We start from the raw sequence: 56,595 nt of genomic DNA, 5'->3' as shown, positions 1-56,595 counted from the left end.
CGTACCGCGTCGCGGGTGTGAGACTTCCCGCTCTCCACGGTGACCGGCCCGGTGGCACCATGGCAGGACCGGGGGAGTCGCTCGTGAAGGGATTTCGGATGACCGCGCAGCCCGAGGTGACGGCCGATCAGCACCGGTCCGGAGAGCGGGAATCCGCGCTCTTCGATCCCACCGTCGCAGCGCCGCCGCTGGTCGATGTGGCCCGATTCGGCTTCGAGGGGCCGCTCGCCGCGACCGCCGCCGCGTGGAGTGAGGACGCGGTCTACTGGGAGTACACGAAGGCGGCCAACCCGATCGGCGCCGGGTACACGACGCCCGTGCCGGTGGAGCGTTTCCCGGCCGAGTTGCACGCCGGCGGGGCCACTCGGGTGATCCCGCTCGACCTCGCCGAACCGATGCGGATCGCGGGCGGCCCGGCGACCAGTCCGGCACTGCTGGCCAACTTCGTCCGGATCAACGCGGGCGACCGGCTCACGGTGCGGCCGAACGCGACCTCGCAGCTGTACTACGTCATGTACGGCCGGGGCGTGTCGCTGGTCGGCGGGCAGGCCGTGGAGTGGGAGAAGGGCGACTTCCTGGTCCTGCCGGACCTGGGCGAGATCACCCATCACGCCGCGCAGGAATCGCTTTTCTACTGGGTGCACGACGAGCCGCTGCTGCGCTACCTCGGAGTCACCCCGAACCAGGCCCGGTTCCGGCCGACCAAGTTCTCCCGGCATCGTGCGGTGGAGGAACTCACCCGGATCGCCGAGGCACCCGGCGCCAACGCCAAGAACCGGGTCAGCGTGTTGTTGAACACGATCGACCAGGACCAGACGCTGACCGTCACGCACACCCTGTGGGCGATGTTCGGCCTGCTCCCGGTGGACCAGATCCAGCGCCCGCACCGGCACCAGTCGGTCGCCCTGGACCTGATCCTGGACTGCGAGCCGGGCTGTTACACACTGTTGGGCGACCGACTCGACGAGCACGGCGAGATCGTCGACCCGCAGCGGGTGGACTGGCGACCCGGAGGCGCGTTCGTCACGCCGCCGGGGAAGTGGCACGCCCACCACAACGAGTCCGGCAGCCCCGCGCACCTGATTCCGATTCAGGACGCGGGCCTGCAGACCTATCTGCGCAGCCTGGACATCCGCTTCAGCGACCGGCGTTGAGCTTCGGGAGCCGGGCCCGAGGCGGGCCCGGCTCCGACCCCGGACAGGACCTAGTGCCGGTTCGCGTCCCGGTCGAGGTTGCGGCGCAGGTATTCGCCGGTCAACGAGTTTTCGGCGGCCAGAAGTTGCTCGGGTGTGCCCTCGAAGACCACCGTGCCGCCGTGCTTGCCGCCGTCCGGTCCCAGGTCGATCACCCAGTCGGCCCGGCCGACCACGTCCAGGTTGTGCTCGATCACCAAAAGCGTGTTGCCGCCGTCCACCAGCCGGTCCATCAGCGCGATCACGATGTCCACGTCGGACATGTGCAGTCCGGTGGTCGGCTCGTCGAGCACGTACACGCTCCCGGTCTTGTGCAACTCGCCCGCCAGCTTGAGCCGTTGCCGTTCGCCGCCGGAGAGCGTGCCGAGCGGCTGGCCCAGCGTGACGTAGCCCAGACCGACCTCGGCGAGCGCGGCCAGGTGCGGCCGGATGCGCTTCTCGGTGAAGAACTCGTGCGCGTCCTCGACGGTGAGCGTCAGGACGTCGATGATCGACTTGCCGCGCAGCGGATATCCCAGCACCTTGTCGTCGAAGCGCCGCCCTTCGCAGCGCTCGCAGATCGTGGTCACCGGGTCCATGAAGGCCATCTCCACGGTGACCGAGCCGCGTCCCTGGCAGGCCGGGCAGGCGCCGGCCGAGTTGAAGCTGAACAGGCCCGGCTTCTCTCCGTTCGCCTTCGCGAACAGGGCCCGGATCGGATCCATGATCCCGATGTGACTCGCGGGCGTGGAACGAGAGTTGGCCGCGATCGCGCTCTGGTCGATGACGATCGTGTCGGGGTGCGCGCCGGCGAAGACCTCGGATACCAGGGTGCTCTTGCCGGAGCCCGCGACGCCGGTGAACACGGTCAGCACGCCGGTCGGGATGTCCACGTCGACGTGCTTGAGGTTGTGCAGGTGCGCGCCGCGGATCGGGATGTGCCCGGTGGGTGTGCGGTAGTCGGTCTTGACCACCGTGCCCCGGTTCAGGAAGCGACCGGTGAGTGTGTCCGACTCGATCAACCCCTTCACCGTGCCCGCGAAGACGAGTTCACCGCCGTGCGAGCCGGCGTGCGGGCCCATGTCGATCACGTGGTCGGCGACCGCGATCACGTCCGGGTCGTGCTCCACCACGAGCACGCTGTTGCCCTTGTCCCGCAGGGCGACCAGGAGTTCGTTCAGTCGGTGTACGTCACGCGGATGCAGACCGACGCTGGGCTCGTCGAAGATGTAGGTCATGCCGGTGAGGCTGGAGCCGAGGTGGCGGACCATCTTGAGCCGTTGTCCCTCGCCGCCGGAGAGCGTGGAGGTTTCCCGGTCCAGGCTGAGGTAGGACAGGCCGATGTCCACGATCCGGCGCAGGGCGGCCGAGGCGGCCTCGGCCACCGGCCCGCCGATCGGGTCGTCGATCCCGGCCAACACTTCGATCAGGTCGCCGACTTCGAGCGCGCAGAAGTCCGCGATGTTGCGCCCGTCGATCCGCGCGGCGAGGACGGCCGGGTTGAGCCGGGCGCCGGCGCAGTCCGGGCAGGGGCCCTCGGTCAGGTATGTCTCGACCGTCTCCCTGGTCTTGGCGCTGAGCGTGGACACGTCGCGGTTGACGTAGAGCCGGTCGAAGCGGGTGTACAGGCCCTCGAAGGTCACGTTGGCCGTGCCGTCCGAGGTGACCCACTTGAACTTGATCACCCGGTTCGGGTCGCCTCGGGTGAGCAGCGCGAACTCGGCGTCGGTGTAGTCGACGATCGGCTTGTCGTTGTCGAACAGCCCGGATGCCTGGTAGAGCCCGACCGCGAGCAGGCCCAGCACGAAGGCGCCGTCGTTGAGCGACTTGGACCGATCCAGCAGGCGGGTGTAGTCGGCCCGTACGGTCCGACCGATGCCGTCGCACGTGGTGCACATGCCGCCGGGGTCGTTGAACGAGTACACCCTGGGGGTGCCGGCCGAGGGCTCGGCGACGCGCGAGAACAGCACCCGCAGAAGCGGATTGATGTCGGTCATCGTGCCGACCGTCGAGCGCGAGTTGGACCCGATCGGCTTCTGGTCCACCACGATGGCGGGCGACACGTTCTCGATCGCGTCGGCGTGCGGGCGTTCGTAACGGGGCAGGAATTTGCGTTCGAATGCCGAGAAGGTCTCGTTGAGTTGCCGCTTCGACTCGACCGCGACGGTGTCGAAGACGATCGACGATTTACCGGATCCGGACGGACCGGTGAACACGACGATCCGGTCCTTCGGTATGCGCAGCGAGACGTCCTTGAGGTTGTTCTCGCGCGCGCCGGTGATGACGATGTCGTTGATCATGCGACTCCGTAGCTCTTCGACGACGGACCCCGACGGGCCCGGCCCGGGTCGCGGCGGTAGGGGCGGGGCGCGACCGAACCAGCGAGCGTACGGGACGACACCGACAGCGCCGCAGGTACCGACGTCGGCACCTGCGGCGCGGCGTGGTCCCGGGCGGAGCCGGCCCGGGAGAGCCTGAGGGTCCCTCGACTTGGTGGCGGAGCGGAACCCCATCTTGTGATGTGTCGTCACTTTCCATATGACGAGGGGGATTCCGTCGCGCGGGCAGGTTGGGGAGCCACCGCGCAACGATGAGTCGGGGGGCTTGTCCTTCCAAGTGTTGGGGCCGACCCGGGTTTTGGGCCCCGACGGAAGCGCGCTGAACATCGGGCCGAGGCGGCAGCGCGAGCTGTTGACGCTGCTGCTGTTGCGGCCCGGGGTCGCGGTGCCGGTGGACCGGTTGGCCGAGGAACTGTGGAACGGCCGACCGCCGCCCGGCGCGCGATCGACGCTGCATGCCTATCTGTCCGGCCTGCGCCGGGTGTTGGAGCCGGGACGGCGGGCGCCCTATCGGGTACTGACTACGCGCGATGACTCGTACGCCCTGGAGGTGCCGGCCGGGCGGCTGGACACCACGCGGTGGCATGCGCTGGCCGAGTCGGGCCGGGCCGCCGGCGCCGCCGGTGCATTCGATCGGGCGGACGAACTGCTGCGTGCGGCACTGGCGTTGTGGACCGGGGATCCGTTCGCGGAGTTGGTCGATCACGAGGTGGCGCAGGCCGAGCGGGCGCGGTTGGCCGAGGAGCACACCGCACTGTTGGAGGAGGCGGCGGAGTGCCGACTCGCGCTCGGCGCGCATGCTTCGGTGATCGGGGACCTGATGGCGTTGGTCCGGGAGCATCCGCTGCGGGAGCGGCCCAGGGCGCAACTGGCGTTGGCGCTCTACCGATCGGGGCGGCAGGCGGAGGCGTTGGCCGTGCTGGAGGCCGGTCGGCGATTGTGTGCGGAGGAGTTGGGTCTGGATCCGGGTCCGCGGCTGCGTGACCTTCAGGCGGCGATCCTGCGCCAGGACCCGATGCTCACCGCGCCGGATCGGCCACGGGCGCCGTCGGCATCGGTGTGCTCGGGTCGCCGGAACGTCATGGCCGCCCGTCCGCATCGGCCCTGTCCGCATCGGGGTTCGCCACACCGGCGGCGGTAGCGGGCGTGGCCGGGTGAGTCGTTGCCGGGCATCGGGCCCGGCGTCGGCGGGTGCGGGTGCCGCAGCGGGTGCACGGCAGCGGGCGTCGCGGCAGGTGCGCGGCGGTGGAGGTGGCAGCCGGCCGGTTGTATACGCCATGGCGTACGCAACCGGCCCGCTCGGACTGGGCGGCTCCTCGGGCCGCGCTACGGCCGAGAGTCCCGACCGTGTGGCCATGTCCGGCCATCGGTCGGACGGTCAGACGGTCAGGACGATCTTGCCGGTGACCCGGCCGGTCTCCCCGCGCTCGTGTGCCTTGGCCGCGTCCGCCAGCGGGAAGACCGAGTCGATGGCGGCGCGCAGCCGCCCCGCCCCGGCCAGGGCCGCGATCTGCTGCATGGACGCGTGGTCGGCCTCGACGAGCATCTCCGCGGCGCGGACCCCGTACCGCTGCACGTCCAGGTCCCTGACGTGGTTCACGATCGCGACGAGGATGCCACCCCTGCGCAGGGTCGGCAACGAGCGTGGCCCGTATTCGCCGCCGACGCCGTCCAGCACGACGTCCACGTCCCGCACGGCCTCGGCGAAGTCGGTCGTCGTGTAGTCGATCATCTCGTCGGCGCCCAGCTCGCGGACGAGGTCGTGTTTGGCCGCGCGGGCCGTGCCGATGACGTAGGCGCCGCGCGCCTTGGCGATCTGTACGGCCAGGTGACCGACCCCGCCCGCCGCGGCGTGGATCAACACCCGCTGCCCCTCCCGCAGGTCCGCGGTGTCCACCAGGGCCTGCCAGGCGGTGAGCGCGGCCAGCGGAAGCGCCGCGGCCTGCACATGGTCGAGGTTCGCGGGCTTGCGCACCAGATGGCGGGCTGCCGAGAGCGCGTACTCGGCGTGCGATCCGTTCCCGTACGGGTACTTCAGCATGCCGAACACCTCGTCGCCCGGCCGATGGATCGTCACGCCCAGGCCGACCGCCTCCACCACGCCCGACAGCTCCCAGCCGAGCACGAACGGCGGCCTGCCCAGGATCAGGCCCGTGGACCGGTGTATCCAGTCGGTCGGGTTGACGCCTGCGGCGCGCACCTTGACCAGCACCTCGCTCGGGCCGGGCACCGGCCGCGCCGACTCGACCTCCTTCAGCACCTCGGGACCGCCCAGAACGTCCTGACTGATCGCGCGCATGGCACTACTCTCCCCGGTCCGAAAAGCTTCCCCGGACATCGTGGCGACCGCTCGGACCCCGGCGCGAGCGTCCGGAACGACACGATGCGTACAATTCCGGACGTGAGCACAGTTGCGATAGCCGTCGCCGACGGGATACTGCACTTCGAACTGGCCCTGGCCTACGAGCTGTTCGGCACGGTTCCACCGGTTCCGGTCGAGGACTGGTACGAGCTCGCCATCTGCGGGGCGGGCACCGTGCGGGCCGACGGCCGCTTCCTGCTCGAACCCGATTGCGGCCTCGACCGGCTCGTCCTGGCCGACACCGTGATCGTCCCCGGGTGGGCCGACGTCGACACGGACCCGCCGGCGGAGCTCGTCGAGGCCGTACGCGCGGCTCACGAGGCCGGCGCGCGGGTGGCCTCGCTGTGCACGGGCGCGTTCGTGCTGGCCGCCGCCGGTCTGCTGGAGGGTCGGCGCGCCACCACGCACTGGGCGCACACCGAGGTGTTGGCCGCGCGCTTTCCCGGCGTCGAGGTCGACCCGGACGTGCTCTACGTCGACAACGGCAGCGTGCTCACCTCGGCGGGCAAGGCTGCCGCGATGGACCTGTGCCTGCACCTGGTCCGGCGCGACCACGGCTCGGTGATCGCCAACGCGCTCGCCCGCAGGCTGGTCGTACAGCCGCACCGACCGGGAGGCCAGGCCCAGTTCGTCGCCACCCCGATGCCCGAACAGCACGACCACCCGCTCGGCGAGCTGCTCGCGTGGGCGGCCGGGCGCCTGGATCAGCCGCTGACGGTGGAGGATCTGGCCCGCCGGGCGAACATGAGCTCGCGCCACCTCGGCCGCCACTTCCGGTCGATGACGGGTACCACTCCGTTGCAGTGGCTGCTGACCCAGCGGATCCACCGCGCCCAGGAGCTGCTGGAGACCACGGACGACAGCGTCGAGGTCATCGCGGAGGCCACCGGCATGGGCACCGGCGCCACCCTCCGCCGCCACTTCAACCGCACGGTCGGCGTGCCCCCCGACGCCTACCGCCGCACCTTCCACCGCCGCCGCGCCGACGGCACGGCGGGCAGCCCCGGGTGATCACGAGGGCGTGAGGCCCGCACCCGACCAGCGCCGGGCCGACAGGTCACCCGGATCTCGGCCCCCGGTCCCGGTGTGGAGCGTTGCCGATTGCCCCGGTGACGGTACGGATTGCGCGAAGCGCGCGTGTTGATGGTGGGCCGCCCGGCGTGCGAATCGCGGCCGGACTGCTACCGGTTACCGGCGGCGGACAGGACGACGTCGGCCAAGCGCTCGGCGGCGTCGGGGCGGCCGTGTTTTTGGGCCTGCCTGGCCATTTCGGTGCGCCTGTCGGGATTCGTGAGCAGGGGTTCCACGGCGTCGCGCAGGGCTTGCGGGGTGGCTTCGCCGAGCAGAGCCGCGGCTGCGCCGGCGTCGTGCAGGTGGCGGGCGTTGTGCGCCTGTTCGTTGCCCGCGGAGGTGGCCAGCGGGACGAAGACGGCGGCCTTGCCCAGCGCGGTGAGTTCGGCGAGCGTGCCCGCGCCGCTTCGGGAGATCACCACGTCGGCCAGGGCGAGTACGTCGGGCAGTTCCGGGCCCACGTAGCCGGTCAGCAGGTAGCGAGGGGCGAGGTCGGCGGAGAGCGTCGCGGTGTGCTGTTGCAGGTCGGCCAGGTTGGCCGGGCCGCACTGGTGGATGACGTTGGCGTGCGACAGCAGCCACGGCAGGATGTCGCGTACCAGGGTGTTGATCTGTTGCGATCCCTGTGCTCCACCGGTGACGTAGACGGTGGGGCGGTCCCGGTCGAAGCCTGCCAGGCCCAGGACTTGGACCGCCTTGTCCGCCTGCCCGGACAGCACTTCGGGCCGAACCGGATTGCCGGTGACGACGGCCGTCGCCCGGGCCGCCTCGGGGAGAAGCGGCAGGGTCGATTCGGAGGACACGGCAACGCGTGTCGCCCGGCGGGCGAGTGACCGGTTGGCCAGGCCCAGTCGGACCGTCTGCTCGTGGACCACCAGGGGGCGACGGGTCAATCGGGCGGCGAGGCCGACCGGGACGGCGACATAGCCGCCTGTGGCGAGTACGACGTCGGGACGGAAGCCGGAGATGATCCGGCGGGCCTGGAGGACGCCGAGCGGTACGCGGACCATGTCCTTGATGTTGGCCGGGGAGATCATCTTCAGCGGATTGGCGGAGCGGCGGATCTTGCCGGTCGCGACGGAGGCGAACCGGATTCCGGCGCCGGCCGCGACACGGGCTTCCAGGCTGTCGGCCGTCCCGACCCACAGGACATCCAGCGTCCCGCCGGTGGCCGCGAGCCTGGCCTGAAGCGCACGCACGGTGGTGAGCGCGGGATAGGTGTGGCCGCCGGTCCCGCCTCCGGTGACGACGAGGCGCATGGTCGAACCGGGGCCGCCCAAGGGGCGGTTGACGTCGCTATCCACGAAAGAGCACCAATCTGACTGCGCCGGGACTGGGCCCACGTCTGGGGTGGCGGACCAATCGCGGACGATAGCAGCCGTTCGGCCCCTACTCCCGCTCTCCCGACACCGCAAGCCCGTCCCGAAGGGTCACCGGAAGCCACACCCGTCGAACGCAGACCGAGACGAACCACCTTGCCGCGTCGGTGTGTTCGCCGCTGCCGCTGTAAGCGGATCGACCTTCGACGGTCAGGCTTTGAGCGCGCGTACGAGTTCGACCCATGCGGTGCGGGCGATTTCGAGGTGGCCGAGACTTCGGTTTTTGGTGTCGCGTATGCCGGTCTTGGCGGGTAGCGGTGCGACCTCCACACACGCATCGTTGTGCGCCGAACGCTGACTCTTTCGCCACGTGTACGTCTCGACCGTGCTCAAAGAACGTCCAATCTCTTCAGGATCATCTGTCGCGACTCGTCCTCGGTTGCGGCGGCGAGTCGAACGTACTCAAGACTGCGGCGATACCGTTTGATGCTTCGAGCATCCTTGAGCAGTTGTGATCCGCCTTCGTACTCCACGTGTGCAACGGTGGAGTCGGCTTCGGGAAGCGTCAGCACGGTGATTGGGCCCAACGACGGGGCGATCAGTGCGTCGAACGGCACGATGCGGAGGCTGACGTTGTCGAGTCGACTGAGTTCCACCAAATGATGCAACTGCGCTTGCAAGGCTACCGGTCCACAGAAACGCTGCCAAAGGGCCGCTTCCGACAGTGTCACAGCCATCTGTGCACTTCCATTCGTGATGACCTGGCGGCGTTGAAGTCGCACTTCCAGGAGCATCTCGGCGTCATCGGGATCGGGAACGAATGCCGATCGCATCATCGTCGCTCGCGCGTAGCCCTCGCATTGCATCGGACCGGGAACGAGCGTGGACGCGACATCGATGCTTCGTGCCCGAGACTCCAGGTAGATGAGTTCTTCGTACCTGTCACTCAGCACTTCGTGGTACCTCACCCACCATTGGTCTGGCTCACGCACGATGCCGAGCATCCGCTCCAAGCGCATCTGCGCGACTGGAGTCAGGCGCAGGGGACCGGCAAGCTCGGCCACATGCCGGGGTTGAACGGGAGTTACGCCTGTTTCCAGCCGGGACACGCTGCTCTTGTTCCAGCCGACATCCGAAGCCACGTCTTCGATTCGTCGTCCGGCCTCAAGACGTAGGCGGCGCAACTCTGCGGCGATGCCACGCGGCGGTTTCCTCATGCCTGCTCCCATGCATCACGCGACTGCCACGCTTGGAACTCGCGGGCGTACGCACTGGGTTGCGACGCCTTGATGCAACGATATTTGCATGCAAGCCTGCATGTGAGCGATTCGCTACATGTGGTGACCTCACCCCTCTTTGGTCGTACTTCTCCTTGCTCTGACGGGAGGCCATTTCCTGTGGCTGAGACTCCCCAACCAGCTGACGCAGCAGGTGTTTACGCGCACCTGTGCAGGCACCCCGGTGCCTGGATTCGGGATGGCAGATCCGGTTTGTGTGGCATCTGCGTGTCATCGACGGAGCTGCTCGTGGTTGCTCGGACGCCTGGTGGCACGTGCTTCCGGACCCGGCTGCTCGATGTCGAGATCTTGGAGACGGAGGTAGCCGTAGCTGCCTTGTACACGCCGCCGGTCGGCCCTTTTACCTCAGGCTGATTGAGCCGAGGAGAGGAGCGCCGGTATCAAGTGCCGGCCGGGTGGCGATCCACACCGTCGCTCCATTTCCAGACAGCGGCCGGGGTTCTCGATTCCAGCCGTGAGCCCGGCCGCTGTCGCCATCTATCCACCGTGAGGCAGTGATGGAGATTCAAGAATATCCAGCCGAGGGGCAGTTGCCGATCCGTGTCGGCTCGCGTGTCCGGCACGTCGATGAGCACGCCGAGTTGCCCGACGGGACGATCGTTGCGCTTCCCGCAGCCTCGGAGCGCGTCGCCGTCGTGCAGCCGCAGCAGGTGGGGCGGTCGCCGTACCTGTGTCCGATCGGTCATCTGGTCGTGCTCGACCTGGACGCCGAACTCACGGCATTGACAAGGCAGTTGCGGCGCGTCGACGAGTTCGGGTGCGCTGTGGGTCGTCCGCTTTCGGTGCCCATCGCGCCCGGTGGCGAGACCATGCGGGAGGCGATGTGACCAGGCGCTACGCATGGCGGGAACTGCCCTATCAGGTCACCGAATTCGTCGAGAAGACCGTCGGCCCCGTGCACGCCGTCGAACCCGTCACCGGACCCCACACCAGTTCCTTCGCCGCGTCCGTCACCACCCCCACCGGCCTCGTGTTCGTCAAAGCCGCCGAAGAGGCCACCGCCCCCCTGTCCGCCCGGGCCCAGACCAGCGAGATCGCGGCGAGTGCCGTCACGGGCATCCTGTCTCCGCGCCTGTTGCACCACGGCGCGGTCGACGGGTGGCGGGTCCTCGTCTTCGAGCACGTCGAGGGTCGCCCCGTACGGCTGTGTCTCCGCTCGCCCGACATGGCCCAGGTGGTCGGGGTCGTGGACCGCATCGGGCGCATCCAACCCGGCCGCAGCGCCGGGCTGCCCACGCTCGTCGGCCGGCTGCGGGAACACCTCCCCGCCACCCGGACCGGCCCGCTGTGCGGCAACCGCCTCCTGCACACGGACCTGACCTCGGCCAACATGATCATCCGATCCGACGGCCGACTCTCCGTCGTGGACTGGGGCCAGGTGGCGCTGGGCCCACGGTGGGCGGAGATCGGCCACCTGGGCGCGGCGCTCCATCACGAGGGCCACGACCTCGGCGAGATCCGTCGCTGGATGTGGCGATTCCCCGACTGGCGCCGCACAGCCCTCACCGCCCGCCGAGCACTCGCGGAGGCGATGATCGGCCACACCGACGGCCGCGACACCTGGTGGATCAGCCTGGTCGAACCACCCATCGCGGGCTGAACCGCACCCACCGCACCCACCGGCGAGCGGAGGTCACGACGACAACCTCCGCTCGCCGCGGATCGAACCCGAACCACACTCTTCATGCACAGCCTGTGGACAATCCCGGACGCGACCCCGACGGCCCTGTGGACGGCGACTCGAACGAGGCCGCTCGGCCCTCGTCCTCGCATGCGTGATCCGAGCAACGTGTGGGTCACCAGGATCGCGTCCATGGGCCCAGGCCGCGAGCAGCCAAGAGAAGCTGGACCTCAGTCGTCTCCGCGCGAAGTACCGCCCAATCCGGCATGCCGCAGGCCAACGAGCCCCTCACGCCGCCACGCGCTCGCCCACCGCACCCGGCCCGACACCCGCCACACCGCCACCCGCAGACCGGTCCCGCGCCTTCCGACAGCGCTCGCAAAAAGCTTCCCCACCCGCCCGTCACACTTTTTTCGGCCCGTCCGTCAGGGAAGCAGGAGCCCACCAAGGGCCCCGACGAAGAGACCGGGAACCGAAACGAAGACCCGGTCCGAACAACGGGAGCAAGTCATGACGAAGTCGATCCTGGTCACCGGTGGTACGGGCACGCTGGGCCGCTTGGTCGTCCCGATGCTGCGCGACGCGGGCAACAACGTTCGGGTACTCAGCCGCACCGGGGGCGCCGCCCAGGAAGGCGTCGAGTACGTGACCGCCGACCTGCTCAAGAACGAGGGTGTCGAAGCCGCCGTCGCCGGGGTGGACACCATCCTGCACCTGGCGGGCGGCCCCAAGGGCGACGACGAGGCCACCCGCAACCTGGTCCGGGCCGCGAAGGACGCCGACGTACGGCACCTGGTCTACATCTCGGTGATCGGCGCCGACCGCGTCCCGCTGGGCTACTTCAAGGCCAAGCTGGGCGCCGAGCAGGCGGTGGCCGAGTCGGGCCTGCCGTGGACCACGCTGCGCGCCGCCCAGTTCCACCAGCTGATGCTGACCGTGATGGGCAAGATGACGAAGCTGCCCGTCGTCCCGGTCCCCGGCGGGGTCCGCCTCCAGCCGGTGGACGTGCGCGATGTGGCCGAGCGCATGGTCGAGTTGACTCTCGGCGAGCCGGCCGGCCTGGTGCCGGACCTGGCGGGGCCGAAGGTCTACACGATGGGCGAGGCGATCGGCAGCTACCTCACGGCCAACGGCAAGCGTCGCCCGAAGCTGCCGGTCCGCTTCCCGGGAAAGGCCGGCCGCGCCTACCGCGCCGGCGAGAACCTGACCCTGGAAGGCGCCACCGTCGGCACCCGCACCTGGGAGGCCGCCCTCACCGAACTCGCGAGCTGACCCTCCGCGGCATCCCCGCACCACAACCGCGACATGGGGAAAAGCTCCCAGCCGGCGACAGCCCGGCCGCCGCCCCGGACACGGGCCGACCACCGCGACGCGCGCGCGGTGCGCCGTACGCCGTGCGCCACCCGCAGGCACGAGCCGCCGACCGGGGCCGCCGACCGGGAGCCGCAGCTCCGCCCCTCAGTTCACCTGCCGCCCACCCTCGCCCCAATACCGCGCCCGCAGCGTCTTCTTGTCCGGCTTGCCCAGCGGCGACAGCGGAATCGTGTCGGCGAAGTCGATCGACTTGGGCGCCTGTACCGCGCCCTTGCGCTCCTTCACCAGCGCGATCAGCTCGGCCGGATCCACCTCGTGTCCGGGCCTCAGCACCACGACCGCCTTGACCGCCTCGCCCCACTTGTCGTCCGGCACCCCGACCACCGCGACCGCGGCCACCGCCGGATGGGCCGAGATCACGTCCTCCACCTCACGCGGGAAGACGTTGAAGCCGCCGGTGATGATCATGTCCTTTTTGCGGTCCACGATGGTCAGGAACCCGTCCGGGTCCGCCCGGGCGATGTCGCCGGTGTGCAACCACCCACCACGCAACGCCTCTTCGGTCTGCTCGGGCTTGTTGAGGTAGCCGGCCATCACCAGCGGACCGCGTACGCAGATCTCGCCCGGCTCGCCCTGGGGCACCTCGTTCAGGTCCTCGTCGAGCAGCTTCACCGTCAGGAACGGCACCGGCCGACCGCACGAGGCAAGCCGCGCCGGGTCGTTCGGGTCGTGCTCGTCCCGGCGCATGACCGTGATCGTCATCGGGCACTCGGCCTGGCCGTAGTACTGGAAGAAGATCGGCCCCAGCCGCTCGATGCCCTCCTTCAACCGCGCCGGCGACATCGCGGAGGCACCGTAGAACACGGTCTCCAGGCTGGACAGGTCGTACTTGTCCAGGTCGGGGTGATCCAGGAGCACGTACAACATCGTCGGCACCAGCATCGTCGCGGTGATCCGATACTTCTCGATCGCCGCGAGCACCTGCTTCGGATCGAAGTGCGGCAGCACCACGATCGAACCGCCACGCAGCAGCGTGGGGATGAACGCCGACATGCCCGCGTGCGACAGCGGCGTCGCCACCAGGAAGCGCACCTCGTCCGGCCAGTCCCACTCGGCGAGTTGCACGGTCGGCAGGGTCACTCCGGAGCGGTAGGTGGACATCACGCCCTTGGGCCGACCGGTGGTCCCGCCGGTGTACGCGTAGCCCGAGACGTCCTCGGCGCTCACCTCCGGCGGCGTGAGCACCCCCGGCTCGAACTTCGCGGCCAGCGCGAGCAGATCCGTGCCCAGGTCACCCGAATCCGGTCCGAACGCCAGCAACTTCAGGTGCGGCAGCCGCTCCTTGAGCGCCGCGGCCCGCTCGCCGTACGGCCCCGGGTCGTAGATCAGCGCCTCGACGCCGGCGTCGGCCAGTACGTACGCGTGATCCTCCAGCGAGCCCATCGGATGCAGCGGCGTCGCGCGACAGCCGGTCAGCATGTTGCAGCCGGTCGCGAACAACACCTCGGGCCGGTTCGCGGACAGCACCGAGACCATGGTGCCCTTGACCACACCCAGCGACGCGTACGCCTGTTGGTATCGGCTGATCTCGTCGCGCACCCGACCGGCCGTCAAGACGCGGTCGCCGATGTACATCGCGGGCTTGTCGGCGTGCCTGGTCAGTGCGTGCAGGAGCAGATCGGGGACGAATACCGGGCGGTGCAGCGCGGCGGGCAGGTCGTACGACATCTGCGGCTTCCCCTCGGAGATGGCGGATGGTGGCCGATCGTGGTGGACCGTGGCGCATGCCGAGTACCGAAGGCATCGACATACGACATGCGAGAACATGTTTTCGCCATCCATTGACCTCGTCAAGGAACCTTACCTATCGTTCGGCCGGTGGCCGACCTCGTTCCCAGGCCGAGAGGATGACCGTGTCGACACAGACCGTCAGTACTATCCAGTTCCCTTACAAGCGCACACTCGGACCGGTCATGGGTCGCTTCTTCTCGGAGCTGACCGCCCGTCGGATCGTCGGGATCCGGTCCGGTGAGCGGGTGATCGTGCCGCCCATGGAGTACGACCCGGAGACCGGGAACGAGCTCGCGCACGACTTCGTCGAGGTGGGTCCGGCGGGCACCGTCCGGTCCTGGACGTGGGTCGCCGAGCCGATCGAATCGCACCCGCTGGACCGGCCGTTCGCCTTCGTCCTGGTACGCCTGGACGGCGCCGACACCGACCTCGTGCACGTGCTCGACGCGGGCAGCGAGGACGCGGTGCACACCGGCATGCGCGTCGCCCCGCGCTGGCGCGACGAGCCGGTCGGCCGGATCGACGACATCGTCTGCTTCGTCCCCGGCGAGCACGCCGACAGCCCCGAGGGCGAGCCCGGCGAGGCGCAGGACGTCACGACCATGGAGTACTTCTCCAAGATCACCTACACCGACGTGCTCTCGCCCACGCTCGTCCGCTACGCGAACAACCTGCGGGCCGGCCGACTGACCGGGCAGCGCTGCCCGCAGTGCAACCGGGTCTTCCTGGGCCGCGGTTACTGCTCGGTGGACGCCATCCTGCTCGGACCCGAGCTGGACGAGGTGCTGCCCGACCGCGGTGTGGTCTCCAACTACACGATCATCACGCCGACGCCGTATCCCGGCCAGAAGGAGACCGAGCCGTTCGCGCGTGCCTCCGTCGTGCTCGAAGGCGACGAGATGGTGATCGCGCAGCAGCAGATCCTGGACATCCCGGTGTCCGAGATCCGGGTGGGCATGCGGGTGCGGGCGGAGTGGATGCCCGACGCCGAGCGGGACGCGGCGGAGATCACCAGCAAGGGCTGGGGCACGGTCGCGGGCTTCATCAAGGGCTGGCGGCACACCGGTGAGCCGGACGAGCCCGCCGAGCAGTACATGAACCGGGTGTTCTGATGACGGCGCGTCAAAACGCGGGCGAGACAAGGGAGACGGCAGTGCGGCAGGACAGCGACATCGCGATCGTCGCGACCGCGCAGCTCCCGGCGGTGCGCCGACAGGAGCTCACCGAGACCGAGATGCTGCTGATGGTCGTCGACGAGGCCCTGGACAAGGTCGGGCTCAAGCGCTCCGACATCGGGTTCAGCTGCCAGGGGTCGTGCGACTACATCTCCGGTGGCACGTTCTCGTTCGTGCCCAACCTGGACGCGATGGGCGCGTGGCCGCCGATCCACGAGTCGCACGTCGAGATGGACGGCGCGTGGGCGATGTACGAGGCGTGGGTGCGCCTCAAGCACGGCGACATCGACATCGCGGTCGCGATGGGCTCGGGCAAGTCCTCCACCGGCGACCCGGCCGCGATGTACCCGCTCGAACTCGACCCGTACTACCTCGCGCCGCTCGGCCTGGACCCGGTCTCGCTCGCCGCGCTCCAGGCCCGGCAGTTGATCGAGTCCGGCAAGACCACCGAACGCGAACTCGCCGAGATCGCCGCGCGCTCGCGCCGCGACGCGGCGGGCAACCCCAACCAGCAGGTGCGGGGCGCCGAGCAGGACGTGGACAAGCTGCTCGCCGAGGGCTACCTGCGCAATCCGCTGCGCAAGAGCGACCTGCCGCCGATCTCGGACGGCGCCTGCGCGGTCGTGCTCGTGCGCGGCCCGCGTGCCGCCGAACTGACCGAGCGCCCGGCCTGGATCACCGGCCTCGACCACCGCAGCGAGGTGCACAACCCGGCGCTGCGCGACCTGACCGACTCCGCCTCGACCCGGATCGCCGGGCAGCGGGCGGGCGGTGTGGCCGGCGTCGAGGTGGCCGAGCTGATGGCGCCGTTCACCGCGCAGGAGGTGATCCTGCGGCAGTCGCTGGGCCTGGCCGAGGACGTGGTGATCAACCCGTCCGGCGGCGCGCTCACCGGCAACCCGCTGATGGCCACCGGCCTGGTGCGGATCGCCGCCGCGGCCGACCAGATCCTGATCAACGGGCGCTCGCGCACGCTCGGGCACGCCACGTCGGGCCCGGCACTCCAGCAGAACCTCGTCTGTGTCCTGGAAGGTGACACCGGAGCCGAGGGTGACCCCGCCGCGAAAGGTGACAACCGATGACCCATGAGCGCGTTGCCGTCGTCGGCATCGGCCAGACCAAGCACAAGAAGCGGCGCGACGACCTGTCGATCGCGGGCCTGGTCCGCGAGGCCGCCCAGCGCGCGTTGGACGACGCGCGGATGACCTGGAGCGACATCGACGCGGTGGTGATCGGGAAGGCGCCCGACATCTTCGAGGGCGTGATGAAGCCCGAGCTCTACCTCTCGGACGCACTCGGCGGGGCCGGCAAGCCGGTGTTTCGCGTGCACACCGCGGGCAGCGTGGGCGGGTCCACGGCGATCGTCGCCTCACACCTGATCAGCAGCCGGGTACACAAGCGCGTGTTGGCCGTCGCGTGGGAGAAGCAGTCCGAGGGGAACGCGCAATTCGGGCTCGGCGGCGGCAAGTCCGGGTCGATCGGCGCGGGCGGCGCGTTCGCGCCGTGGATTCGGGCGTACATCCAAAAGTCCGGGGCGCCCGAGCACATCGGCTGGCAGGTGGCGGTCAAGGACCGGCAGAACGCGCTGCGCAACCAGTACGCGCACCTGCAGCTCAAGGACATCTCGATCGACAAGGTCCGCGAGTCGCCGATGATGTGGGACCCGCTGCACTTCCTGGAGTCGTGCCCGTCCTCGGACGGCGCCGGCGCGATCGTGCTGACCGACGAGGCGGGCGGCGACGCGGCGGCGGCCGACGGCCGGGCCCCGGCCTGGATCCTGGGCACCTCGATGCGCTCCGAACCGTCGTCGTTCAACGGCCGCGACCCGATCCGCCCCCAGGCCGGCATCGACTGCGCGTGGGATGTGTACAGGCAGGCCGGGATCACCGACCCGCGGCGGCAGATCGACGTGGCCGAGTTGTACGTGCCGTTCTCCTGGTACGAGCCGATGTGGCTGGAGGGCCACGACATCGCGCCCGTGGGCGAGGGCTGGAAGATGGTCGACCGCGGCGAGACCGCGTTCGACGGTGACTTCCCGGTGAACCCGTCGGGCGGCGTGTTGTCCTCCAACCCGATCGGCGCCTCCGGCATGCTGCGCTTCCTGGAGGCGGCGCTCCAGGTTCGGGGCGCGGCCGGGGAGCACCAGGTGGACGGTGCGAAGGTCGCGCTGGCTCAGGCGTACGGCGCGGCGGCCCAGTACTTCGCGATGTGGGCGGTGGGCGCGGACAAGCCGTAGCCGCCGGTGACCATGCGTAGCCGCGCATAGCCGCTCGGTTCCGCATCCCGCAAAATGGTAAGGCTCCTTGACCTTGATTTGGTCAAGGAGCCTTCCTATTCTGGGGCCTTCACCCGGTGACCGGAGGTTCTGGCGATGAAGCCCCCCATCTGCGTGAAGCTCGGGATCGACTTCCCGATCTTCGCGTTCTCCCACTGCCGCGACGTGGTCGCGGCGGTCAGCCGAGCCGGCGGCTTCGGCGTGCTCGGTGCGCTCGCGTTCGACCCCGAGCAGTTGGAGGTCGAGCTCGCCTGGCTCGACGAGCACACCGACGGCAAGCCGTACGGCGTCGACCTGGCGATCCCGATGGCGTACATCGGCAAGGGCGGTGGCGAGGCCGCGCTGCCGAGCAACCTGGAGAAGCTGATCCCGGAGGAGCACTGGAAGTTCGTCGACGAACTCCTGGACAGCCACGGGATTCCGCCGCTGCCCGCCGAGCTGGCGGACAGGCCGGTCAAGGCCGCCGGGCTGAACGTGGACCTGGAGTCGCGCGCGCAGATCCAGGTCTCGCTCAAGCACCCGCTGGTCAAGATGTTCGTCAACGCGCTCGGCCCGCCGCCGGCCGACATCATCGACGCGTGCCACGACGCGGGTGTCCTGGTCGGGGCGCTGTGCGGCAGCCCGCGGCACGCGCAGAAGCAGGTCGAGGCGGGCGTGGACGTGGTGGTCGCGCAGGGCACCGAGGCCGGCGGGCACTGCGGCGAGATCTCCACGATGGTGCTCATCCCGCAGGTCGTGGACACGGTGGGGCCGGACATCCCGGTGCTCGCGGCCGGCGGCATCGGCGGCGGTCGGCAGATGGCCGCGGCGCTTGCGCTCGGCGCCCAGGGGGTGTGGACCGGCAGCCTGTGGCTGACCGTCGCCGAGGCGGACACCCACGAGGTGTCGGTGCAGAACCTGTTGGAGGCCAAGTCCACCGACACGGTGCGCTCGCGGGCGATGACCGGCAAGCCGGCCCGCCAGCTCAGGTCCGGATGGACGGACGCGTGGGAGGATCCGGCCAATCCCGATCCGCTGCCGATGCCGCTCCAGGGCATCATCTTCAACGCGGCGTCCCGGCGCTTCACCCGGACCAGGAACAAGGAGCTCAACGGCTGGCCGGTGGGCCAGGTCGTGGGCATGCTCGACAAGGTCCGGCCGACCCAGGAGGTCGTCCTGTCCCTGGTCGAGGAGTGGATCGAGACCACGGAGCGGCTGAGCGCGTTCCTGGCCGAGGACTGAGCCCACCGGACCGCATCCGGCCGAGACCTGCCGGGCCGGGCGCGCGGGAGGACTCGCGTGCACGGCCCGGCGGTCGGCGGGTCACGGGAGGAGTGACACCGGTCCCGCGCCTATGGATACCGCGAACTGTCCCGGTATTTCAGCAACTTATGCGTTTTCGGAGTGTCGGCGACGAATGCCCGGTAAAATCCGCCGGCTTCGCTCCCGGTGGGCGCTACGGGGCGACCGAGTCCCACCCGGTGAAGCCCGACGGGTCGTGTCGGCCGAACGTGCCGTGTTCGAAGATGCCCACGCCTTCGGCGAGCAGTGCGCCGTCGGGACCGGTGAGTCGGGCGGTCGCGACGTGGTCGATCACGCTGAACGGGATGCGCTTGGCCACCTCGGGGTCCTTCTGCTCGTACACCGCGCCGTCGAGGTAGTCCTCGCCCTTCCACTGGCCGTGGCCCCAGTCCGGGTCGCCGCCGTAGCCCGCGCCCACGTTGAGCGCGATGTACCCGTGGTTGTCCAGGTGCAGCGTGAGCGCATTGCGCTTGCGGTCGGTCAAATGGATCGCCGCGCCCTCGGGCAGCCGAGTGCCGGACGTGTAGCGCACGTCGAACTCGGGCCAGCCGAGTTGCTCGGGCGCCTTGCCGGTGTCGAGCGGGAAGACCCGGATCGCCTCGGTCAGGAAACGATGCCCCTCGGCCGACTCCTGGGCGATGATCATCAGCGCCTGATCGCCGAGGTGGATGGGGATCCAGTTCCACCAGAACCCGGCGGTCTGCGCGGGGCGCCCGGCCGGCGGCGCCTCGCCCGACGGGCGGATGCCCCAGGAGCGGTCGCGCGAGCCGGACCAGGTCTGCGGCGTGACGGCGATCTCCTCGCCGTCCAGGGTCACCGTGCCGGTCCAGTCGCCGATCTGCACGAAGCGCGACGCGTCCAGGAGCGGCTTGAAGTCGCTGCGCTGCACGTGTCGAGGTTCCGGCAGCGGCGCGAACGGCGAGGTGAAGGTGAGGTCGATCGAGATGCCCTGATCCGGCGCGTCGCACACCACACGCACACTGGCCAGCGGCTCCAGCACCTCGATCCGGTACGGCCCCACCTCCTGCCTGAGCCGGTCCGGGCCGAGCGCGCCCGACATCCGCACCGCGTGCTGACGGCCGTCCTTGCGGATCACCACGTACGCGTCGATCACCCCCAGGTTGGGGTAGACGCCGAGGCCGGTCGCGATCTGGACGCCGCCCGCGCGGTCGTAGGCGTGCATGATGCAGCGGTCGTAGAAGTTCCGGTCGGTCGAGCCGACTTCGCTGTGGAACAGCGGGACCTGGTGGACCGGGTATTCGTCCAGGGGCACGGGGATCGGCATCGGATTCCTCCTGACCACGCGCCGACGGTGCGCCGACGCGTTGGCGCTGGTTGAGACGTCGTGCGAGTCTGCGGCAAATCATTGACGCAATCAAGCGTCCCGGGCGTAGGGGCGGCGGTGTCCGTCGTGACGGGTCGATCCGTTCGCCGCGCCGTCCATGCGGCCTAATGCGCCACCCGGTTGGCCGTCCCGACATGCGTGCGGTTGCCGCTCTCGATGAGACGCGTGTTACTGAAAGTGTCCATGTGAAGGGATGTACCGCCGGGCCGCGCCGTTTCTCCTCCAAGGGCGGAGCGGCGGTCGGGGCGGAAGTCCGCGACGCGTCGGGAGAGATCATGAGCCACCAGCAAGACCTCGTCATCTGCCGCGAACTCGGCGACCGCAACGGCGAGGGTCGGGCGTTGAACAACCTCGGTACCGCCCTCCAGCAGGTGCGGCGCTTCGACGAAGCGATCAAGGCCCACCAGGAAGACCTCGCGCTGTCCCGCGAGCAGGGAGACCAGCACGGCGAGGGTCAGGCGCTGGGCAATCTCGGCACCGCGCTCCAGCAGGTGCGGCGCTTCGACGAAGCGATCGATGCCCACCGCCAAGCCGCCGCGCTGTTCGCGGAACTCGACGACCGTCACCGCGAGGCCCAAGTCCTCAACAACCTCGGCACCGCGCTCCAGGAGGTGCGCCGGTACGAGGAGGCGAACGAGGCCCATCGCGAGGCCGCCGTCCTGTTCGCGGATCTGGACGACCACCACCGCGAGGCGCAGGCCCTGAACAACTTCGGCATCGCCCTCCAGGAGATGCGCCGCTTCATCGAGGCGATCGAGGTCCACCGCCAAGCCGCCGCGCTGTTCGCGGATCTGGACGACCACCACCGCGAGGGGCAGGCCCTGAACAACTTCGGCATCGGCCTTCGGGAGATGCGCCGGTTCGTCGAGGCGATCGAGGTCCACCGGCAGGCCGCCACGCTGTTCACCGAACTCGACGACCTCCACCGCCAGGGCCAGGCCCTGGACTACCTCGGGGCCGCACTCCACCAGGTGCGCAAGTTCGAGGAGGCCGCCACCGCGCACGAGCAGGCCGCGAACCTGTTCGCCAAGTTCGGCGACCAGCACCGCGAGGGCCAGGCGCTGAACAGCCTCGGAGCCGCACTCCAGCAGTTGCGCAGGTTCGACGAGGCCGCCCTCGCGCACGAGCAGGCCGCGACCCTGTTCGCCGCGCTCGGCGACCACGACCGAGAGGACCAGGCCCGCGCCAACGTGGGCTCCGCCCGAAAGCAGGCACAGGAAGACAAGGAACCCCGCATGGGGCTGCGCGAAAGGCTCGCCGCCAGACGCCGTGAGCGCCGTGAGCGCCCCTTCGACGCGATCACCCCCCTGGGTCCGGTACTGGAACCGACGCAGTAGCGAGCCGGGTCGGGTCCGGCGTGATGGGGCCGGGTCGGCGTGATGGGGCCGACGGCATGGGGCCGGCGGGGCCAAGTGCCCCGCCGGCCCCTCGCGCGTCGCGGGGCCTCGCCGACAAGAATTCGGAATTCTCGATTCCGGATCAGCGGCCCGAGTGGAAGTAATCGTGGGGGTCGGTTTGTGTTCCGCGGCGGTGGGATGTGCGCGGGCCGGGCCGGTTTCCGGCCGGGGGTGAGCCGATTCGGTTGTCTTCCAGCCGGGCCAATCGGGCGTTGAGTTCGTCCTCTTCCTTGATCTCGTCGGCGGATGGCGACAGGGCGACGATGAACAGTGTGATCACCGTGAAAAGGCTGATGCCGGTGATCAACGGCGCGAGGAATTGGGACGCCTCCGCGCCGTGCACCATCCCGTGTCGACCCTCGGTGCGCACACGCATTGCGGACATTCCCGTGTAGTGCATTCCGCTGACCGCCAGGCCCATGATCAACGCGGCGCCCGCGGTCGCCGCGAGCCCACTCACATTGAGTGCGGCCCACAGTGCCGCGGTGGCCGCGACCACCGCGATCAGGATCGACAGGCCGACGCGGAACGAGTCGTATTCGACCGAGCCGTCCAGGCTCATCGCGGCCATGCCCATGTAGTGCATGATCGCCACGCCGCCGCCGGTGATCACCCCGCCGAGTACCAGCCCCACCGTGCCCGCGTTGTGCCGACCGGCGACTGCCATACCGATGCCGACCACCACCACCGCGAGCACCAGCGAGGTCATCGTCTTGGCCACGTCGTATCGAATCGGGGACTCGCGCACCGAGAATCCGAGCATGCCGATGAAATGCATGACCCAGATTCCGGTGCCGCCGATCGAGGCCGCCCCCAAAACCAACCAGCGCGCTCGCACCCAACCGCGTACCGCCCGCGCCCGTGTCGTGCAGAGCAGCCCGAGAGCCGATCCGACGCATGACATGAGGTAGGCGATGCCCGGGGTGACGGCTCCGTAAGCGAAATGATCTACGTGTCCCATGCCGGCAAACCGCCCCGTTAGTTCGGGCCCCCTGGGAAGCGGGGAAATGTCATCGTCGAATCGCCGATGATAGGGCAGTCCCGCCGGCTCCTCTGCGGCGGGTTTCCCAATTCGGAATCGTCGATCAAGATCGTCGGTGCCCGTATGCGGAGCTGGAATTCGGATAGAGATCTCGGTAGGCCGGGACTTCACCGCCGCCCTTCGCGGCCAGCACGCCATGCAGTACCGCCCGGGCGAATACATCCGCCGCCGCCGCGTGGATCAGGGTCAGCGCGGCGGCCTCCGCGTTCACTCCGTAGGGCGTGTCCGGATCGGGTGTGGGCAGCGGTACCCGGGCCGTGGACACCGCGAAGATGGTGTCGCCGTCGTAGAGCGTGTGCACCGGCCGGATCGCCCGGGCCAGCCCGTCGTGCGCGACGCCCGCCACCTTTTGCGCCTGTGACCTGGTCAGCACCGCGTCGGTGGCCACGATCCCGATCGTGGTGTTGAGCGTGGGCGGCATCCCGGCCGAGGCCGCGGCGCGGGTCAACGCGGCGGCGTGCTCGGCGTGTTCGGGAGCGGTCAGCGGGAACTCGGCGGGCAGCCCGAGGCCGGCCGCGTACGGCAGTCCGCCGATCGGGTCCACCGCCGACCCCGCCGCGTTGACCACCGCGAGCGCCGCGACGGTGACCCCGCCGGGCAACACCACGCTCGCCGTGCCCACCCCGCCGCGCAGGCCGCCGACCATCGCACCGGTGCCGGCCCCCACGCTGCCCAGCGGCACCGCCGCGTGCTCCGGCTCGGCGTCGGCCGCCGCGATCGCCGCCCGGCCCAACGCCGCATCGGGCCGACGTGCCCAGTCGCCGCCACGCCCGAGGTCGAACAACGACGCGGCCGGCACCACCGGCACCACCTGATGCGGCTCCGTGCCCACCGGGAATCCCCGGCCCCGCTCGGCCAGCCACGCCACCACGCCGCTCGCCGCGTCCAGACCGAACGCGCTGCCCCCGCTGAGCACGATCGCCTCGATCCGGGGCACCAGGTTGCGCGGGTCGAGCGCGTCCAACTCGCGGGTGCCCGGCGCGCCGCCGCGCACGTCCACGCCGGCCACGAAGCCGCCGACCGGGCCGAGCAGCACGGTGGTTCCGGTCATCGCGCCGGCGTCGGTGTAGGCGGCGTGCCCGACCCGCAGGCCGGCCACGTCGGTGATCGCGTTGCGCGGCCCGACCCGGTACTCCTCGACATCGAACATGTGGCCTCCCCAAAGTGGTGGAACGTGTTGCGGTGGTCCTGTTCCCATGCTGCTCCATGGGCCATGTCTCATGATTCAAGATATTCGTCTCAATCTCTGAGAAAGCTTGTAATGTGCACACATATTGACGTGGAGGTGGCGCGATGGGGGAGAGCCGACGCTGGCTGATGCTGGCCATCGGGATGTGCGCACAACTGGCGAGTTGCGTGTTCCTGTACGGCCTCGCCTATCTCGTCCCGGTGCTGCGCGCGGACGAGGGCATGTCGCTCGCGCAGGCCGGCACCGTCGTGGCGTGTCCGACCTTCGGTCTGCTGCTGACCCTGGTGTTGTGGGGCGCGGCGGCGGATCGCTGGGGCGAGCGCCGGGTGATGGCGGTGGGCCTGGCGTTGGCCGGCGGCGCGATCGCGGTGGCCCTGGCGGGCAACGGCGTGGTGTGGCTGGGCGGTTGGCTCGCGGTCGCGGGTGCGTGCTCGGCGGCCGTGAACGCGGCCAGCGGGCGGGTCGTGCTGGGCTGGTTCGCGCCCGAGCAGCGCGGGCTGGCGATGGGCATGCGGCAGATGGCTCAGCCGCTGGGCATGGTGGCCGGCGCGTTGGTGTTGCCGCCGATCGGCACCCACGCGGGCTTTCGGGCCGCGCTGGTCTTCCCGGCCGTGCTGTGCGTGGTGGGTGCGGCGCTGGTCGCGGTGCTCGTTCGCGATCCGGCCCGACCGGCGCGCCCGCTGGGCGCGGCCCGACCCGCCTCTCCCTACGATTCGCCCGTCCTGTACCGAATACACGCGGCCAGCGCGTTGCTGGTGGTGTCCCAGTTCGTCGTGGTGTCCTTCGCCGCGGACTATCTGGTCTCCGAGCACGAGTGGACCGCGACCGCGGCCGGTCGGCTGCTCGCGGCTGTGCAACTGGTCGCGGCGGGCACCCGGATCGCGGTCGGCCGCTGGTCGGACCTGGTCGGCTCCCGGCTGCGGCCGATGCGCACGCTGTGCGTGGTCAACGCCGTGGTGGTCGGCGCGCTCGCGCTGACCGCGGCGATCGGCGGGCCGGTGGCCATCGTCTTCCTGCTGCTCGCCTCGGTGGCCACGGTGAGCTGGAACGGACTGGCGTTCACCGCAGTCGCCGAACTCGCGGGCAGCGCGTGGGCGGGACGGGTGATGGGCATCCAGAACACCGGCCAGAACCTGACCGCCGCCGCCGGGCCACCGCTGTTCGGAGTGATCATCGGCGGCCCGGGCGGCTATGTCACCGCGTACACGATCTGCGCGGTGATCCCGGTCCTGGCCGGGTTCCTGACGCCCGGTCAGGACTCCCGGTCGGTGTACGCGACCATGCCGAGCAACAACACGTCGATGCCGAACGCGAAGCGCTCGTCGCCGTCTCCGGAGGTGAGCGCGTCGCCGAGCGAGGTCAGGGTCGGGAAGCGGGCGGCGGGCAAGGAGGCGAAGTAGTCGTGCACGCGGGTGTAGTAGGCCCCGCGCTCTTCGTCGGTGGCCCCGTGCATGGTGTTCTGGCCGCCCATTTCCAGGCCGGACGTCACCGTGTACATGGACAGCAGATCGGCCGCGAACGCGCTGACCTTCGCGGACAGTCCGCCCGCGCGCAGGATCGCCAGCAGCCGCTCCGTGGAGTCCAGCGAGTTCGGCCCGATCGGCACCGCGCCGATCAGCGCGCGGCCGAGATCGCGGTGTGAGGCGTAGACGTCGCGGATCGCGAACATCGCCTCGCGCAGTTGCTCGCGCCAGCGGTCGGGATCCGCAGTCGGGATCAGCACTTCTCCGTTGACCCGGTCGACCACCAGTTCCACGAGCTCTTCCTTGCTCGCGACGTACGCGTACAAGGAGGCCGCTCCGGTGTCGAAGCGCTGGGCGACCCGGCGCATGCTCAGCGCGTCCAGCCCCTCCGCGTCGATGATCTCCAGCGCGGCGGTGACGATCGCCTCCTGGCTCAGCGCCGGCTTGCGCGGAGAGCGACTTTTGGGCGACGTGCGCCACGGCGGTACGGGTACTTCGGGAACCTCGGACACGGCGCCACCTCCTCGATCGACCTCGCCGACCATCCGGCTTTACGAACACTGTACTTGACGCGAACAGTGTTCGCGACTAAAACGATGTTCGTGGAGTAAACGCCGTTCGAACTACGAACAGCGTTCGAGGGACGAGGACCGGCGGCGTGCGATCAGTGTTCGGCGGCGGCGGGCAGTGTTCGACGAGCAGCAGGGGGAGACGATGGAAACCGACATCACCAAGGCGGTGACGACCGCGGCCGAGCCGGGGGAGCGCCGTGCGTCCTACCCACTCCGGTGGATCGGCCTCGCGGTGGTCATGGGCGCCGACATCATGGACCTGCTCGACGCGACCATCGTCAACGTGGCGGGCCCCGGCATCCGGGACGCCCTCGGCGGCACCTCGACCCACCTCCAGTGGTTCTCGGCCGCGTACACGCTGGCGTTCGCGATGTTCCTGATCACCGGCGCCCGGCTGGGCGACATCCTCGGTCGGCGTCGGATGTTCCTCGGCGGGGTGCTCGCCTTCACCCTCACCTCGGCGCTGTGCGGCCTCGCGCAATCGCCGGAGATGCTGATCGGCGCCCGCGGCCTGCAGGGCCTGGCCGCCGCGATGATGGTGCCGCAGGCGCTCGGGCTGATCCGGGAGATGTTCGACGAGCGCGAGGTCGGCGCGGCGTTCGCGGTGTTCGGTCCGGCGATGGGCCTGGCCGCGGTGCTCGGTCCGATCCTGGGCGGGGTGGTGATGGACGCCGACGTGTTCGGCCTGGGCTGGCGCGCGGTGTTCCTGGTGAACGTGCCGCTGGGACTGTTCGCCTTCTTCGCCGGCGCCACCGTGGTGCCCCGACCCACCGCCGCGGCGGCCGGTGCGCGCCGGCCGGGCTTGGACGTCGTCGGCATGATCCTGGTCACCGCCGCGATGGTGCTGCTCGTGTACCCGTTGGTCCAGGGTCGCGAACAGGGCTGGCCCGGCTGGACGTTCGCCTGCATGGCCGGTTCGCTGCCGGTGCTCGCGCTGTTCGCCTGGTACGAGGTGCACAGCAGCCGCGCGGGTCGCGACGCACTCGTGGAGATCAGCCTGTTCCGCAACCGCGCCTTCACCGGGGCCCTCGCGGTCGGCCTGATGATGTTCGGCTCGATGATCGGCCTGATGCTCGTGCTCGGCATCTATCTCCAGGTCGGCCTGGGCTGGACGGCGACGCACGCGGCGCTCGCGCTGATCCCGTGGTCGCTCGGCTCGACCGTCGGCGCCGGGCTGGCCGGCGCGGTGCTTGCCGCCAAGTACGGCCGCCGGGTCCTGCACGCGGGCCTGCTGGTCGGCCTGCTCGGGGTGGCGGGCATCGGCATCACCATCGCGATGCACGACGGCCCGGTGAACGCCTGGGTCCTGCTGCCGGCCACGGCGCTCGCCGGCTTCGGCTTCGGACTGCTGATGGCACCGTTCTTCGGCATCGCGTTGGCCGGGGTCGACGACCACGAGATCGGCTCGGCCTCGGGTGTGCTCAACGCGGTCCAGCAGCTCGCGGGCGCGCTGGGGGTGGCACTGTTCGGCACGCTGTTCTTTGGCCACGTGGAGGACAACGTGGGCGCGGCGCACGGGGCGGACGCGGTGCGCGCGGTGTTCGACGACGCGTTCACGATCGGTCTCACGGCCAGTGCGCTCGCGCTGGCCGCGGCGTGGGCACTCGCGTTCCTGATGCCGCGCCGGGAGCGTCCGCCGGGCGCGGAGGGCGGCGCGGGCCACTGAGGCGACAGGGGATGTCGGACGCGCATCGGCGCCGGAGGGGCTCGATCGAGCCCCTCCGGCGCCGATGCGCGTCCTGCCTGGGGTCGCCCGTCCGCCGGACAGGGCCCAGCTAGTGGCTGCCGGCGATGCCGTGTCGGGACGGGCCGCTGCCGACCGCCGATGCCCCGTCGCGGGAGAGCACCGAGGCCCGGCTGCGGTAGGCGTCCTCGCGGGCCGCCCGGTCCGGGTGGCGCTGGCGCCAGTACGGGTTGTCGTGCGGCAGATGGCCGCTGACCCTCCCGTACAGGCCGAACGTCATCACCAGCAGACCGACCACGAAGCTGAAGATCACGTTCGGCATCTTGAAGGACAGGTAGTTGATGTCCGGCGTGCCCATCAGGCCCAGGTTGACGAAACCGCTGATCACGAACAACGTTCCCACCACGATGTTCACGGTCGAGGCGGTGTTGCCGCCGATGATCGCGCCGACGATCAGGATCGCGCCGACCACGACGGAGATCAGGCTCAGCGCGCCGTTGGTGGACATCCCGGCGACCTGGCGCCCGGTGGTGGAGAAGAAACCGACGTTGTTCGTGAACCCCAGGACACCGAACGTGATCAGCACGAGTCCCATGAACCCGCCGCCGTATCGGTAGACCTGTCCGAGCCGGTGATCGACCGGCATGCCTTCGTCCAACAAGCCCGGCATGGTCGCCTCCCAACGATTATCTGTGCGAAAACTCCTCTTCATCCCTTTTCCCGGAAATGCCGGTTCAACGCCGTCGAGCGGTTCCGCGGGCCGGCGGTTCAGCCGATCAGTTGCACATGTGCCTCGCGGATTCCGTATACGAAGGCGTTCGGCATCTGTACCACCGCGCTGCCCGGGACCGGCCGCAGCTCGCGCACCCGGGCGAGCAGCTCCTCGAAGAAGACCCGGATCTCCAGCCGGGCCAATGGCGCGCCGAGGCAGAAGTGGGTGCCGAAGCCGAAGGTGATGTGGTCGTTGGGTGTGCGCGTCACGTCGAATCGCTCGGGCTCGGCGAACACCGCCGGGTCGCGATTGGCGGAGCCGTACATCAGCACCACCTGGTGTCCGTCCGGGATCACCGTGTCACCGACGCGCTGGTCCCCGACGGCGACCCGGCACATGTTGTGGATGGGTGTGCTGTACCTGATGAACTCCTCCGTCGCCACCGCGAGGTCGGCGCCCGCGCGCAGCAGGTCCCACTGATCCGGGTGTTCGAGCAGATACAGGAAGGTACGCGCGATCACCGTGCGGGTGGTCTCCGCGCCGCCGTCGAGCAGCAGCAGGCAGTCGCTCGCCACGTCGGCCGGTCCCACCGGCTCGCCGTCGATGTGGGCCGTGGTCCACACCGACATCACGTCGTCGGCCGGACACGCCTTCTTCGTCTCGTACAGCCCCAGCGCCGACCGGATGAACTCGCCCGCCGCGGCCCGGCCGTCCTCGCTCAGATAGCGCGGGCCGCCGCCGAGTGCGATGGTGCGCTCCGACCAGTCACGCAGCTTGGGCCAGTCCTCGTCCGGGAAACCGAGCAGGCGACCGATCATCTTCGCGGGCAGCACGGACGCGAGGTCGCCGACCACCTCGACGGTGCCCTTGGCCACGGCGGCGTCCAGGATCCGTACGCAGGTCTCGCGCACGTGCTCCTCCCACTCGCGCACGCCGCGTGGGGTGAACCACTTGCTGACCAGCTTGCGCCGCTTGTTGTGCAGTGGGTTGTCCAGGCCGATGATCGCCGGGTCGGCGGGCAGGTTCGGGCGGTAACCACCCTTGTTCCGGTCGGAGTTGACGAAGTGCTCGCTGCGCGCCTCGACGTCCTTGACGTCCGCGTGGCGGAAGATGCCCCACAGTTCGTTGCCCGCGTCCCAGGCGACGGGTTCGTGCTCACGAAACCACGCGTAGTCCGGGTAGGGGCCGTTCGCGTACCAGTCGCCGTCGAGCAGATCCAGGCTCGGTCGCGGGGTCGGCGGTGTCTTCGTCATGCGCAGGGTCCTCCGGATCGCGTCCTGGCCCGGGACGGGCTCGGGTACGCAATCACGAAGCGGGAGCGGAAACCATAGCCGCGCGGGTGATCCACCACCCGCGCGGTGCGGGTCCGGCCTACGCGGGCCGAAGCAGGGGGCTGCGTGGTGCCGGTCCGGCCTACGCGGGCTTCAGCACGACCTGGCCGTTGGCCACCGTGATCTGCTTCGCGGCGAGCGGGCGCGAGGCCGGGCCGCCGAGCACCGCGCCCGTGCTCGCGTCGAAGCTGCTGCCGTGGCACGGGCAATTGATCTTGCCGGCGGCGACACTGCCGACCAGGCACTGCTGGTGGGTGCACACCGCGGTGAACGCCTTGAAGTCGCCGGCGGTGGGCTGGGTGACCACGACCTTGGCGTCGTCGTAGATCTTGCCGCCGCCGACCGGCACGTCGCCGATCGGACCGAGCGTCTTGCCGTCGCCGGTGCCCGTGGGCGACTTGTCGCCGCCGGCACTCGCGGGCGTCTTCTCGCCGCCGGCGCTCTCGGGGGTCTTGTCCTTCGAATCGCCGTCGTCGCTGCCACACGCCACCAGCGTCGCACCGGCGGCGGCCACGACGGCGCCGCAGACCAGGACCCGCCGGGTCGGCTCGGCTCTACCGGTCCGTGCCGCTTTGGTCGTCGGTTCGGTGCCGGTCTCGGTGTTCGGGTCGGTCGTACGCATCAGGTGCCTCCGTCGTGGTACCCGGCGCCGGCCGATCACGCGGCGCCGATGCAACGGAAACGTACGCGAGCGGCTCGTGGTTCGACGGATCAGTGAAGCGAACGGGTTCAACGACTGCGGAGTCCGCGACGACGGGTTCGGCGGGCCCGGTCGGGCCGGCGTCTTCGGCCGGATCCACCGGATGACCGGCGGGTGCGGCGTCCGGGTCGAACTCGGCGCCCGGGCCCGGCTCGTCGGGTTCGTCGACGCGGCCCGGCAGGGTGAAGACGATCCGGGTTCCGTCGGTGTGATCGGTGTCCACGGCGATCCGGCCGCCGTGCTGTTCGACGATCCGCTTGGCCATCGCGAGTCCGATGCCGCTGCCGGTGTACGTCTCGCGCGGGTGCAGGCGTTGGAAGGCCGCGAACACCCGTTCCGCCGCCTCGGCGGGGATGCCGATCCCGTTGTCGGTCACGGTGATCCGCCACCCGTCGGCGGCGGGCTCGGCGTCGACGCGCACCCGCGGCCGCTCGTACGGGCGCTGGAACTTCACCGCGTTCCCGAGCAGATGCCGGATCAGCGTGGCCAGCAGTCCGGGATCGGCCTCGACCACCGGCAGTCGCCCGTGCTCCAGTTCGGCGCCGGTGTCCTCCACCTGGTCCGCCATGTCCAGCCAGGTCTGCCGGACCAGTTCGCCCAGATCGACCTCGACGCTCTCCGCGCGCGAGCGGCCCACCTCGGTGAGGGTGACCATCTCGTCGATGAGCATCTGGAGGCGGCGGGCGTTGTCGATGGTGAAGTCGATGTACTGCCGGCCGCGCCGATCCAGCACGTCCTCGTAGCGCTCCTGGAGCATCCGGCCGAACGAGACGATCCGGCGCAGCGGGTCCTGCATGTCGTGCGTCGCGGCGTACGCGAACCGATCCAGGTCGGCCTGGGCCAGCCGGGCCCGCCGCGCGTGTTCGTCGACCCGGGCGCGCAGCTCCGCCAGGTCGCGGACCAGGTCGCGGGCCCGCTCGCGCTCGCCCTCCAGGGCCCCATCCCGTTCGGCGAGCAGTTCGGTCAGCCGGGCGACCCGCTCCCGATCGCGGTGCGCCCGGTCCTCGCCGGCCCGGGCCCGGTCGCGCAGGGTCGCCATGGTGTCGGCGATCCGCTCGAACTCGCGGCTGTCGTAGCGCCCGGCCCGCGGCGGCTCCCGGCCCGGATCGGCCAGTCGGGCGAGCGGCCTCTCGACCGTGCGCCGCAGCGCGCTCTCGATCAGCACCGTCGACCCGACCACGAGCAACAGATCGCCGCCGAGCACCAGGAGCAGGCCGCGCGAGCGCGCGTCGCCGTCCAGGGTCAGTCCCACCGCGAGCGCGGCGACGGTGGCGAGCATGACCGCCACGCACGGCACCCAGATCAGCCGCAGCCGAGCACGCACCGTCCACCACGAGTCCTCGGAACCCGCCATCGATACCCCGCCCTCTCCGGCCGCCCTCGCTCCGCTCGACCCGCGCGGATCCCCTCGCCGGCCGCCGATGCGGAACCCCCTCGTGGAACAAGCAAATTGTGACAGTGCCGAGCCCGGGGCACGAGGGCATGATCCGGCCGCCCGCATCCGAGGGACCCCGAGACCCGTACGGATGAAGCGGCACATACGCCGTCGATCCCCCGGTAGGCGCGGCGCAATCGATCGGCCCGAGCGTTGTGGGGCGGCCGGTCCCGCCCGACGTCGTGGGCCCGGCACTCGTGCGGGCCGGACGGGCCGGTGCCACGGAATCGGTGCCAAGGACGTTTCTTAAGGCAGTCATAAATCACCCATACCGGGGTGTCGAGGCCGCCGACCCTCGGGATACGGTCGCAGGGTCGGCCGGGCGCGTTTGGAGAGACGGCGCCGAGCCGGCACGAGAAGAAGAGCGGGGGATTCCTGCGACCGTCGCCCACCTCCCACCCGTTGGGGCGACGGTCGGAGGAACACTTCGTCACGACCCGGTGACCATGCGGGTATCGGTCTGGTTCCTCCCCACCGGGGTATCCGTCCAGCCGGTAGCGTCCAGTGTCCGAGGTCGTAGCCCGCTGAGAATGGTGGTCGAGTGTCGCGACGAACTGCGGATGCCGAGGCGAGTCCGAGTAGGCGTCGGATGACGATCGGTGCGGCCTTTTGCCTGGTCGCGGTCCTGGTGGTGGTCGCACTGGCCTCGACCGGGCGAATCTCCGGCCATCCGAGATCGAGTGGCACCGGCGACGCCTCTCGCGGCTACCACCTCCCGGACCCGGCCGAGGGCGACCGGATCGCGGCGAGTCTGCTGGGCGCGGCACCCGTCCCTCCGCCCGAAGTGCCCGCTCTGCCCGCGCCCACGGAGTCCTCGACCGAGGTCGAGGACCTGCCGGTGTCCGACCCGCTGCACGCGAGCACGATCGCGGCGACCCCCGCGATCGGCGCACTGGTGCGTGCGGGGGACGGGGACGATCCGGAACACTTCTGCACCGCGACCGTGGTGCAGTCGCCGAACCGGAACCTGGTGGTCACCGCCGCGCACTGCGTGTACGGCGACGCCTTCGCGACCGACATGGCGTTCGCGCCCGGCTACCACGACGGCGTGATGCCGTACGGGGTGTGGGTCCCGTCCCGGATCGACGTGGACCCGCGCTGGATCACCGACCGGGACCCGGCCTACGACGTCGCGTTCCTCCAGGTCCGCCGCCCGGGCACGGACGAGCGGATCGAGATCGTCACCGGCGCCGAACAGCTCGCCTTCGACTTCGAGCCTTCGCGCCCGGCGCGGATGGTCGGTTACCCGGACGACGAGGACGAGCCGATCGGCTGCCAGAACACCACCGAGGCATACTCCGACACCCAACTGCGCTTCGACTGCGCGGGCTTCCCCGCCGGCACCAGCGGCGGCCCGATGCTCACCGAGATCGACCCCGCGAACGGCCGCGGCACGGTGATCGGCGTGATCGGCGGCTACGAGGAGGGCGGCGACGACCTCACCTCCTACAGCAGCTACTTCGGCCCCGACATCGCCGCCCTGTACGACCGGGCAAGCACCGCCGAGGTGGGCCCCACGACCTGAGGCCCCCCGACCTGAGGCCCCCCGAAGCCACTCCCGAAACGACGAAACCCCGGCCGAAGCCGGGGTTTCCTTGCCTGGTCGGGCCAGGTGCCCCCAGCAGGATTTGAACCTGCGACACCCGCTTTAGGAGAGCGGTGCTCTATCCCCTGAGCTATGGAGGCTTCGGGGCCGTGTGGTCCCGCAGGACAGGGTAGCGGAACGGTTGCGGGGGTGGCCGGCGGCTTTGCGGGTGGGTCAGGGTTTGCTGACGGTGAGGATGACGGCGGAGTCTTCGAGGGCCTCCAGGGAGTGCGGCTCCGAGGGGATGGCCAGCAGGTCGCCGGAGGTGCCCTCGACCGATTCGTCTTCGGCGGTCAGGCGGACGCGGCCGGTCAGGACGATCAGTGAGGCTTCGCCGGGGGTCTCGTGTTCGGCCAGCGAGTTGCCGGCGGTCAGGGCGATCAGGGTCTGGCTCAGGTGCCGGCGTGAGCCGCCGAGCATGGTGACCGAGCTGCGGCCGGACGAGGTGCCGCGGGCCGAGGCGAGTTGCTCCCTGGTGGCCGTCCGGAGCGAGATTTTGTCCATGTATGCCAGTTTCGGGGGCGATCACTCTCCGCGCATGTTCTGGTGCGCCCGGACGTGCGGTGGCCGGTGGGTCGGGCGATGCTGGGCGGATGGGCGTGGCCTGTGTCGAGACGCCCGCGACGGCCGCCGCCGGCCCCGCCCGGGGGTGGGATCGAGGCCGCTGAGAGGAGATAACCACTTGCTCGGCCATCGAAGAATGAATCTCATGACCACAGATGAAAGTGTTCGTACCCGCGGGACCGTGTTCGACCGGGACGGGGCACTGGTTGCCGACTACCGGCTGGGCAACCGCTCGGGCCGCCCGGCCGCGCTGGACCTGCGCCTGCACCGGCTTCCGGCCGAGCACGCCGTACCCGCCATCCTGACCGCGCTGCCCGGGTGGGTGGTGTCCGCCCGCGAGGACACCGGCGCGGTGCTGCTCGCCGCGGGCGGGCGGCTGCTGCGCCATATGCATCAGTACACCCGGGATCTGGGCCCGGATCTGGGTGACGTCACCTGGGCGGAGCCCGGGATCGAGGTGCGCGCGGCGGCGTCCGTGGCGTCCTCGCGGTTGTACGACACCTGGCTCGCCGCGTATCCGCCCGAGCACCCGGACGGGGGCGACGATGTGAGTCCGGCGAACCTGGAGGGCCTGTACGACGGCCGCACACTCGGGCCGCTGCTCGGGTTCAGCACGGTGGCGCTCGACGAGGGGCGGGTGGTCGGCGCGGTGCTGGTCAACGACGCCGAACTGCTCGGCCCGTGGATCACCGAGGTCTTTCGCGACCCGGATGCCAAGTACGCGGGCCTCGGCGGTCGGTTGTTGCGGCACACGCTCGGTCTGGCGCTGCTCGACGGGCTGCCCTCGATCGGGCTGGCGGTCACCGAGGGCAATCCGGCCCGGGCGGTGTACGAGCGGCTCGGGTTCCGGCCGGGCGAGTCGTTCATGACGGTCGTGCTGCCGGGAGGGGAACACCGGTAGATCCGCTTCGGGAGGGGAGCGGAATCAGCTCGGGCGGGGCGGTGGACACGGTGAGCCCGCGCCTGACGCGCACTGACGGCCGGCCGAAAGCGGTCGGTCGGCGCCGGGCACGCATCGGCCCCGGCGCTCGATCGAGGCCGGCGATCCGATTCCCGCCGCCCGATCCGATGCCGGCCTGTGGGGCCGGCCCCGGGATGCGCGGGGCGTGCCGGACCCGGGACATCGGAACATCCGGGCCTTGTCGACCGTTGAGTCGATCGTAGGCACATCGGGTGTGCATACGGGGGCCGACGCCGGGCAGGCGCTTTCAAGGGTCGCTATCGGCCAACCTTTCAACAGTACATCTCCGGACGGAATATCACGGGCTTCTCGTTCGTTCGAAATGTTGACGAACGCGAATGAAAGCGAGGGCTAGAGCATGCCGACTACACGTGGTGTGGCCCGACAGGGCGCCGAGCGAGTGGCGGCTTCCCGCACGCGGAAGGCTGCCGACGTCGAGCGCGACACGGTCGGTGTGTACCTGGACGAGATCAGCCGCACGAAGCTGCTCGACGCGGAGCGCGAGGTCGAGATGTCCAAGGACATCGAAGCCGGGCTGTACGCCGAAAAGCTGATCGACGAGGACGCGGTGCCCGAGGGTATCGATCGGGCCGAGCTGGACCGGCTGATCGCGCGCGGTGCCGCGGCCAAGGAACTGTTCATCCAGGCCAACCTGCGTCTGGTGGTGTCCGTCGCACGGCGCTACCCGCGGAGCGGGATGCCGTTCCTGGACCTGGTTCAGGAGGGCAACGTGGGCCTGGTCCGCGCGGTCGAGAAGTTCGACTACGCGAAGGGCTTCAAGTTCTCCACCTACGCGACGTGGTGGATTCGGCAGGCGATCACCCGGGCGATGGCGGATCAGGCGCGCACCGTGCGGCTGCCCGTGCACCTGGTCGAAGAGCTGAGCAAGATTCGCCGGGTGCAGCGCGAGTTCGCCCGCGACCACGGGCGCGATCCCGAGATGACCGAGATCGCCGAGGTGGTGGGGTCCACGCCGGAGCGCGTCGTGGACGTGATCGGTTGGGCGCGCGACCCGATCAGCCTGGACACCCCCGTGGGTGACGACGGCGAGACCGAGTTGGGCGAACTGGTCCAGGAGACCGACCCGTTGACGCCGGAGGACATCACCCTGGCGACGCTGCGACGCGAGCAGATAGCGGACCTGGTGGGCCGGTTGGACGGCCGCACGGCCACGATCCTGCGGGCGCGCTACGGCATGGCGGACGGCAAGGAGCACACGCTGACCGAGGTCGGCAAGCAGCTCGGACTCACCCGTGAGCGGATCCGCCAGATCGAGAAGCAGGCCTTGGTCGAGCTGCGCGAGCTGGCCACCGCCCAGGGGCTCGAAGCCGCGTGACCGGGATGCCGCCGAAGCGCCGGCACACTGATGCGATGGCCGAGGCGGATGTGCGTGCGACGAGTGGACCGGGCGAACCGAAGCGGCGTGATCCGTTCGGCTGGGACGACCTGCTCCCGGAGGCGAGTTCGGACGAGACCGACGCGGGCTGGGGCGACGAACGCACGACCGCGGACCCGGCGGACCTTCGCCGGTTCCTGGACGACAAGCCGCCGCATCACCTCTGAGTCCGGAACGAGCACACCGGCACCCGCACGAGACGAGACGGCGGGTCCACACCTCGAAGGAAGGTGTGGACCCGCCGTCTCGTTCGTGTCTGGGTGCCGGGGTGCCGGGGTTGCCTCCGGCGAACGGATCCCCGGGTCTTGGTCTTGTCCGGATCCGGTGCCGCCGGGTGGCCGGCTGCTTGTCGGGTGAGGCGCGGATCGGTCAGGTGTCCGAGCGCGACGAGCCCGATCCGGGGTCGCCGTGGCCGGAGTTCGCCTCCGGGTTGAGGCGCTGGGCGAGCAGGTCGCGGATCTCGACGAGGAGTTCGGTGTCGCTGAGCTCCTTCTCACCGGCGTGACCGAGGGCCCGCTTGCGCTTTTCCAGCATGTGGTTCAGCGGCAGCACGAGCAGGAAGTACACGACCGCGGCGGTGGTCAGGAAGGTCAGTCCCGCGCCGAGGACCGAGCCCCACAGCAGTTGCACGCCGGTCGTCTCGCCCTTCGCGTCGACGCCGCACGGGCCCTTGATGCAGGACGTGTACCCGTCCAGGTTCTTGGTGCCGAGGGCACCCACCACCGGGTTGATCATCCCCTTCACGAACGCGTTCACGACCGCGGTGAACGCGGCGCCGATGACCACGGCCACGGCCAGGTCCACGACGTTTCCGCGCATGAGGAACTTCTTGAAGCCGCCCACTGATTGATTCCCATCGATCTTGATCGCTCGAAGCCTCGTCGGGGCGATCGGGTCGGTGATCGACCGGGTCGATGATCGACATCGAAGACGGTGATGTTCGCGGAACACCCGATGAAGCCGGAAAACCCGCACGAGTCTGGTGTCATTCGCGATCCCTGGCAACAGGGCCGCCCACGAACCTGTGGATGGTATAGGTCAGTACCGGACCGGTTGCCACGCCCGCGAGTTCGGCGGCGACCGCGCGGGGCACTTCGAGGATCAGCAGGGCCCCGGTCGAGGAGCCGGTCGCGGTCGGTCGGGCCACCACGATCGCGGCGGGGACGATCAGCCGTGCCGGACCGGGGTGGTCGGTCGCGGGCGCGGCCAGCACGTCGATTCGGTCGCCGGGGCGCAGTACGGCCACCGCGTCGGCGTCCGCGAAGCGCGCGGGCAGGGCGACCGTGCCCGTGTCGCGCGGGCCGCCGGGGCGGGCCACCCGGACGTCGGTCACCGGCTCGCCGCGGCGCAGCGGACCGGTCAGCGCGACTCCGGCGGCCTGCCCGACCGTGCGCAGGACTCCGGCCGGTTGCAGGGCGGTCGGCATCGCGACCAGGGTCAGATCGGCGGGCCCGGGGGTACTGCCCGCGGCCAGATCACGCGCGGCCACCAGGGTCGGTCCGGTCGGCTCGGGCGCCGGGCGGACCGCCACGATCACCGCGATCACCGCGACGGCGGCCGACAGCGCGGCCAGGCCGCGTCGATGGCGGGCCAGGACGCGCCGCCACGGCGGTCGGGCGAGCGGGGTCGGCGACGACCGGAACGGCGGGCCGAACGACGGACCGGGCGAGGCTCCGAACGATCCCGAAGCGGACATCACACCTCCAGCGCGGGCAGCGGGCGAGTTGCGGCCCGACCCGCGCCGGAACCGGGGCAGGAAACGAGGGCCGTGCCGCGTGCTCACCGTGCCGCGCGGTGCTCCGACCCGGCCGAGGTGCCTTGACGCCTGTGCACAACTCCGCCCCTGGGGATCAGTGGTTCACCCGTGTGAGTGACACCAACCCCGCCCACCGAACACCGCGCCCCCACGAGCGCCCACCACCCCGCGCGCCCACCACCCCGAAGCCCGCCCACCGAAAGGGCCCACCCACCACAAAGGCCGCCTCCCGAGCCCGGGAAGCGGCCTTCTCAACGAACGAACACAGGGACGAGCGAACGCGGGGACAACGAACGCGGGGACAACCGACAGAGTCGACACCCGATCGACCCGACCCGCCTCGAACGGCGCTACGCCGGTCGCTCGACCTCCGCCGTGCCGCACGCACACGAACGCGTCTTCGGCAGTGCCGCGACCACGTCGAACAGCAGGGTCCGCAGCCGGTCGACGTTGGCCGCGAAGACCTCCATCACCTCGGCGTGGGTGACCCCCTCGCCCGCCTCGACGCCCGCGTCCAGGTCGGTGACCAGCGCGATGGCCGTGCAGCAGAGCCCGAGTTCGCGGGCGAGTACGGCCTCGGGGTGGCCGGTCATGCCGATGATCGACCAGCCCTGGGCGGCGTACCACTTGGACTCGGCGCGGGTGGAGAAGCGTGGACCCTCGATCACCACGAGCGTGCCGCCGTCCACCGGCTCCCAGCCCGACGCGCGTGCCCGGGCGGCGACCACCGCGCGACCGTCCGCGCAGTACGGGTCGGCGAACGTGGTGTGCACGACCGGCGGAATGGTCCCGTCGGCGAGCGGCAGCCCGTCGAAGAACGTCTGGGTCCGGCCCGAGGTGCGGTCGATCAACTGGTCGGGGACCACGAGCGTGCCCGGACCGAGTTCGGCGCGCAGGCCGCCGGTGGCGCACGGCGCGAGCACCTGCGTCACCCCGACGGCGCGCAGGGCCCACAGGTTGGCGCGGTAGTTGATCCGGTGCGGCGGGATCGAGTGGTCGCGGCCGTGCCGGGGCAGGAACGCGACTCGACGGCCGGCCACCTCGCCCAGGTACACGGCGTCACTGGGCGCGCCGTACGGCGTGTCCACCTGTACCTCGACCACGTCGTCCAGGAACGCGTAGAACCCGGAGCCGCCGATCACGCCGATTTCGGCCGGAGCCACTCCCGCCGGCAGCACGCCGGTCGTCATCGGGTCAGGCCGCCGTCGAGGTCGTACCGGACGAGCCGGACGACGACGAGGACGAGGACGAGGACGAGGACGAGCCGGACGAGGACCCCGAGGACGACGAAGCCGACGACGAGTCCGAGGACGAGGAGCTGTCCGAGGACGACGAGGAAGCGCCGCTCGACGCGGTCGCCGGCGTCGAGGACGTGCTCGAGCCTCGGCTGTCGGTGCGGTAGAAGCCGGAGCCCTTGAACACGACGCCCACCGCCGAGAAGACCTTGCGCAGCCTGCCCTGGCAGGCGGGGCACTCGGTCAGCGCGTCGTCCGTGAACTTCTGGACGGCCTCAAGGCCCTCGCCACAGGCGGTGCACTGGTACTGGTACGTCGGCACGGTCTGGTCCTCCTTCGACAGACAGGTCAGCTGGGTACTGGCACTCTCACCTGTCGAGTGCCAATGGTGCAGCATTCACCGGAGATCCGTCCACCACGGTCGTGGTCGACGGTGTAATGGGTGTCATATCCACGCTCGGTCGCAGCAGCCGCTGCCCGCTGAGCACCACCAGGAATCCGATGCCGGCCGCCGCCAGGGTGAGCGCGAATCCGGCGCCCGAACCGCGCGCGTCGGTCAGCATCCCGGAGAACGTCGAACCCAGTGCGAGGCCCAGGCCGATCGCGCCGGTCAGCCATGTGAACGCCTCGGTCTTGGCCTCGGCCGGGACCAGCGTGTCGACCAGGGTGAACCCGGTGATCAGCGTCGGTGCGATCGCCAGTCCGCACAGCAACGCGACGGGCACCATGATTCCCACGCCGGGGATGGCCCACAGCGGTGCGGTGCCCAGTGCCAGCAGCGCGAACATCACGAGCATGCGACGGTGTGCCGGCCGCCGCCAGGCGATCGCGCCGTAGACCGCGCCGGCGATCAGGCTGCCGCCCGCGAAGACCGCGTACAGCGCGCCCGCCAGGCCGGGCCTGCCGACCTCCTCGGCGAACGCGGTGACCGAGACCTGCACGGTTCCGAAGACGCCGCCGATGCACACGAAGGCCACCACCAGCAGCCGTACGCCGCCGATCCGCAGCGCGGACGCACGCGGTGCGTCGCCGACCGCCCGGACCACCCGCCGCGGCGCGGTGCCGCGTTGCAGCGCGAACAACATCGAGCCGATCACGGTCAGCGCGGCCTCGACGATCAGACCTGCGGCCGGGTGCACCCCGGTGGCCAGGAAGGTGGCCACCACCGGGCCCACCACGAAGGTGAACTCGTCGGTCACCGACTCGAACGCGAACGCGGTCGGCAGCAGCGGCGAACGCTCCAGGTGCGCGGCCCAACGGGCCCGCACCATGGAGCCGATCTGCGGCACCGTCGCGCCGGAGAGCACCGCGGTGGTGAACAGCAGCCACAACGGCGCTTCGGCGAGCGCGGCGACGATCAGCGCGGACACCGCCGCGCCGTGCAGCAGCGCTCCGGGAACCACCACCGCCGCCTGGCCGAAGCGGTCGGCGAGCCGACCGGTCTGCGGGCCGACGAAGGCGAGCGCGACGGCGGCGGCGGCGGAGACCGCGCCGGCCGTGCCGTACGAACCGGTCGTGTGCTTGACCAACAGCACGATGCCCAGGCCGAGCATCGCGTAGGGCAGCCGCGCGACGAGCGCGGGCGCCAGGAACCGCCATGCGGAGGGGGTCCGCAGCAGTGAGGAGTACGTGGAGATCATGTGCACCGCTCCCCGCGAACGGGTGCGGCGTTTCGATGCGTGGGCATCGCGGATATCGCTTCCTGCCACCTGGTGACGCACATGGGAAACCCCGGTGCGCCGAGAGCTGTCCTCGAAAGCGTCCACCGGGGTAGATACCGAAGCCGTGCTTCGGCCGCCGTGCGGTCACGACGCCAGCCCTGCGTCAGGCAGAGTCGGTGTGTGGAGGGGATCGGCGATCGAGGCGCCCGAAGGCGCCCCGATGGCAATCAACCATACGATCGTACCTCAGGTGTCGCCTTTGACCCCGAACCAGCCCGCGAGCTTGCCGCCCCGGCTGACCGCACGCAGCCGATCCTCGGCCTCGTCGCGCACCGTGTCGGTGGCCACCACGAGCAGGTCGTCGCCGTGGCGCAGCGCCGTGCTCTGCTCGGGCACGAAGCTTTCGTCGTCGCGCACGATCAGGGTGACCGCGGCCCCGCGCGGCAGCCGCAACTCGCCGACCTCGACGCCGTGCATGCGCGAGCCCGGCGGCACGCTGACCGACAGCAGGTGCCCCTGGAGCTTTTCCAGGGGTGCGGACTCCACGCCCAGGTCGGTGGGCTCGTGCTCACCCGCGAAGCCGGCCTTGCGCGCTATCCACGGCAGCGTCGGCCCCTGCACCAGGGTGAAGACCACGACCAGCACGAAGGTGATGTTGAACAGCCGCTGGGCGTCCGGGACGTCCTTCACGATCGGGATGGTGGCGAGCACGATCGGCACCGCCCCGCGCAGCCCCGCCCAGGACAGGATCAACTGCTCGCGCCACGGTATGCGGAACGGCGTCGTGGTCACCACCACCGACAGCGGCCGGGCGACCAGCAGCAGGATGGTGCCGATCACCAGCGCCGGGACCACCGCGCCGGCCAACTCGTGCGGGGTGACCAGCAGTCCCAGCAGGACGAACAGCCCGATCTGCGCGATCCAGCCGAGCCCCTCGGCGAAGCCGCGGGTGGCCGGACCGTGCGGCAGCTGCGAGTTGCCCAGCACGAGCGCGGTCAGGTAGACCGCGAGGAACCCGCTGCCGTGGGCCATCGCGCCGCCGGAGTAGGCGAGCACGCACAGCGCCATCACCGCGATCGGGTACAGCCCGGACGCCGGCAGCGCGACGTGGCGCAGGCCGAGCGCGCCGAGCCGGCCCACCGCGAGGCCGACGGCCACGCCGATGGTCAGCTCCATGCCGATCTCGCCGAGGATCCGGTACCACGGCTCGACATGACCCACGTGGGCGAATGTGACGACCAGGATCACCACCGGGGCGTCGTTGAACCCGGACTCGGCCTCCAGCAGACCGGTCAGCCGATGCGGCAGCGGCAGCTTGCGCAGAACCGAGAACACCGCGGCGGCGTCCGTGGAGGAGACGATCGCGCCCATCAGGATCGCGGTCGACCAGTCGACGTCCAGCACGATCCGGGTGGCGAACGCGGTGACCGCGACGCTCACCCCGACCCCTACGGTGGACAACACCGCGGCCGCCGGCACCGACGGCCTGATCTCCTTCCAACTGGTCGCTATCCCGCCCTCGGCGAGGATTACTATCAGCGCGGCGTAGCCGAGCGTTTGGGTCAGTTCGGCGTTGTCGAAACCTATGCCGAGGCCGTCGGCCCCGATCAAAATCCCGAGGCCGAGGTAGAGCAGCAGACTCGGCAGTCCGGTTCTGGTCGCCAGGCGCACCGCTATGACGGCGGACAACATGACGATGGCACCCAGGAGCAGGACCTGGTTGAGCTCGGGCACGGACACGTGCGTCACCTCCGGCGGTCGTCGGTCCGGCCACCCCCCAGGCGGCCGCACGGAGTGCAGAACATGAAGGCAGGCGACGACGGGCAGAGCCGCGACGCCGCGATGCGCAGGCAATCAGCGGGCCATGGGAAGGGGGGCCCTGCCGCGCCGGCGAACCGGCGATGAATTACCTACGCCTGGTAAATATTTTACCAAAGCGAAGGATCCATACCCCAGAGGGGTCCCGTCTCGTACCCGTGGCTGTGATGCCGAGGACGCTCGGCTTTTAAGGTGTCCCTTGCCGCACCGACCGCATAAGGACCTTGATGCCTCCCTCGAAGACGCCCGACCCGGAGCAGCCCCCCGGTGGCCAGGACGCCTCATCCTCCGGGTGGGACGACTGGCCCACGGGCGAGTGGCCCACATCGCAGTGGGCCGCGGCGGATCCGGTCGCGGCCCAGCGGCGCGCGGAAGAACGCGCGGAGCGTGAGCGCCGGGCCGCGCCCGAGCCGTACAGCGAACCGGAGCCGTACGGCGAACCCGAGCCGTACCCGCCGCAAGAGCCGTATGCCGGGCAAGGACCGTACGCACCACAGGAGTCCTACGCTCAGGAGCCCTACGCCGCCCAGGAGCCGTACACACCCCCCGAGCCGTATGCGGAGCCGCCCGCTCCCGTCGCCATCCCCGCGCCCGCCGCGCCGCCCGCGCCACGAGCCGCCGAGCCGCCGCGGGTCGAGCCCGAGGTCGCGCCTCGGCCCGTTCCCGTCCCCGTACCCCAGCCCGCATCCGAGCCCGCCGCGGCCGAGGCGCCCGCGCCCGGCGCCACCGCCAAGGTCAAGGAACGCTCGACGACCCCCAAGGGGCCGTCCAAGGCGTGGCGCCGTTTCCGGTTGACGTTCATCGTCCTGGTCGTGGTGTTGGCCATCGCGATCGGCGGACTCGGCTGGTGGGGCTGGCAGTTGTCGCGCGACTCGTTCCCGCAGACCTCCGGCACGGTCCGGGTCCCGGGGCTGACCGGCAAGGTCGACGTGGTTCGCGATGCCGAGGGCATCCCGCAGGTGTACGCCGACACGTCCGAGGACCTCTTCCGGGGGCAGGGCTACGTGCACGCCCAGGACCGGTTCTGGGAGATGGACGTGCGCCGGCACATGACGGCGGGCCGGCTGTCCGAGATGTTCGGCTCCGGGCAGGTGGAGAACGACAAGTTCCTGCGCACGCTGGGCTGGCGCAAAGTGGCCGAGCAGGAGTACGCGGCGCTGCCGCCGGAGTCGCAGAAGTTCCTCCAGGCGTACTCCGAGGGGGTCAACGCCTACCTCAAGGACCACAAGGGCGCCGACGCGTCGTTCGAGTACGCGCTGCTGGGCGTCGTGCACGACGGCTACAAGGCCGAGCCGTGGACCCCGGTCGACTCGGTCGCCTGGCTCAAGGCGATGGCCTGGGACCTGCGGACCAACATGCAGGACGAGATCGACCGGGCGTTGTTGTCCGACAAGTTGACGGTCAACCAGATCGACGAGCTCTACCCGCCGTATCCGTACGAGGTGAACAAGCCGATCGTGCGCGACGGGGCGATCGTCAAGGAGGGCAAGGACGGCAAGACCGAGCGCTTCGTCCAGGACGCGCCGCCCGTGGTGCCCTCGAAGAGCGCGCAGAACGTGCTGGCCGGTCTGTCCGAGTCGCTGGCCAGGCTGCCCTCGCTGTTCAGCGAGAAGTCCTCCGGCGTCGGCTCCAACTCGTGGGTGGTGGCGGGCAGTCGTACCACCACCGGCAAGCCGCTGCTGGCCAACGACCCGCACCTGTCCCCGTCGCTGCCCTCGGTCTGGTACCAGATGGGTCTGCACTGCCGCACGGTCGGGCCGCAGTGCCAGTACGACGTCTCCGGCTACACGTTCTCCGGCATGCCGGGCGTGATCATCGGCCACAACCAGAAGATCTCGTGGGGCTTCACCAACCTCGGCGCCGACGTGACCGACCTCTACCTGGAGAAGGTCCAGGGCGACGGCGTGCTCTACAACAACAAGTACGAGCCGTTCACCGAGGTTCGCCAGGAGACGATCAAGGTGGCCGGCGGCGGTGATCGGCAGATCACCGTGCGCACCACCCGACACGGACCGATCCTGACCGACATGCCCGATGTGGCAGCCGAGTTGAAGGACGTCGGCAAGGACGCGCCGATCCCGGACCCGAGCCCCCAGCGCGAGGAGGGCTTCGCGGTCGCGCTGCGCTGGACCGCGCTGGATCCGGGCACCTCGATGGACGCGCTCTTCCAACTGAACAAGGCACAGAACTGGAACGACTTCCGGGCCGCGCTGAAGAACTTCGACGCGCCGTCGCAGAACGCGATCTACGCGGACGTCGAGGGGCACATCGGCTACCAGGCGCCCGGCAAGATCCCGGTGCGCCGTACCGGTGACGGCCGCTGGCCGGTGTACGGGTGGGACCCCAAGTACGACTGGGCGGGCACCATCCCGTTCGACTCGCTGCCGAACGTGTACGACCCGCCGGAGGGCTACATCGTCACCGCCAACAACGCGGTCACCTCGCCGGCGTACCCGTACCTGCTGACCTCGGACTGGGGCTACGGCGCGCGCAGTCAGCGGATCGAGGAGATGATCGCCAAGGCCCCGGGCAAGATCGATCCGGCGATGATGCAGAAGATGCAGGCCGACGACCTCAACCCGGTCGCGCAGTTGCTGGTGCCGTACCTGCTCGCGGTCCGCATCGACGATCCGTGGGTGCGCGAGGCGCAGGACCTGCTCAAGGGTTGGGACATGCGCAACGCGGCCGACTCCAAGTCCGCCGCCTACTTCAACGCGGTGTGGCGCCAGGTGCTGATGCTCGCCTTCGGCGACAAGATGCCGTTCTCGGTTCGGGCCGACAACGACTGCGCGAGCAACGCGACGACCACGCACGTGCAGTGCGGCGACCGGGACGACTCGACCGCGCTGCCCGACGGCGGCGACCGGTGGAACGAGGTGGTCCGGACGCTGCTGACCAGCCCGGAGAGCCCGTGGTGGAACATCTCCAAGAACCCGGGCTCGATCACCACCCGCGACGGTCTGCTGCACAAGGCGATGACCGAGGCGAAGAAGGACCTCACCTCCCGACTCGGCAAGGACATCGACACCTGGTCGTGGGGTCGGCTGCACACGCTGACGCTGCGCAATCAGACGCTGGGCACCGAGGGGCCGGGCGTGGTCAAGTACATGCTCAACCGCGGCCCGTACCGGATGTCCGGCGGTGAGGGCCTGGTCAACGCGACCGGGTGGAACGTCGCCCAGGGCTACGAGGTGACCACCGTGCCGTCGATGCGGATGGTGGTGGACCTGTCCGACCTGGACGCGTCCCGCTGGATCAACCTCACCGGCGCGTCCGGACACGTCTGGCACGACAACTACACCGACCAGACGGACCTGTGGCGCAAGGGCAAGACCCTGCCGTGGGCGTACACGCCCGCGGCGGTGGACAAGGCGGCCAAACACCGGCTGACCCTGGAGCCGGCCGGACCGGTCGCACCGGCCGCACCGGCCCCGGCCGGTCCGTGACGGCGGCCCGCGGCGGTGCTACCGGGTGAACCGGTACACCGCCGCGGGCGTCACCGCGATGTCCACGGGCACGTCGTGCGGCTCGGCCGGCACCCGGTCGAGCACCTCGCCGTCGTAGAGCAGCACCACCGTCACGGCCGACGCCGGTACCCGGGCCAGCGCCCGGTCGTAGGACCCGCCGCCGCGCCCGAGCCGCAGGCCGCGCCGATCCACCGCGAGCCCCGGAACCACCAGCACGTCCGCCGTTCGCACGCCCTCGACGCCCAGCCGCGGCCCGATCGGCTCGCGCAGCCCCCGGCCGGCCGGCACCAGCGACGCGGGCCCCTGGTAGAGCGCCCAGTCCAGGTCGTTGTCGGGCAGCAGCACCGGCAGCAGCACGCGCCGCGTCGACCCGGCGGCGAGGTCCTCGGCCAGATCCCGGCCGCCCGGCTCCGAGCCCACCGGCACATAGGCCGCCACGGTCGCGGCGGCGGCCACCTCGGGGAGCGCGAGGAGCGCGTCACGGAGCGCGCGACTCGCCGCGACACGCCGATCCGACCCCGTGTGTGACCGTGAGTGCATCAACTGTGACCTCAGTGTGGCCTTGTCGTTGAGGATGTCCTTCATGCTGTTCCCTGAATGACGTGTTTGGACGGGTTATCGAAGGAGTCCGCGCAATCGACACAGTTCGCGCCACCGCACCTGACCCGGACCCCGCATGGGCCTGACTTTCGAACGTCTTCTGATCATCCTGCTGGTCGGCGCGCTCTCGGTCGCCGTCGGCTCGCTGGCGGTCGCCGTGCGCCGGCTGCGCGCGATCGCCGGCAACGAGCTGCCCGAACTGCGCCACGAGGTCACCCGCCTCGAACTCAGCCGCGCCGAATTGGAGCGGCTGTCGGTGACCGACCCGCTGACCGGCGTGTGGAACTACCGCTACCTGCAACTCGTGCTGGATCGCGAGGTGATGCGCGCGACCCGGTTCGGCCGGCCGCTGGGGCTGCTCATGCTCGACCTCGACCACTTCCGCGATGTCAACGAGCGGCACGGCCACCAGGGCGCGGGGGCGGTGCTGCGCGAGGTCGCCCAGCGGCTGGCCCTGGAGATTCGCCAGGTGGACACGATCGCCCGCTACGGCGGCGAGGAGTTCGTGATCCTGCTGCCCGAGACGGACGCGGCCGGCGCCGCCAAGGTCGCCGAACGTCTGTGCTACGCCGTGCGGCGTGGCACCTTCGGCGCGACGGCCGACCCGGCGCGGCTGACGATGGCGATCGGCGTGGCCGTACTGCCCGAGGACGGCACCCACTCCGCGACCCTGCTGCGAGCCGCGGACCGGGCGCTGGGCCGGGCCAAACGCGCGGGCGGCGACCGGTTCTGCGGCCCCGATCCGGCCGGGAGCGCACCACCGGCCGACAACCGGCCAATCGGCGGGCTTCATGGGTACCCGGGTGATCTCACCCGTTAGTGTGCGGCCATGCCTCCGCATCGCTCGTTCCACATCACGAAGGCCGTCGTACCCGCCGCCGGCCTGGGCACCCGCTTCCTGCCGGCGACGAAGGCCACCCCCAAGGAAATGTTGCCGGTCGTGGACACGCCGGCCATCCAGTACGTGGTCGAGGAGGCGGTCGCCGCCGGGCTGACCGACGTGCTGATGGTCACCGGGCGCAACAAGCGCCCACTGGAGGACCACTTCGACCGCGCGTACGAGCTCGAACACGCGCTGGCCGCCAAAGGCGACCTGGAACGGCTGAAGCTGGTCCGCGAGTCGAGCGAACTGGCCGCGATCCACTACGTCCGGCAGGGCGACCCGCGCGGCCTGGGACACGCCGTCTCGTGCGCCCGCCCGCACGTGGGCGACGAGCCGTTCGCGGTGCTGCTCGGCGACGACCTGATCGACCCGCGCGATCCGCTGCTGAGCACGATGTTGCGGGTGCGTCGCGAGCTCGGCGGCAGCGTCGTCGCCCTGATCGAGGTCGACCCGAGCCAGATCCACCTCTACGGCTGCGCGGCGGTCGAACCCCTCGCCGAGGGCATCTCCGAGCCCGGCGTGGTGCGGGTGACCGATCTCGTGGAGAAGCCGGAACCGGGTACCGCGCCCAGCAACTTCGCGGTGATCGGCCGCTACCTGCTCGACCCGTCGGTCTTCGACGTGCTCGAACACACGCAGCCGGGCAGAGGCGGCGAAATCCAGCTGACCGACGCGCTGCGGGTGCTCGCGGGCCGCGAGTCGACCGAGGGCGGCACGGTGCACGGCGTGCTGTTCTCCGGCCGCCGGTACGACACGGGCGACCGGGCCGACTATCTGCGTGCCATCGTGAAGCTGGCATGCGAGCGTGATGATCTGGGACCCGAGTTCCGGGCCTGGCTGCGGAGTTACGTGAACGAGGAGATGCAAGCATGAAAAGCGTCGAGGACCACCTGACCGGGATCCTCGGGCGGATCGCACCGCTGGCCCCCCTCGAACTGCAACTGCTCGACGCACACGGCAGCCTCCTGGTCGACGAGGTCGCGGCGACCGGTGACCTGCCGCCGTTCGACAACTCGTCGATGGACGGATACGCGGTGCGCCTCGCGGACGTCGCCGACGCGAGCGAGCGCTACCCGGTGGTACTGGACGTGGTGGACGACATCGCCGCGGGCAACGCGCCCAAGACCGCGATCGGTTCCGGCACCTGCGCCCGGATCATGACCGGCGCGCCGCTGCCGGAGGGCGCCGAGGCGATCGTGCCGGTCGAGTGGACCGACGCGGGCATGCCGACGGTACGGATCACCAAGGCGCCACAGAGCGGCCAGTACATCCGCCGTCGGGGCAGCGACGTCACCGCCGGGCAGACCGTTCTGGACGCGGGCAGCGTGATCGGCTCGGCGCAGGTCGGCCTGCTCGCCGCGATCGGCCGCGAGCGCATCCGGGTGCGGCCCAAGCCGCGCGTGGTGATCCTGTCCACCGGCAGCGAGCTGACCCAGCCCGGCCGGCCGATCGGCCCCGGCCAGATCCGCGACTCGAACAGCTACATGCTCACCGCCGCCGCGCGCGAGGCGGGCGCCATCGCGTACCGGGTCGGCAACGTGCCCGACGACCCGAAGATCCTGATCGACACGATCGAGGACCAGCTGATCCGGGCGGATGTGGTGGTCACCACGGGCGGCGTCAGCGCGGGCGCCTACGACGTGGTCAAGGAGGTGCTCTCCGAGCTGGGCACGGTCGAGTTCGACAAGATCGCGATGCAGCCGGGGATGCCGCAGGGCTTCGGCGTGATCGGCCCGGACGAGACGCCGATCTTCACCCTTCCCGGCAATCCGGTCAGCGCGTTCGTGTCCTTCGAGGTGTTCGTCCGTCCGGCACTGCTGCGGATGCAGGGCGCCGAGGTCACCGAGCGGCCGATCGTGCGGGCCACCTGTTCGGCGGCGCTGAAGTCGCCCGAGGGCAAGCGCCGGTTCCTGCGCGCCTGGTACACCCCGCCGGTCGCGGGGGTCGGCGAGGGCACCGTGGACCCGGTCGGCGGCACCGGCTCCCACCTGCTCGGCAGCCTGGCCAAGGCGAACGCGCTGATCACCCTTCCCGCCGACGTCACCGAGGTCGCCGAGGGCGCCGAGGTCTCCGTGATGCTGCTCGGCTGAGCGCCGTGACCCCCGTCCGGGCGGGCCCGTGCATGCGGGCCGCCCGGTTGTGCCTCTAACGTTGCCCCTGCACGACACGGCGGTTCGATACACGGGCGGTCCGACACACCGGGCGGTCCGACACACACGGCACTTCGACGCCCACCCGCACGGTGGGCTCACCGTATGGGGTGGAAAGTTGACGCGCGGCGCCAAAAACCTCACGCACCTCGACGAGGCCGGCGCGGCCCGCATGGTGGACGTCACGGCCAAGGAGATCTCGGTCCGCACGGGCTCGGCCTCGGGCCGGGTGCTCGTGTCGCCGCGCGTGGTCGAACTCCTGCGGGGCGAGGGCATGCCCAAGGGTGACGCACTGGCCACCGCACGGATCGCGGGCATCATGGCGGCCAAGCGCACGCCCGACCTGGTGCCGCTGTGCCACCCGATCGCGCTGCACGGCGTCGCGGTGGACCTGACGGTGCACGACGACGCGGTGGAGATCACCGCGACCGTGCGTACCGCCGATCGCACCGGCGTCGAGATGGAGGCGCTGACCGCGGTCTCCGTCGCGGCGCTCACGGTCGTGGACATGATCAAGGCAGTGGACCCGGGCGCGGTCATCACCGACGTACGGGTCGAGCGGAAGACGGGCGGCGCCTCCGGGGACTGGGAACGGGACACCGGGGCAGCGGCCACACAACGGGACGGAGGGCAAGTCTGATGCGAGCCATGGTGATCACCGTGTCCACGCGCGCGGCGGCCGGAACCTACGGGGACGAGAGCGGTCCGGTGATCGTGCGCGGGCTGCAGGCACTGGGCTTCGAGACGCGGGGACCGCAGGTCGTGCCCGACGGTGAGCCCGTCGCCCAGGCGCTGCGGGACGCGGTCGCGGGCCACTACGACGTGATCATCACCACCGGGGGGACCGGGCTCAACCCGTTCGACCAGACTCCGCAGATGACCAGCCGGGTGATCAGCTACGAGGTGCCGGGCATCGCCGAGGCGATCCGGATGGAGAACTTCGACAAGGTGCCGACCTCGATCCTGTCGCGCGGCATCGCCGGCGTCGCGATCACCCAGGACTCGCACTGGACCTACCGCAGCCTGATCGTCAACCTGCCGGGCTCGCCGGGCGGCGCGCAGGACGGCATCAACGTGCTGGCCAAGGTGCTGCCGCATGTGGTGTCCCAGCTCCAGGGCGGCGACCACCAGCAGGGCGGCGGGTTCGGCGGCGGTGGCGGCGGTGGTGGCGGCTTCGGCGGCGGAGGGCAGCAGCCCGCGCCCGGAGGCGGCGGTTACCAGGGCGGCTTCGGTGGCGGCGGTGGCTACCAGGGCGGCGGCGCGGGCGGTGGGTTCCAGGGCGGCGGGGGCTACGGAGGGGCGCAGCAGCCGCCATGGGGCACGCGCTGACCCGCGGGTGGCCGGTGGAACTCACCGAGGGCCGGGTCACCCTGCGCCCGATCCGCGCCCGGGACGCGGTCGCCTGGCAGGAGGTGCACACCCGCAACCGCGAATGGCTGCGCCGCTGGGAGGCGACCGTGCCGCCGGGCTCCGCGGCCGGTCGGCGGCCGACGTTCCGGCAGATGGTGCGCTTCCTGCGGGCCGAGGCGGGCGCCGGCCGGATGTTGCCGTTCGTGGTGTTGTACGACGGGCAGTTGGTCGGTCAGGTCACCGTCGCCGGGATCACCTGGGGATCGATGTGCTCGGCGCACGTCGGCTACTGGGTGGACGAACGGGTCGCCGGGCTGGGCGTGATGCCGACGGCGGTCGCGCTCGTCGCCGACCACTGCTTCTTCCGGCTGGGCATCCATCGCCTCGAGGTGTGCATCCGGCCGGAGAACCGGGCCAGTCGGCGGGTGGTCGACAAGCTGGGATTTCGCGAGGAGTGTCTGCGTCCGCGCTATCTGCACATCGACGGCGACTGGCGCGACCACCTCGCCTACGCGTTGAACGCCGAGGAGGTCCCCGAGGGCCTGTTGATGCGGTGGCGCGCCTACCGGGAGAGCCGAGGGTTCACCTGGTAGGCCCTGGTGGGTGGGGATCCCTGCTCGGGACCCTTGCTCCGGGGATCCTTGCTCGGAAACTCTCCGCGTAGTGGGCATCTCTTCGATGTCGATCCCGCCATATCGACACATCGATCTTGCGATTTCGCTACTCTGCCGGAGATATGAGCGGTGTCACCTCGGCAGACCCCGGCGCCTCCGGGAGAACGGCTGCCCGAGGGGCCTCGGGAGCCACACCGGCTCCGGGTATCTCGGGTGTCCCGGTGATTCCGGCCGTGTCGGACGTCTCGGAGAATTCGGTGGGGTCGGGCTTCCCGGTTGTTTCGGTCGTGTCGGGTGGTTCGGTGGATATGGTTGCCTCGGCCGTCTCGTCAGTCACATTCGTCACATGGGCATCACTGCGGATCGGGCGACACACCGTGCCTAATCCGACGATGCGGTGCCCATCCGGCTTAGCGTGTGAAGCGTGAACGGCAGCGGCCTGATCTACGCAGCGATCGTGGGGGCCTGGGCTGCCTACCTGGTGCCCATGTGGCTTCGCCGACAGGACGAGCTCAACGAGGCCCGGCCGACCGAGCGATTCACCACCGCGATCCGGATCCTCTCCCGTCGCGGCGCCTTCGAGCGTCGCTCCGCCCGTGTGCTCGCCGAGGCCCGTGCGGCCGCGGACGAGGGCACGGACGCGCCCGAGCGGCGCGGCCCGGCCGAACCGCCGCGCACGCGGCAACACCCGGCCAAGGCCGCCGCGCCGCAACCGACGCAGCAGCCGGCCGTGCCCCCCGGGGCGGTGCCCTCGGCCAAGGCCGCCAAGCCCGGCGCGGCCAAGCGCCCCGCCGGACCGGCGCGCCGGGACGAGGGTCGGGCCGCGCTGCTCACGCGGCGCCGCCGGGTCATCGCGACCCTGTTCGCGGCCTTCACCGCCGGCGCGATCGTGGCCGGTGTGGCCGGCCTCGCGTGGGTGTGGCTGCCGGCCGTGCCGGGTGTCCTGCTGTCCGCGTACATCGTGCACCTGCGGGTGCAGGAGCGGCGGCGCTACGAGGCCGGCCTGCGCCGGCTGGGCCGACCCGCGGGCGGCAAGTCCGGTGCGCCGGTCGACGCTGCCTCGGCCGCCGAATCCCGCCCCCGCGCCAAGGCCCGCGAGACGCACGACGCGACGCCGCCCGAACCCCGTGCCGCGACCCCGCCGACCGGCGGCGACGCGCGGCAGGGGCGCACACCGCGCTCGCGGCCGACCGGCTCGTCCGGACCGAACGGCGCTTCGGGGGTCTCGGCCTCGCCCCGGGGCAGGCGCGACCGGGAGGCGGAGGAGCCCGCGTTGGCCGAGTGGATCGCCGAACTGGCCACCGACGGCGGCCCGCACGACCGCGACTCGTGGGACCCGGTCCCGGTCCCGCTGCCCACCTACGTGACCGCGCCGGTGGTCCCGCGCGGCGACGTCGAACACGAGCCGGAACGCCCGCAGATCCACGCCGTCCCGGACGCCGGGCCGACCGAGGCACCGCGCCCGTCCACCCCGTTGTTCGACCAATACGCCGAGGACACCCGCACCGGATACGGCGCCTCGGTCGACTCGCTTCCCCTGTACGAACACGAGTGGCGCCGGGCCGTCAACGAGTGAATACCCGTGCACGACCCACCTCGTGGAGGTGGTAATGTTTCTCCTCGTTGGGCCTGTGGCGCAGTCTGGTAGCGCACCTCGTTCGCATCGAGGGGGTCTGGGGTTCAAATCCCCACAGGTCCACACAGCACGAAAGCCCCGCCGGATATCCGGCGGGGCTTTCGTCGTTTTCCCGGCAGGAATTCGTCCGCGTCGAACCGGTGTCCGGTCGATCGCCGCCGAGTCGAGCCCGGGGGTGGCGGGTCCGCCGTTCGGCCGGCCCGCGTCGGCAACTCATGGGCCGGGGGCCGTAGTTGGCTGCGCTGTGGCGGGCGGGCATGGGAATCGCCTGCCTGTGGTCCTCGTCACCTCGATGGCGCCGACCCCGGGGTGACGTGCCGGTGATGCGCGGGTGAACCGTGTCGCATTTTGGTCGGGCGGGAATGGGCGGCGGTTGATTGGCCTTGCTCGAAGGAGTGCATTCCCGAGGGGTTGTTCGGGGGCGCGCAGCGGTGCGCTGCCGCGTGTAGCGGAGTGTGTTCGGGTGGTTATTACGGTCGCGTAGGCGAGGTGAGCGATGCCAACATCGGGTGACATGGCCGAGCTTTTGAATCCACACGGGAACCTGTCCGGAATCAACTCTTATGTGGCCATCGGCGACAGCTTCACCGAAGGGGTCGGCGATCCCGGGCCCGACGGGAAGTTCCTCGGGTGGGCGGACCGGTTCGCGGCTCGGCTGGCGGTGGAGCAGCCGGGGTTGCGGTACGCGAATCTCGCGGTGCGCGGGAAGTTGTTGCACCAGATCGTCGAGGAGCAGGTGCCGCTGGCCATTGCGGCGCGACCCGATCTGGTGACGTTGTGCGCGGGTGGCAACGATGTGCTGCGGCCCGGGAGCGATCCGGACAGACTGGCCGCCGAGTACGAGGAAGCGGTCGCCGCGTTGACGGCGGCGGGCGCGCGGGTCGTGGTGTTCACCGGGTTCGATACGCGCTGGGTGCCGGTGCTCAAGCTGATCCGGGGCAAGGTGGCCACGTACAACGAGCTGTTGCGGGCGGTCGCGGATCGCTACGACTGCCTCGTCGCGGACATGTGGGGGCTCACCTCGCTGCATGATCGGCGGGCGTGGAGCGAGGACCGGCTGCATCTGTCGCCGGAGGGTCACGACCGGGTGGCGCTCAAGGTCGGGCGGGCGCTCGGGCTGTCCGCCGAGGGCGACCCGGACGCGCCGTGGCCGGCGGAGGCGGTCGAGGTCACCGCCGGCGCGGCGCGGCTGGAGAACGTGCATTGGGCGCGGGAGCACCTGGTGCCGTGGATCGGGCGGCGGCTTCGGGGGCAGTCGTCGGGGGACCACGTGACGGCGAAGCGGCCGGAGTTGGCGCCGCTGGATGATGTCGCCGCACCCGCGCCCGTTGGCGCGCCCGTGAGTCGTCAGGCCTCGTAGGGCGGGGTCGGGTCCGTCCGGGTTGTCCTCAAGCGCCGGACGGGCTGAGTGGGTTGCGTACCCATGTGTGCGTCGGTCTCGTGGGGACTTGGGTTGTCCTCAAGCGCCGGACGGGCTGATGGGGGTTGCGTACCCGTCTGTGCGTTGGTCTTGCGGAGGCTTGTGGTGTCCTCAAGCGCCGGACGGGCTGGGTTGCGTGACCGGGCTGACGGGGGTCGCGTGGCCGGGCCGGGTGGGTTGCGTGGTCGGGGCGGGTGGGCTGGGTGGCTCGGCTAGGGCGTGGCTGGTTCCGCTGCGGCGCCCAGGATCAGGAGGCGGGCCGAGCGGGTTACCGTGCGTTCCACGTCGTCCATGGTCATTCGGCCGAAGGCCCAGCTGAACAGGGCGCCTTCCCAGGCTATTCCGAGCAGGTGGACGAACTCGTCGGCGCTTGCGATCTCGTCGGCCATCGCGGTGCGGAACATGTCGTTCATGATTCGGTTGATCTCGCGATGGCAGTCGCCCACGCCGGGGTCGGAGGAGCCGAGCGCGTGGATCAGCGCGGCGGTCAGCCGTGGGTGGCGGGCCATCGTTCGGCACGTGTTGTGCAGGATCGCGCAGACCCGCTCCGCGGCGTCGGCGCCGTTCGGTCGGGCCGCGCCGCTGCGTTCCAGCGCGGCGATCCACTCCAGGTGGGTGGCCGCGAGCAGGTGGTCCTTCGAGGAGAAGTGCCGGTAGATGGTCGCCGAGGAAAGTCGGGACAGGCGGACCACGTCGCGCATCTGCACGCTGTCGTAGCCGCCCGCCGCGGCCAGATCGCGGGTCGCGTCGATGGCTCGCCTGCGTATGTCCTGCTCCCGCGCGACGGACACCGGCGCAGCCTCTCTCGGGGTCGACAACGGCGTGGACACGCTAGATCCAGGTGCTGAACCACATGCGATCCAGCCACCCGCTGCGGGAGATCGTCTCACCGGTGAAGATCGGATAGAAGTACAGGAAGTTCCAGGCGATCAGCGCGATGATCGCGACCACCCCCGCCGTGCCCCACGCCCGCCGCCGCTCGGATGCCCCCGGCGGGCCCAGCAGTGCGCCGAGCATCATGGTCACCGCCAGGCACAGGAACGGTACGAAGGCGACCGCGTAGAACAGGAAGATGGTCCGCTGCTGGTAGGCCATCCACGGCAGGTACGCCGCGCCGAGCCCGCACAGGATCGCGCCCGCGCGCCAGTCGCGGCGGCCCGCCCAGCGGAACAGCAGGTAGCCGACCGCGATCACGCCGGTCCACCACAGCAGCGGCGTCCCGATGCCCAGCACGGTCTGGTAGCAGTCCTGCTCGGTGCACCCGGCCGTGCCCTGGTGCACGGTCTCGAAGTAGTAGGCCACCGGTCGACCCAGGACCAGCCAGCTCCACGGATTCGACTGGTACGGGTGCGGGCTGTCCAAGCCGGTGTGGAACGACCACATCTCCGCGTGGTAGTGCCACAGGCTGCGCAGCGGCGCCGGCACCCACGACATGCCGAATTGGGGCAGTGGGATGCCGAACACCTCGTCCGGGGACAGCCCGGAGCGGTCGTCGGCCCAGTGCCGGAAGTAGCCGCCGTCGGTCATGAACCAGCCGGTCCAGGACCAGATGTAGATCGCCACCGCGATGGCGACGGTGGACAGGAACGCGAACAGCACGTCGTGCCGCAG

General features: G+C 70.5%; 49 protein-coding genes, 2 tRNA genes and 1 pseudogene. 27 read left to right on the top strand and 25 right to left on the bottom strand.

Annotated elements, in window-relative coordinates; genetic code table 11:
- Positions 1 to 98 precede the first annotated feature (98 nt).
- Positions 99 to 1,154 (top strand): cupin domain-containing protein, encoded by a 1,056-nt coding sequence (locus A3IC_RS0137160; protein ID WP_020555156.1) that lies wholly within the window; start codon positions 99 to 101, stop codon positions 1,152 to 1,154.
- 50 nt (positions 1,155 to 1,204) lie between these two features.
- Here the strand turns inward: A3IC_RS0137160 and A3IC_RS0137155 are convergent, their stop codons facing one another.
- Positions 1,205 to 3,472, bottom strand: a complete 2,268-nt coding sequence (locus tag A3IC_RS0137155; RefSeq protein ID WP_020555155.1) for an ATP-binding cassette domain-containing protein — start codon at positions 3,470 to 3,472, stop codon at positions 1,205 to 1,207.
- Positions 3,473 to 3,776: 304 nt separating this feature from the next.
- On the opposite strand from A3IC_RS0137155, the gene A3IC_RS58720 reads away from it, so the two are divergent.
- Positions 3,777 to 4,652 carry an AfsR/SARP family transcriptional regulator gene (locus tag A3IC_RS58720; RefSeq protein WP_158696237.1) on the top strand — a complete coding sequence of 292 codons (876 nt, stop codon included), beginning with the start codon at positions 3,777 to 3,779 and terminating at the stop codon, positions 4,650 to 4,652.
- 237 nt (positions 4,653 to 4,889) lie between these two features.
- On the opposite strand, the gene A3IC_RS0137145 is transcribed toward A3IC_RS58720, so the two are convergent.
- Positions 4,890 to 5,810 (bottom strand): NADP-dependent oxidoreductase, encoded by a 921-nt coding sequence (locus A3IC_RS0137145; protein ID WP_020555153.1) that lies wholly within the window; start codon positions 5,808 to 5,810, stop codon positions 4,890 to 4,892.
- Positions 5,811 to 5,894: 84 nt separating this feature from the next.
- On the opposite strand from A3IC_RS0137145, the gene A3IC_RS0137140 reads away from it, so the two are divergent.
- Positions 5,895 to 6,884 carry a helix-turn-helix domain-containing protein gene (locus A3IC_RS0137140; RefSeq protein WP_079026917.1) on the top strand — a complete coding sequence of 330 codons (990 nt, stop codon included), beginning with the start codon at positions 5,895 to 5,897 and terminating at the stop codon, positions 6,882 to 6,884.
- Positions 6,885 to 7,054: 170 nt separating this feature from the next.
- Here A3IC_RS0137140 and A3IC_RS0137135 read toward each other — a convergent pair whose 3' ends face one another.
- The 3 genes from A3IC_RS0137135 to A3IC_RS0137125 form a co-directional block, all read right to left on the bottom strand.
- The gene (locus A3IC_RS0137135; RefSeq protein ID WP_020555151.1) at positions 7,055 to 8,203 is read right to left on the bottom strand and encodes a UDP-N-acetylglucosamine--N-acetylmuramyl-(pentapeptide) pyrophosphoryl-undecaprenol N-acetylglucosamine transferase; all 1,149 of its coding nucleotides are present in this window, start codon (positions 8,201 to 8,203) and stop codon (positions 7,055 to 7,057) included.
- A 270-nt stretch (positions 8,204 to 8,473) separates the two neighbouring features.
- Positions 8,474 to 8,656, bottom strand: a complete 183-nt coding sequence (locus tag A3IC_RS73775) for a DUF397 domain-containing protein (protein WP_026219176.1) — start codon at positions 8,654 to 8,656, stop codon at positions 8,474 to 8,476.
- A complete protein-coding gene (locus A3IC_RS0137125) occupies positions 8,653 to 9,480 on the bottom strand; it encodes a helix-turn-helix domain-containing protein (RefSeq protein WP_079026916.1) in 828 nt (275 codons plus the stop codon). The genes A3IC_RS73775 and A3IC_RS0137125 overlap by 4 nt, the downstream gene beginning before the upstream one ends.
- 578 nt (positions 9,481 to 10,058) lie before the next feature.
- On the opposite strand from A3IC_RS0137125, the gene A3IC_RS0137120 reads away from it, so the two are divergent.
- The 3 genes from A3IC_RS0137120 to A3IC_RS0137110 all read left to right on the top strand — a co-directional run bounded on the left by A3IC_RS0137120 (position 10,059) and on the right by A3IC_RS0137110 (position 12,454).
- Positions 10,059 to 10,388 (top strand): hypothetical protein, encoded by a 330-nt coding sequence (locus tag A3IC_RS0137120; protein ID WP_158696236.1) that lies wholly within the window; start codon positions 10,059 to 10,061, stop codon positions 10,386 to 10,388.
- Complete coding sequence (locus A3IC_RS0137115; protein ID WP_020555147.1) at positions 10,385 to 11,161, top strand: phosphotransferase; 777 nt, start codon at positions 10,385 to 10,387, stop codon at positions 11,159 to 11,161. Before A3IC_RS0137120 ends, A3IC_RS0137115 begins: the two co-directional genes overlap by 4 nt.
- 531 nt (positions 11,162 to 11,692) lie before the next feature.
- The gene (locus A3IC_RS0137110) at positions 11,693 to 12,454 is read left to right on the top strand and encodes an SDR family oxidoreductase (RefSeq protein ID WP_020555146.1); all 762 of its coding nucleotides are present in this window, start codon (positions 11,693 to 11,695) and stop codon (positions 12,452 to 12,454) included.
- Between the two features lie 186 nt (positions 12,455 to 12,640).
- Here the strand turns inward: A3IC_RS0137110 and A3IC_RS0137105 are convergent, their stop codons facing one another.
- Positions 12,641 to 14,224 (bottom strand): AMP-binding protein, encoded by a 1,584-nt coding sequence (locus A3IC_RS0137105; protein ID WP_020555145.1) that lies wholly within the window; start codon positions 14,222 to 14,224, stop codon positions 12,641 to 12,643.
- Positions 14,225 to 14,469: 245 nt separating this feature from the next.
- Between A3IC_RS0137105 and A3IC_RS0137100 the strand changes: the two genes are divergently transcribed.
- From A3IC_RS0137100 to A3IC_RS0137085, 4 genes are all read left to right on the top strand, one after another.
- Positions 14,470 to 15,399 (top strand): Zn-ribbon domain-containing OB-fold protein, encoded by a 930-nt coding sequence (locus A3IC_RS0137100; protein WP_205353580.1) that lies wholly within the window; start codon positions 14,470 to 14,472, stop codon positions 15,397 to 15,399.
- A complete protein-coding gene (locus A3IC_RS0137095) occupies positions 15,399 to 16,544 on the top strand; it encodes a lipid-transfer protein (protein WP_052173980.1) in 1,146 nt (381 codons plus the stop codon). Before A3IC_RS0137100 ends, A3IC_RS0137095 begins: the two co-directional genes overlap by 1 nt.
- On the top strand, positions 16,541 to 17,698 hold the full coding sequence (locus A3IC_RS0137090) for a thiolase domain-containing protein (RefSeq protein ID WP_020555142.1): 1,158 nt from the start codon (positions 16,541 to 16,543) through the stop codon (positions 17,696 to 17,698). The genes A3IC_RS0137095 and A3IC_RS0137090 overlap by 4 nt, the downstream gene beginning before the upstream one ends.
- Positions 17,699 to 17,833: 135 nt before the next feature.
- Positions 17,834 to 18,958 (top strand): NAD(P)H-dependent flavin oxidoreductase, encoded by a 1,125-nt coding sequence (locus A3IC_RS0137085; protein WP_026219174.1) that lies wholly within the window; start codon positions 17,834 to 17,836, stop codon positions 18,956 to 18,958.
- A gap of 214 nt (positions 18,959 to 19,172) precedes the next feature.
- On the opposite strand, the gene A3IC_RS0137080 is transcribed toward A3IC_RS0137085, so the two are convergent.
- Entirely contained in the window at positions 19,173 to 20,303 is a 1,131-nt protein-coding gene (locus tag A3IC_RS0137080) for an Rv3169 family protein (RefSeq protein WP_020555140.1), read from the bottom strand.
- A gap of 335 nt (positions 20,304 to 20,638) precedes the next feature.
- Here A3IC_RS0137080 and A3IC_RS58715 point away from each other — a divergent pair, with 335 nt between their 5' ends.
- A complete protein-coding gene (locus tag A3IC_RS58715) occupies positions 20,639 to 21,700 on the top strand; it encodes a tetratricopeptide repeat protein (protein ID WP_158696235.1) in 1,062 nt (353 codons plus the stop codon).
- A 142-nt stretch (positions 21,701 to 21,842) separates the two neighbouring features.
- Here A3IC_RS58715 and A3IC_RS58710 read toward each other — a convergent pair whose 3' ends face one another.
- Together A3IC_RS58710 and A3IC_RS0137065 are read right to left on the bottom strand one after the other, a co-directional pair.
- Entirely contained in the window at positions 21,843 to 22,721 is an 879-nt protein-coding gene (locus A3IC_RS58710; RefSeq protein WP_086018520.1) for an MHYT domain-containing protein, read from the bottom strand.
- A gap of 124 nt (positions 22,722 to 22,845) precedes the next feature.
- Positions 22,846 to 23,952, bottom strand: a complete 1,107-nt coding sequence (locus A3IC_RS0137065; RefSeq protein WP_020555137.1) for a P1 family peptidase — start codon at positions 23,950 to 23,952, stop codon at positions 22,846 to 22,848.
- 143 nt (positions 23,953 to 24,095) lie between these two features.
- Here A3IC_RS0137065 and A3IC_RS70310 point away from each other — a divergent pair, with 143 nt between their 5' ends.
- Positions 24,096 to 25,391, top strand: coding sequence for an MFS transporter (locus tag A3IC_RS70310; protein WP_020555136.1), 1,296 nt, complete (start codon positions 24,096 to 24,098; stop codon positions 25,389 to 25,391).
- Here A3IC_RS70310 and A3IC_RS65725 read toward each other — a convergent pair.
- A pseudogene (locus A3IC_RS65725) lies at positions 25,325 to 25,999 on the bottom strand (TetR/AcrR family transcriptional regulator); the annotation flags it as partial. The gene A3IC_RS70310 and the pseudogene A3IC_RS65725 sit on opposite strands and share 67 nt — an antisense overlap.
- Positions 26,000 to 26,168: 169 nt before the next feature.
- Between A3IC_RS65725 and A3IC_RS0137050 the strand changes: the two are divergent.
- Positions 26,169 to 27,692 carry an MFS transporter gene (locus A3IC_RS0137050; RefSeq protein WP_026219172.1) on the top strand — a complete coding sequence of 508 codons (1,524 nt, stop codon included), beginning with the start codon at positions 26,169 to 26,171 and terminating at the stop codon, positions 27,690 to 27,692.
- Positions 27,693 to 27,801: 109 nt separating this feature from the next.
- On the opposite strand, the gene A3IC_RS58705 is transcribed toward A3IC_RS0137050, so the two are convergent.
- From A3IC_RS58705 to A3IC_RS58695, 4 genes are all read right to left on the bottom strand, one after another.
- The gene (locus tag A3IC_RS58705) at positions 27,802 to 28,380 is read right to left on the bottom strand and encodes a DUF4383 domain-containing protein (protein ID WP_020555132.1); all 579 of its coding nucleotides are present in this window, start codon (positions 28,378 to 28,380) and stop codon (positions 27,802 to 27,804) included.
- A 98-nt stretch (positions 28,381 to 28,478) separates the two neighbouring features.
- Positions 28,479 to 29,675, bottom strand: a complete 1,197-nt coding sequence (locus A3IC_RS58700; protein WP_020555131.1) for a cytochrome P450 — start codon at positions 29,673 to 29,675, stop codon at positions 28,479 to 28,481.
- 160 nt (positions 29,676 to 29,835) lie between these two features.
- Positions 29,836 to 30,375: a Rieske (2Fe-2S) protein gene (locus A3IC_RS0137035; protein WP_020555130.1), complete on the bottom strand. Its 540-nt coding sequence runs from the start codon at positions 30,373 to 30,375 to the stop codon at positions 29,836 to 29,838.
- A complete protein-coding gene (locus A3IC_RS58695) occupies positions 30,308 to 31,807 on the bottom strand; it encodes a sensor histidine kinase (protein ID WP_020555129.1) in 1,500 nt (499 codons plus the stop codon). Before A3IC_RS58695 ends, A3IC_RS0137035 begins: the two co-directional genes overlap by 68 nt.
- 670 nt (positions 31,808 to 32,477) lie before the next feature.
- On the opposite strand from A3IC_RS58695, the gene A3IC_RS0137025 reads away from it, so the two are divergent.
- Complete coding sequence (locus A3IC_RS0137025) at positions 32,478 to 33,413, top strand: trypsin-like serine peptidase (RefSeq protein ID WP_020555128.1); 936 nt, start codon at positions 32,478 to 32,480, stop codon at positions 33,411 to 33,413.
- A gap of 88 nt (positions 33,414 to 33,501) precedes the next feature.
- Here A3IC_RS0137025 and A3IC_RS0137020 read toward each other — a convergent pair.
- Together A3IC_RS0137020 and A3IC_RS0137015 are read right to left on the bottom strand one after the other, a co-directional pair.
- Positions 33,502 to 33,574: transfer RNA gene (locus A3IC_RS0137020), tRNA-Arg, on the bottom strand.
- Between the two features lie 73 nt (positions 33,575 to 33,647).
- Positions 33,648 to 33,977: a cupin domain-containing protein gene (locus A3IC_RS0137015; protein WP_020555127.1), complete on the bottom strand. Its 330-nt coding sequence runs from the start codon at positions 33,975 to 33,977 to the stop codon at positions 33,648 to 33,650.
- Between the two features lie 205 nt (positions 33,978 to 34,182).
- Between A3IC_RS0137015 and A3IC_RS63130 the strand changes: the two genes are divergently transcribed.
- The 3 genes from A3IC_RS63130 to A3IC_RS58685 all read left to right on the top strand — a co-directional run bounded on the left by A3IC_RS63130 (position 34,183) and on the right by A3IC_RS58685 (position 36,561).
- Complete coding sequence (locus A3IC_RS63130; RefSeq protein WP_158696234.1) at positions 34,183 to 34,938, top strand: GNAT family N-acetyltransferase; 756 nt, start codon at positions 34,183 to 34,185, stop codon at positions 34,936 to 34,938.
- 418 nt (positions 34,939 to 35,356) lie between these two features.
- Entirely contained in the window at positions 35,357 to 36,334 is a 978-nt protein-coding gene (locus A3IC_RS0137005) for a sigma-70 family RNA polymerase sigma factor (RefSeq protein ID WP_040877775.1), read from the top strand.
- 35 nt (positions 36,335 to 36,369) lie between these two features.
- Positions 36,370 to 36,561, top strand: coding sequence for a hypothetical protein (locus A3IC_RS58685; protein WP_020555124.1), 192 nt, complete (start codon positions 36,370 to 36,372; stop codon positions 36,559 to 36,561).
- Between the two features lie 202 nt (positions 36,562 to 36,763).
- On the opposite strand, the gene mscL is transcribed toward A3IC_RS58685, so the two are convergent.
- The 6 genes from mscL to A3IC_RS0136970 all read right to left on the bottom strand — a co-directional run bounded on the left by mscL (position 36,764) and on the right by A3IC_RS0136970 (position 42,795).
- Positions 36,764 to 37,237 (bottom strand): large conductance mechanosensitive channel protein MscL, encoded by a 474-nt coding sequence (gene mscL, locus A3IC_RS0136995; RefSeq protein WP_020555123.1) that lies wholly within the window; start codon positions 37,235 to 37,237, stop codon positions 36,764 to 36,766.
- Positions 37,238 to 37,379: 142 nt separating this feature from the next.
- Positions 37,380 to 38,090 carry an SAF domain-containing protein gene (locus tag A3IC_RS58680; protein ID WP_020555122.1) on the bottom strand — a complete coding sequence of 237 codons (711 nt, stop codon included), beginning with the start codon at positions 38,088 to 38,090 and terminating at the stop codon, positions 37,380 to 37,382.
- Between the two features lie 410 nt (positions 38,091 to 38,500).
- A complete protein-coding gene (locus A3IC_RS0136985) occupies positions 38,501 to 39,340 on the bottom strand; it encodes an S-methyl-5'-thioadenosine phosphorylase (protein WP_020555121.1) in 840 nt (279 codons plus the stop codon).
- A gap of 4 nt (positions 39,341 to 39,344) precedes the next feature.
- Positions 39,345 to 39,707 (bottom strand): FmdB family zinc ribbon protein, encoded by a 363-nt coding sequence (locus tag A3IC_RS0136980; protein ID WP_026219170.1) that lies wholly within the window; start codon positions 39,705 to 39,707, stop codon positions 39,345 to 39,347.
- Positions 39,708 to 39,753: 46 nt separating this feature from the next.
- Positions 39,754 to 41,025, bottom strand: a complete 1,272-nt coding sequence (locus A3IC_RS0136975; RefSeq protein WP_020555119.1) for an MFS transporter — start codon at positions 41,023 to 41,025, stop codon at positions 39,754 to 39,756.
- Positions 41,026 to 41,292: 267 nt separating this feature from the next.
- Positions 41,293 to 42,795: a potassium/proton antiporter gene (locus A3IC_RS0136970; protein WP_020555118.1), complete on the bottom strand. Its 1,503-nt coding sequence runs from the start codon at positions 42,793 to 42,795 to the stop codon at positions 41,293 to 41,295.
- 296 nt (positions 42,796 to 43,091) lie between these two features.
- Between A3IC_RS0136970 and A3IC_RS58670 the strand changes: the two genes are divergently transcribed.
- A complete protein-coding gene (locus tag A3IC_RS58670) occupies positions 43,092 to 46,310 on the top strand; it encodes a penicillin acylase family protein (RefSeq protein ID WP_020555117.1) in 3,219 nt (1,072 codons plus the stop codon).
- Positions 46,311 to 46,328: 18 nt separating this feature from the next.
- Here the strand turns inward: A3IC_RS58670 and A3IC_RS0136960 are convergent, their stop codons facing one another.
- A complete protein-coding gene (locus tag A3IC_RS0136960; RefSeq protein ID WP_020555116.1) occupies positions 46,329 to 46,916 on the bottom strand; it encodes a 5-formyltetrahydrofolate cyclo-ligase in 588 nt (195 codons plus the stop codon).
- 91 nt (positions 46,917 to 47,007) lie between these two features.
- Between A3IC_RS0136960 and A3IC_RS0136955 the strand changes: the two genes are divergently transcribed.
- From A3IC_RS0136955 to A3IC_RS58650, 9 genes are all read left to right on the top strand, one after another.
- Positions 47,008 to 47,751, top strand: a complete 744-nt coding sequence (locus A3IC_RS0136955; RefSeq protein ID WP_020555115.1) for a GGDEF domain-containing protein — start codon at positions 47,008 to 47,010, stop codon at positions 47,749 to 47,751.
- 9 nt (positions 47,752 to 47,760) lie between these two features.
- Complete coding sequence (locus A3IC_RS0136950; RefSeq protein WP_020555114.1) at positions 47,761 to 48,687, top strand: UTP--glucose-1-phosphate uridylyltransferase; 927 nt, start codon at positions 47,761 to 47,763, stop codon at positions 48,685 to 48,687.
- Positions 48,684 to 49,904 carry a molybdotransferase-like divisome protein Glp gene (gene glp / locus A3IC_RS0136945; RefSeq protein WP_020555113.1) on the top strand — a complete coding sequence of 407 codons (1,221 nt, stop codon included), beginning with the start codon at positions 48,684 to 48,686 and terminating at the stop codon, positions 49,902 to 49,904. The genes A3IC_RS0136950 and glp overlap by 4 nt, the downstream gene beginning before the upstream one ends.
- A gap of 232 nt (positions 49,905 to 50,136) precedes the next feature.
- Complete coding sequence (moaC, locus tag A3IC_RS58665) at positions 50,137 to 50,604, top strand: cyclic pyranopterin monophosphate synthase MoaC (protein ID WP_106669117.1); 468 nt, start codon at positions 50,137 to 50,139, stop codon at positions 50,602 to 50,604.
- Between the two features lie 8 nt (positions 50,605 to 50,612).
- Entirely contained in the window at positions 50,613 to 51,293 is a 681-nt protein-coding gene (locus tag A3IC_RS58660; RefSeq protein ID WP_020555111.1) for a molybdenum cofactor synthesis domain-containing protein, read from the top strand.
- Positions 51,278 to 51,907 (top strand): GNAT family N-acetyltransferase, encoded by a 630-nt coding sequence (locus A3IC_RS0136930; protein ID WP_020555110.1) that lies wholly within the window; start codon positions 51,278 to 51,280, stop codon positions 51,905 to 51,907. Before A3IC_RS58660 ends, A3IC_RS0136930 begins: the two co-directional genes overlap by 16 nt.
- Positions 51,908 to 52,352: 445 nt before the next feature.
- A complete protein-coding gene (gene sepX, locus A3IC_RS58655) occupies positions 52,353 to 53,504 on the top strand; it encodes a divisome protein SepX/GlpR (RefSeq protein ID WP_020555109.1) in 1,152 nt (383 codons plus the stop codon).
- 49 nt (positions 53,505 to 53,553) lie between these two features.
- Positions 53,554 to 53,627 (top strand) — tRNA-Ala (locus A3IC_RS0136920).
- A 451-nt stretch (positions 53,628 to 54,078) separates the two neighbouring features.
- On the top strand, positions 54,079 to 54,924 hold the full coding sequence (locus A3IC_RS58650; RefSeq protein WP_052173978.1) for an SGNH/GDSL hydrolase family protein: 846 nt from the start codon (positions 54,079 to 54,081) through the stop codon (positions 54,922 to 54,924).
- Positions 54,925 to 55,196: 272 nt separating this feature from the next.
- Here A3IC_RS58650 and A3IC_RS0136910 read toward each other — a convergent pair whose 3' ends face one another.
- The gene (locus A3IC_RS0136910; RefSeq protein ID WP_020555107.1) at positions 55,197 to 55,775 is read right to left on the bottom strand and encodes a TetR/AcrR family transcriptional regulator; all 579 of its coding nucleotides are present in this window, start codon (positions 55,773 to 55,775) and stop codon (positions 55,197 to 55,199) included.
- A gap of 40 nt (positions 55,776 to 55,815) precedes the next feature.
- On the bottom strand, positions 55,816 to 56,595 hold a 780-nt coding region (locus A3IC_RS0136905; RefSeq protein ID WP_020555106.1), incomplete at its 5' end, for a hypothetical protein.

Origin of the sequence: Embleya scabrispora DSM 41855 (assembly GCF_000372745.1) — a bacterium.
GTDB lineage: Bacteria > Actinomycetota > Actinomycetes > Streptomycetales > Streptomycetaceae > Embleya > Embleya scabrispora.
The sequence above is the reverse complement of the archived record's forward strand: the minus strand, read 5'-3'. Positions and strand labels throughout refer to the sequence as shown.

Bases quoted from the DNA above. Each gene is read 5' to 3' on its own strand.
- A3IC_RS0137160 (WP_020555156.1), top strand. From the start codon at position 99: ATGACCGCGCAGCCCGAGGTGACGGCCGATCAGCACCGGTCCGGAGAG.
- A3IC_RS58660 (WP_020555111.1), top strand. From the start codon at position 50,613: ATGGTGATCACCGTGTCCACGCGCGCGGCGGCCGGAACCTACGGGGAC.
- A3IC_RS0137090 (WP_020555142.1), top strand. From the start codon at position 16,541: ATGACCCATGAGCGCGTTGCCGTCGTCGGCATCGGCCAGACCAAGCAC.
- A3IC_RS0137145 (WP_020555153.1), bottom strand. From the start codon at position 5,810: ATGCGCGCGATCAGTCAGGACGTTCTGGGCGGTCCCGAGGTGCTGAAG.
- A3IC_RS58685 (WP_020555124.1), top strand. From the start codon at position 36,370: ATGGCCGAGGCGGATGTGCGTGCGACGAGTGGACCGGGCGAACCGAAG.
- A3IC_RS0136985 (WP_020555121.1), bottom strand. From the start codon at position 39,340: ATGACGACCGGCGTGCTGCCGGCGGGAGTGGCTCCGGCCGAAATCGGC.
- A3IC_RS0137085 (WP_026219174.1), top strand. From the start codon at position 17,834: ATGAAGCCCCCCATCTGCGTGAAGCTCGGGATCGACTTCCCGATCTTC.
- A3IC_RS0136955 (WP_020555115.1), top strand. From the start codon at position 47,008: ATGGGCCTGACTTTCGAACGTCTTCTGATCATCCTGCTGGTCGGCGCG.
- A3IC_RS58705 (WP_020555132.1), bottom strand. From the start codon at position 28,380: ATGCCGGGCTTGTTGGACGAAGGCATGCCGGTCGATCACCGGCTCGGA.
- moaC (WP_106669117.1), top strand. From the start codon at position 50,137: ATGGTGGACGTCACGGCCAAGGAGATCTCGGTCCGCACGGGCTCGGCC.
- A3IC_RS0136960 (WP_020555116.1), bottom strand. From the start codon at position 46,916: ATGAAGGACATCCTCAACGACAAGGCCACACTGAGGTCACAGTTGATG.
- A3IC_RS0137155 (WP_020555155.1), bottom strand. From the start codon at position 3,472: ATGATCAACGACATCGTCATCACCGGCGCGCGCGAGAACAACCTCAAG.
- A3IC_RS0137120 (WP_158696236.1), top strand. From the start codon at position 10,059: ATGGAGATTCAAGAATATCCAGCCGAGGGGCAGTTGCCGATCCGTGTC.
- A3IC_RS0137005 (WP_040877775.1), top strand. From the start codon at position 35,357: ATGCCGACTACACGTGGTGTGGCCCGACAGGGCGCCGAGCGAGTGGCG.
- A3IC_RS0136930 (WP_020555110.1), top strand. From the start codon at position 51,278: ATGGGGCACGCGCTGACCCGCGGGTGGCCGGTGGAACTCACCGAGGGC.
- A3IC_RS58710 (WP_086018520.1), bottom strand. From the start codon at position 22,721: ATGGGACACGTAGATCATTTCGCTTACGGAGCCGTCACCCCGGGCATC.
- A3IC_RS58670 (WP_020555117.1), top strand. From the start codon at position 43,092: ATGCCTCCCTCGAAGACGCCCGACCCGGAGCAGCCCCCCGGTGGCCAG.
- A3IC_RS0137140 (WP_079026917.1), top strand. From the start codon at position 5,895: ATGCGTACAATTCCGGACGTGAGCACAGTTGCGATAGCCGTCGCCGAC.
- A3IC_RS63130 (WP_158696234.1), top strand. From the start codon at position 34,183: ATGACCACAGATGAAAGTGTTCGTACCCGCGGGACCGTGTTCGACCGG.
- A3IC_RS0137100 (WP_205353580.1), top strand. From the start codon at position 14,470: ATGGGTCGCTTCTTCTCGGAGCTGACCGCCCGTCGGATCGTCGGGATC.
- A3IC_RS0137105 (WP_020555145.1), bottom strand. From the start codon at position 14,224: ATGTCGTACGACCTGCCCGCCGCGCTGCACCGCCCGGTATTCGTCCCC.
- A3IC_RS0137125 (WP_079026916.1), bottom strand. From the start codon at position 9,480: ATGAGGAAACCGCCGCGTGGCATCGCCGCAGAGTTGCGCCGCCTACGT.
- A3IC_RS58680 (WP_020555122.1), bottom strand. From the start codon at position 38,090: ATGTCCGCTTCGGGATCGTTCGGAGCCTCGCCCGGTCCGTCGTTCGGC.
- A3IC_RS0137035 (WP_020555130.1), bottom strand. From the start codon at position 30,375: ATGCGTACGACCGACCCGAACACCGAGACCGGCACCGAACCGACGACC.
- A3IC_RS58700 (WP_020555131.1), bottom strand. From the start codon at position 29,675: ATGACGAAGACACCGCCGACCCCGCGACCGAGCCTGGATCTGCTCGAC.
- glp (WP_020555113.1), top strand. From the start codon at position 48,684: ATGAAAAGCGTCGAGGACCACCTGACCGGGATCCTCGGGCGGATCGCA.
- A3IC_RS58695 (WP_020555129.1), bottom strand. From the start codon at position 31,807: ATGGCGGGTTCCGAGGACTCGTGGTGGACGGTGCGTGCTCGGCTGCGG.
- A3IC_RS0137050 (WP_026219172.1), top strand. From the start codon at position 26,169: ATGGAAACCGACATCACCAAGGCGGTGACGACCGCGGCCGAGCCGGGG.
- A3IC_RS0137065 (WP_020555137.1), bottom strand. From the start codon at position 23,952: ATGTTCGATGTCGAGGAGTACCGGGTCGGGCCGCGCAACGCGATCACC.
- A3IC_RS70310 (WP_020555136.1), top strand. From the start codon at position 24,096: ATGGGGGAGAGCCGACGCTGGCTGATGCTGGCCATCGGGATGTGCGCA.
- A3IC_RS0137015 (WP_020555127.1), bottom strand. From the start codon at position 33,977: ATGGACAAAATCTCGCTCCGGACGGCCACCAGGGAGCAACTCGCCTCG.
- A3IC_RS0137110 (WP_020555146.1), top strand. From the start codon at position 11,693: ATGACGAAGTCGATCCTGGTCACCGGTGGTACGGGCACGCTGGGCCGC.
- A3IC_RS58715 (WP_158696235.1), top strand. From the start codon at position 20,639: ATGAGCCACCAGCAAGACCTCGTCATCTGCCGCGAACTCGGCGACCGC.
- A3IC_RS58650 (WP_052173978.1), top strand. From the start codon at position 54,079: ATGGCCGAGCTTTTGAATCCACACGGGAACCTGTCCGGAATCAACTCT.
- A3IC_RS0137025 (WP_020555128.1), top strand. From the start codon at position 32,478: ATGACGATCGGTGCGGCCTTTTGCCTGGTCGCGGTCCTGGTGGTGGTC.
- A3IC_RS0136950 (WP_020555114.1), top strand. From the start codon at position 47,761: ATGCCTCCGCATCGCTCGTTCCACATCACGAAGGCCGTCGTACCCGCC.
- A3IC_RS0137080 (WP_020555140.1), bottom strand. From the start codon at position 20,303: ATGCCGATCCCCGTGCCCCTGGACGAATACCCGGTCCACCAGGTCCCG.
- A3IC_RS0137095 (WP_052173980.1), top strand. From the start codon at position 15,399: ATGACGGCGCGTCAAAACGCGGGCGAGACAAGGGAGACGGCAGTGCGG.
- A3IC_RS0136975 (WP_020555119.1), bottom strand. From the start codon at position 41,025: ATGATCTCCACGTACTCCTCACTGCTGCGGACCCCCTCCGCATGGCGG.
- A3IC_RS0137135 (WP_020555151.1), bottom strand. From the start codon at position 8,203: ATGCGCCTCGTCGTCACCGGAGGCGGGACCGGCGGCCACACCTATCCC.